At 74.1% G+C, this 57,382-nt stretch carries 48 protein-coding genes and 1 rRNA gene (1 of these 49 cut by a window edge); 11 read left to right on the top strand and 38 right to left on the bottom strand.

From position 1 onward, the window contains the following. The 5 genes from K7862_RS13075 to K7862_RS13055 all read right to left on the bottom strand — a co-directional run. Positions 1-236: the 5' end (the start) of a helix-turn-helix transcriptional regulator gene (locus K7862_RS13075; protein WP_222962698.1), read on the bottom strand. Its footprint begins 721 nt before the window's first position; the window shows 236 of its 957 coding nt (coding positions 1-236); it begins with the start codon at positions 234-236; its stop codon lies off the left edge, out of view. 195 nt (positions 237-431) lie between these two features. Then, the gene (locus K7862_RS13070) at positions 432-1,454 is read right to left on the bottom strand and encodes an alpha-lytic protease prodomain-containing protein (protein WP_308011962.1); all 1,023 of its coding nucleotides are present in this window, start codon (positions 1,452-1,454) and stop codon (positions 432-434) included. A gap of 253 nt (positions 1,455-1,707) precedes the next feature. Further along, entirely contained in the window at positions 1,708-2,460 is a 753-nt protein-coding gene (locus K7862_RS13065) for a DUF1684 domain-containing protein (protein WP_222962697.1), read from the bottom strand. Continuing rightward, on the bottom strand, positions 2,457-3,503 hold the full coding sequence (locus K7862_RS13060; RefSeq protein WP_262413055.1) for an LLM class flavin-dependent oxidoreductase: 1,047 nt from the start codon (positions 3,501-3,503) through the stop codon (positions 2,457-2,459). The genes K7862_RS13065 and K7862_RS13060 overlap by 4 nt, the downstream gene beginning before the upstream one ends. Positions 3,504-4,063: 560 nt before the next feature. Then, positions 4,064-5,401, bottom strand: coding sequence for a DUF5685 family protein (locus K7862_RS13055; RefSeq protein WP_222962695.1), 1,338 nt, complete (start codon positions 5,399-5,401; stop codon positions 4,064-4,066). 676 nt (positions 5,402-6,077) lie between these two features. Here K7862_RS13055 and K7862_RS13050 point away from each other — a divergent pair. Together K7862_RS13050 and K7862_RS13045 are read left to right on the top strand one after the other, a co-directional pair. Beyond that, positions 6,078-6,521, top strand: coding sequence for a cell division protein SepF (locus K7862_RS13050; RefSeq protein ID WP_222962694.1), 444 nt, complete (start codon positions 6,078-6,080; stop codon positions 6,519-6,521). A 161-nt stretch (positions 6,522-6,682) separates the two neighbouring features. Further along, positions 6,683-7,147 carry a hypothetical protein gene (locus tag K7862_RS13045; RefSeq protein ID WP_222962693.1) on the top strand — a complete coding sequence of 155 codons (465 nt, stop codon included), beginning with the start codon at positions 6,683-6,685 and terminating at the stop codon, positions 7,145-7,147. Here K7862_RS13045 and K7862_RS13040 read toward each other — a convergent pair. From K7862_RS13040 to K7862_RS13030, 3 genes are all read right to left on the bottom strand, one after another. Then, entirely contained in the window at positions 7,126-7,512 is a 387-nt protein-coding gene (locus K7862_RS13040; RefSeq protein ID WP_222962692.1) for an antibiotic biosynthesis monooxygenase family protein, read from the bottom strand. The two genes, K7862_RS13045 and K7862_RS13040, sit on opposite strands and share 22 nt — an antisense overlap. 180 nt (positions 7,513-7,692) lie before the next feature. Then, positions 7,693-8,889, bottom strand: coding sequence for an acyl-CoA dehydrogenase family protein (locus K7862_RS13035; RefSeq protein WP_222962691.1), 1,197 nt, complete (start codon positions 8,887-8,889; stop codon positions 7,693-7,695). Between the two features lie 63 nt (positions 8,890-8,952). Beyond that, positions 8,953-10,542 (bottom strand): MFS transporter, encoded by a 1,590-nt coding sequence (locus K7862_RS13030; protein WP_222962690.1) that lies wholly within the window; start codon positions 10,540-10,542, stop codon positions 8,953-8,955. Positions 10,543-10,881: 339 nt separating this feature from the next. Between K7862_RS13030 and K7862_RS13025 the strand changes: the two genes are divergently transcribed. After that, a complete protein-coding gene (locus K7862_RS13025; protein ID WP_308011961.1) occupies positions 10,882-11,898 on the top strand; it encodes a phosphatase PAP2 family protein in 1,017 nt (338 codons plus the stop codon). A 94-nt stretch (positions 11,899-11,992) separates the two neighbouring features. On the opposite strand, the gene K7862_RS13020 is transcribed toward K7862_RS13025, so the two are convergent. From K7862_RS13020 to K7862_RS38130, 3 genes are all read right to left on the bottom strand, one after another. Then, positions 11,993-12,211: a proteinase inhibitor I78 gene (locus tag K7862_RS13020; RefSeq protein WP_222962689.1), complete on the bottom strand. Its 219-nt coding sequence runs from the start codon at positions 12,209-12,211 to the stop codon at positions 11,993-11,995. Between the two features lie 278 nt (positions 12,212-12,489). Continuing rightward, entirely contained in the window at positions 12,490-13,764 is a 1,275-nt protein-coding gene (locus K7862_RS13015) for a glycosyltransferase family 4 protein (RefSeq protein WP_222962688.1), read from the bottom strand. Positions 13,765-13,888: 124 nt separating this feature from the next. Then, on the bottom strand, positions 13,889-15,028 hold the full coding sequence (locus K7862_RS38130) for a LysM peptidoglycan-binding domain-containing protein (RefSeq protein WP_272493227.1): 1,140 nt from the start codon (positions 15,026-15,028) through the stop codon (positions 13,889-13,891). A 226-nt stretch (positions 15,029-15,254) separates the two neighbouring features. Here K7862_RS38130 and K7862_RS13005 point away from each other — a divergent pair, with 226 nt between their 5' ends. Both K7862_RS13005 and K7862_RS13000 read left to right on the top strand, forming a co-directional pair. Continuing rightward, positions 15,255-16,082, top strand: a complete 828-nt coding sequence (locus tag K7862_RS13005; protein WP_222962687.1) for a DUF8842 C-terminal domain-containing protein — start codon at positions 15,255-15,257, stop codon at positions 16,080-16,082. A gap of 229 nt (positions 16,083-16,311) precedes the next feature. Then, positions 16,312-16,557: a hypothetical protein gene (locus tag K7862_RS13000; RefSeq protein ID WP_222962686.1), complete on the top strand. Its 246-nt coding sequence runs from the start codon at positions 16,312-16,314 to the stop codon at positions 16,555-16,557. Between the two features lie 93 nt (positions 16,558-16,650). Here K7862_RS13000 and der read toward each other — a convergent pair whose 3' ends face one another. From der to K7862_RS12980, 4 genes are all read right to left on the bottom strand, one after another. Next, entirely contained in the window at positions 16,651-18,108 is a 1,458-nt protein-coding gene (gene der, locus K7862_RS12995; protein ID WP_222962685.1) for a ribosome biogenesis GTPase Der, read from the bottom strand. A 63-nt stretch (positions 18,109-18,171) separates the two neighbouring features. Next, positions 18,172-18,756: a lysophospholipid acyltransferase family protein gene (locus K7862_RS12990; RefSeq protein ID WP_222962763.1), complete on the bottom strand. Its 585-nt coding sequence runs from the start codon at positions 18,754-18,756 to the stop codon at positions 18,172-18,174. A 176-nt stretch (positions 18,757-18,932) separates the two neighbouring features. After that, positions 18,933-19,619 carry a (d)CMP kinase gene (gene cmk, locus K7862_RS12985; protein WP_308011960.1) on the bottom strand — a complete coding sequence of 229 codons (687 nt, stop codon included), beginning with the start codon at positions 19,617-19,619 and terminating at the stop codon, positions 18,933-18,935. Between the two features lie 248 nt (positions 19,620-19,867). Beyond that, positions 19,868-20,953: a prephenate dehydrogenase gene (locus K7862_RS12980; protein WP_222962684.1), complete on the bottom strand. Its 1,086-nt coding sequence runs from the start codon at positions 20,951-20,953 to the stop codon at positions 19,868-19,870. Positions 20,954-21,284: 331 nt separating this feature from the next. On the opposite strand from K7862_RS12980, the gene K7862_RS12975 reads away from it, so the two are divergent. Further along, positions 21,285-22,061 (top strand): nucleotidyltransferase domain-containing protein, encoded by a 777-nt coding sequence (locus K7862_RS12975; protein ID WP_222962683.1) that lies wholly within the window; start codon positions 21,285-21,287, stop codon positions 22,059-22,061. Between the two features lie 13 nt (positions 22,062-22,074). Here K7862_RS12975 and K7862_RS12970 read toward each other — a convergent pair whose 3' ends face one another. The 10 genes from K7862_RS12970 to pyrG all read right to left on the bottom strand — a co-directional run bounded on the left by K7862_RS12970 (position 22,075) and on the right by pyrG (position 36,699). Next, positions 22,075-22,884, bottom strand: coding sequence for a nucleotidyltransferase domain-containing protein (locus K7862_RS12970; protein ID WP_222962682.1), 810 nt, complete (start codon positions 22,882-22,884; stop codon positions 22,075-22,077). 219 nt (positions 22,885-23,103) lie between these two features. Further along, positions 23,104-24,264 (bottom strand): pseudouridine synthase, encoded by a 1,161-nt coding sequence (locus K7862_RS12965; protein ID WP_222962681.1) that lies wholly within the window; start codon positions 24,262-24,264, stop codon positions 23,104-23,106. Continuing rightward, positions 24,264-25,001: an SMC-Scp complex subunit ScpB gene (gene scpB / locus K7862_RS12960; protein WP_262413054.1), complete on the bottom strand. Its 738-nt coding sequence runs from the start codon at positions 24,999-25,001 to the stop codon at positions 24,264-24,266. Before scpB ends, K7862_RS12965 begins: the two co-directional genes overlap by 1 nt. After that, a complete protein-coding gene (locus tag K7862_RS12955; protein WP_222962680.1) occupies positions 24,998-26,332 on the bottom strand; it encodes a segregation and condensation protein A in 1,335 nt (444 codons plus the stop codon). The genes scpB and K7862_RS12955 overlap by 4 nt, the downstream gene beginning before the upstream one ends. A 193-nt stretch (positions 26,333-26,525) precedes the next feature. Then, positions 26,526-27,281, bottom strand: coding sequence for a hypothetical protein (locus K7862_RS12950; RefSeq protein ID WP_308011959.1), 756 nt, complete (start codon positions 27,279-27,281; stop codon positions 26,526-26,528). Then, complete coding sequence (locus K7862_RS12945; protein WP_308011958.1) at positions 27,266-28,231, bottom strand: ParA family protein; 966 nt, start codon at positions 28,229-28,231, stop codon at positions 27,266-27,268. The genes K7862_RS12950 and K7862_RS12945 overlap by 16 nt, the downstream gene beginning before the upstream one ends. A 354-nt stretch (positions 28,232-28,585) precedes the next feature. After that, positions 28,586-29,710 (bottom strand): alanine dehydrogenase, encoded by a 1,125-nt coding sequence (ald, locus tag K7862_RS12940; protein ID WP_222962678.1) that lies wholly within the window; start codon positions 29,708-29,710, stop codon positions 28,586-28,588. A 354-nt stretch (positions 29,711-30,064) separates the two neighbouring features. Further along, positions 30,065-31,996, bottom strand: a complete 1,932-nt coding sequence (locus tag K7862_RS12935; protein WP_222962677.1) for a tetratricopeptide repeat protein — start codon at positions 31,994-31,996, stop codon at positions 30,065-30,067. Positions 31,997-34,417: 2,421 nt separating this feature from the next. Then, entirely contained in the window at positions 34,418-35,041 is a 624-nt protein-coding gene (locus K7862_RS12930; RefSeq protein WP_222962676.1) for an NUDIX domain-containing protein, read from the bottom strand. Further along, positions 35,038-36,699 (bottom strand): CTP synthase, encoded by a 1,662-nt coding sequence (pyrG, locus tag K7862_RS12925; RefSeq protein WP_222962675.1) that lies wholly within the window; start codon positions 36,697-36,699, stop codon positions 35,038-35,040. The genes K7862_RS12930 and pyrG overlap by 4 nt, the downstream gene beginning before the upstream one ends. 493 nt (positions 36,700-37,192) lie before the next feature. Between pyrG and K7862_RS12920 the strand changes: the two genes are divergently transcribed. Next, positions 37,193-39,019: a glycoside hydrolase family 15 protein gene (locus tag K7862_RS12920; protein WP_262413065.1), complete on the top strand. Its 1,827-nt coding sequence runs from the start codon at positions 37,193-37,195 to the stop codon at positions 39,017-39,019. A gap of 43 nt (positions 39,020-39,062) precedes the next feature. On the opposite strand, the gene K7862_RS12915 is transcribed toward K7862_RS12920, so the two are convergent. The 7 genes from K7862_RS12915 to K7862_RS12885 form a co-directional block, all read right to left on the bottom strand. Further along, the gene (locus K7862_RS12915) at positions 39,063-40,199 is read right to left on the bottom strand and encodes a glycosyltransferase family 4 protein (RefSeq protein WP_222962673.1); all 1,137 of its coding nucleotides are present in this window, start codon (positions 40,197-40,199) and stop codon (positions 39,063-39,065) included. Positions 40,200-40,374: 175 nt separating this feature from the next. Beyond that, entirely contained in the window at positions 40,375-41,205 is an 831-nt protein-coding gene (locus K7862_RS12910) for a hypothetical protein (protein WP_372461566.1), read from the bottom strand. A gap of 693 nt (positions 41,206-41,898) precedes the next feature. After that, positions 41,899-43,650 carry a DNA repair protein RecN gene (gene recN, locus K7862_RS12905; RefSeq protein ID WP_222962672.1) on the bottom strand — a complete coding sequence of 584 codons (1,752 nt, stop codon included), beginning with the start codon at positions 43,648-43,650 and terminating at the stop codon, positions 41,899-41,901. A 42-nt stretch (positions 43,651-43,692) separates the two neighbouring features. Beyond that, on the bottom strand, positions 43,693-44,601 hold the full coding sequence (locus K7862_RS12900) for an NAD kinase (protein WP_222962671.1): 909 nt from the start codon (positions 44,599-44,601) through the stop codon (positions 43,693-43,695). A gap of 2 nt (positions 44,602-44,603) precedes the next feature. Next, positions 44,604-45,410 (bottom strand): TlyA family RNA methyltransferase, encoded by an 807-nt coding sequence (locus tag K7862_RS12895; protein ID WP_308011957.1) that lies wholly within the window; start codon positions 45,408-45,410, stop codon positions 44,604-44,606. A gap of 7 nt (positions 45,411-45,417) precedes the next feature. Then, positions 45,418-45,783, bottom strand: coding sequence for a hypothetical protein (locus K7862_RS12890; protein WP_222962669.1), 366 nt, complete (start codon positions 45,781-45,783; stop codon positions 45,418-45,420). Further along, positions 45,776-46,993, bottom strand: coding sequence for a hypothetical protein (locus K7862_RS12885; RefSeq protein ID WP_222962668.1), 1,218 nt, complete (start codon positions 46,991-46,993; stop codon positions 45,776-45,778). The genes K7862_RS12890 and K7862_RS12885 overlap by 8 nt, the downstream gene beginning before the upstream one ends. A 127-nt stretch (positions 46,994-47,120) precedes the next feature. On the opposite strand from K7862_RS12885, the gene K7862_RS12880 reads away from it, so the two are divergent. Next, positions 47,121-47,468: an SCP2 sterol-binding domain-containing protein gene (locus K7862_RS12880; protein WP_222962667.1), complete on the top strand. Its 348-nt coding sequence runs from the start codon at positions 47,121-47,123 to the stop codon at positions 47,466-47,468. On the opposite strand, the gene K7862_RS12875 is transcribed toward K7862_RS12880, so the two are convergent. The 3 genes from K7862_RS12875 to K7862_RS12865 are packed head-to-tail and all read right to left on the bottom strand — an operon-like array spanning position 47,416 to position 50,563. Beyond that, positions 47,416-48,372: an ABC transporter ATP-binding protein gene (locus K7862_RS12875; protein ID WP_222962666.1), complete on the bottom strand. Its 957-nt coding sequence runs from the start codon at positions 48,370-48,372 to the stop codon at positions 47,416-47,418. The two genes, K7862_RS12880 and K7862_RS12875, sit on opposite strands and share 53 nt — an antisense overlap. A gap of 44 nt (positions 48,373-48,416) precedes the next feature. After that, entirely contained in the window at positions 48,417-49,499 is a 1,083-nt protein-coding gene (locus K7862_RS12870) for a FecCD family ABC transporter permease (RefSeq protein WP_222962665.1), read from the bottom strand. Continuing rightward, on the bottom strand, positions 49,496-50,563 hold the full coding sequence (locus K7862_RS12865) for a FecCD family ABC transporter permease (RefSeq protein ID WP_222962664.1): 1,068 nt from the start codon (positions 50,561-50,563) through the stop codon (positions 49,496-49,498). Before K7862_RS12865 ends, K7862_RS12870 begins: the two co-directional genes overlap by 4 nt. Before the next feature lie 102 nt (positions 50,564-50,665). On the opposite strand from K7862_RS12865, the gene K7862_RS12860 reads away from it, so the two are divergent. Together K7862_RS12860 and K7862_RS12855 are read left to right on the top strand one after the other, a co-directional pair. Then, the gene (locus K7862_RS12860; protein ID WP_262413051.1) at positions 50,666-51,733 is read left to right on the top strand and encodes an ABC transporter substrate-binding protein; all 1,068 of its coding nucleotides are present in this window, start codon (positions 50,666-50,668) and stop codon (positions 51,731-51,733) included. A 4-nt stretch (positions 51,734-51,737) separates the two neighbouring features. Then, on the top strand, positions 51,738-52,556 hold the full coding sequence (locus K7862_RS12855) for a siderophore-interacting protein (protein WP_308011956.1): 819 nt from the start codon (positions 51,738-51,740) through the stop codon (positions 52,554-52,556). A gap of 149 nt (positions 52,557-52,705) precedes the next feature. Here the strand turns inward: K7862_RS12855 and K7862_RS12850 are convergent, their stop codons facing one another. Continuing rightward, positions 52,706-53,725 (bottom strand): HAD-IIA family hydrolase, encoded by a 1,020-nt coding sequence (locus K7862_RS12850; RefSeq protein ID WP_222962663.1) that lies wholly within the window; start codon positions 53,723-53,725, stop codon positions 52,706-52,708. Between the two features lie 79 nt (positions 53,726-53,804). On the opposite strand from K7862_RS12850, the gene K7862_RS12845 reads away from it, so the two are divergent. Continuing rightward, complete coding sequence (locus K7862_RS12845; RefSeq protein WP_222962662.1) at positions 53,805-55,076, top strand: DUF1015 domain-containing protein; 1,272 nt, start codon at positions 53,805-53,807, stop codon at positions 55,074-55,076. A gap of 55 nt (positions 55,077-55,131) precedes the next feature. Here K7862_RS12845 and K7862_RS12840 read toward each other — a convergent pair whose 3' ends face one another. Next, positions 55,132-56,085 carry a tetratricopeptide repeat protein gene (locus K7862_RS12840; RefSeq protein WP_262413061.1) on the bottom strand — a complete coding sequence of 318 codons (954 nt, stop codon included), beginning with the start codon at positions 56,083-56,085 and terminating at the stop codon, positions 55,132-55,134. A 1,049-nt stretch (positions 56,086-57,134) separates the two neighbouring features. Further along, positions 57,135-57,251: ribosomal RNA gene (gene rrf, locus K7862_RS12835) — 5S ribosomal RNA — on the bottom strand. Positions 57,252-57,382 lie beyond the last annotated feature (131 nt).

The raw sequence follows: 57,382 nt of genomic DNA, 5'->3' as shown, positions 1-57,382 counted from the left end.
GCCTCCTCGTCGTCCAGCAGGAGGGGCGGCAGGGCGGCGCCGGCGCCCAGCCGGTAACCGCCCGCCGTGCCGGGCGAGGCATGTACGGGGTAGCCGAGCCCGCGCAGCCGTTCCATGTCGCGCCGGATGGTGCGGGGCGTGACGTCGAGACGCTCGGCCAGGTCGGGACCGGACCAGTCACGGCGTGACTGGAGGAGGGAGAGCAGACGCAGCAGGCGCGCCGACGTGTCCAGCATGGCGTTCAGTCTGGCAGCCGCCCCGAACGGCGCCGGGCGCCAGGGCCGGGCGCATGGGCCGCCCGGGGCCCATGCCGGCGACCCGGTACTCCCGTGCCCCTGCCGGTGCACCGCAGGGAGGCCCGCACCGAACAGGCCGGTGCCCCGGCCGCGCAGGGAGCGACCGGGACACCGGGCAGACGGTGAGGTGAATCGTCAGTAGACGCTGACTCCGTAGGCGCTGAGCGCCTCGGTCACGGGCTGGAAGAAGGTGGTGCCACCGGAGGTGCAGTTGCCGCTGCCGCCGGAGGTCAGGCCGATGGCCTTGGTGCCGTCGTACAGGGAGCCGCCGCTGTCGCCGGGCTCGGCGCACACGTTGGTCTGGATGAGCCCGGAGACCACCTCGCCGTTGCCGTAGTTCACTGTGGCGTTGAGGCCGGTGACCGTGCCGCTGTGCACGCCGGTGGTGGAGCCGCGGCGGGTGACGTGCTCACCCACGTAGGCGTTGGCGGCGCTGGTGATGTCCTGGCTGCCGACGGTGCCGTCGTGGGCGACGGAGCTGTCGTACCGGACGATGCCGTAGTCGTTGCCGGGGAAGCTGGTGCCGACCGTGGGGCCGATGTAGGTGCCGGAGCTGGTGTAGTAGGCCGGGTAGCCCTGGGTGCAGTGGCCGGCGGTCAGGAAGTAGTAGGTGCTGCCGCTGCGGACGTTGAAGCCCACGGAGCAGCGCCAGCTGCTGGTGAGGATCGGGTCGCCGCCCGAGAGCAGCTTGCTGAAGGTGCCGGAGACGCGGGTGATGTGGACCGCGGTGCCGAAGCCGGCGGTCGACTTCTTCAGCCGGTCGAACTGGGACGCGCTGACCCGGCTGTCGACGCTGACCTGGAGGGTGTCGGAGCGCGGGTCGAGGGCCCAGGCGGAGCCCGCGACGTCGGCGGACCTGGCCGCGTCGCCGGCCTTGAGCAGTTCCGCGGTGCTGTGCGCGACCAGCCGCGGGGTGGCGCCGGCGGAGCGCACGGCGTCGGCCGCGGTCTGGGTGGTGACGTTGACGACGGTGGTCCTGCCCACCGTGTCGTAGTAGCTGCCCGCCGTGCTGGCCGTACCCAGGTGGGCGGCCACGGAGGCGGCGGTGTCGGGGGTCGCCTTCACCGTGGGGGCGGCGGTTGCGGAGGGCAGCGCGAACGCGGTCGCGGCCAGCAGGCCGGAGGTCACCGCGATCAGGGGTATGCGACGGGACTTCACTCGTTCCTCCTGTGGGGGTGGAGGGCGGATGGTCGGTGTACACGTCGGCGGCGCGCGGTCGAACCGGGGTGAGACTTGTCGGAGCACCGTCAAGTCACACCGATTAACGAACGCACCATGCGCCTGACAAGTACTCCTGGGAGTATTCAGATCCCACAGGCAACACACAAGAGGGCTGTCGCGTCCGGTAATCGGCGCACAAACGTGCCCCGGCGGTCCTGGAACCGCCGGGGCAGGCCGAAGTGACGGCGTCTCAGCTGGTGAGAAGTGCGCGCTCCCCCGCTTCGAGCGCGTAGGGCAGGGTGTTGCCCGGCGGCGGGAACGGGCAGATGAACGCGTCCGCGAAGGCGCACGGCGGCAGTTGCGTCCGGTTGAGATCCACGGTCAGCGTGCCGTCGGCCGCCGGCGCCTCGGTGTACAGGAAGCGGAACCGGAAGCTGGTCGTCCCACTGGTGGCGTCGGCGAGCACCGCCCACAGCCGGCCGCCGTCCTCGACCGCGACGGCGAGGGTGTGGGTGACGCCCCCCGCGGTGAAGGTGAGCTCGCCCGCGAGGCCGAGACCGCGTTCGCGGCCGTCGGCGTTGGGCACCTGCACCGAGCGGGCGGCCTCGAACGGCGTGAACTCCGCGGGCACCACCCAACGGCCGTCCCAGGCGAAGGCGTCGATACCGGCGAAGGTCTTCCGCGCCGGGGACTCGGGGTCCCAGACCCGGACCGCGAGCAGCCCTTCACGATCGATCGCCAGCAGCTTGCGGCCGTCCGGCAGGAGCAGCGGGTCGTTGTCCGGTCGCAGGACCGTGGCCGCGCCGTCCAGGTCGCGGACGACGGCGCCGCCCTGCTGGGACCAGTGGCCGGCGAGTCCGGGAATCACCCCGTCCGTCACGTCGTCCAGCCAGTAGGTGCCGACCAGTGCCAGCGGTCCGTGCGGCGCCGAGACACGCTCCCGGCGACCCTCCCGCCACTGCTGCCAGTCGTAAACCGCCTGCTCAACCGCTTGTGTGCTCATGAGCCAAGCCTTCCATATGCCTCGGACGAGGGGTGTGGGCCGGTCGGACCGGGTATCAGACCGGCTGTCGGAACGGGCGCCACGGGCCCGCGCGGCGGGCGGTGCAGCCCGAGGTGTTCGCGCAGCGTCGCGCCCGGGTGGAAGGTGCGGAACAGACCGCGGTGCTGGAGCAGCGCCACCGTCCCATTGACGAACCGCTCCAGGTCCCGCGTGGGCTCCACCGGCCGGATGCGGAATCCGTCCACCGCACCCGAGCCGTGCCACTGCGCCACGAGGTCGGCCAGGTCGACCGGCCCGCCGCAGAACAGCGGACCGGCCGCGCCGTCCGCCACCGGCACGGGTGCGGTGCCCGGTTCCTGGCCGAGTTCGCCACTCCCCAGGTCGACCGCGAGGTCGGCGAACACCAGCAGACGATCGGCATCGCGCCCCGCCCGCGCGGCCAGTGTCCGCAGGTCGTCCCGCGCCCGGTGAGCCTCTTCCGGCGTAACCGCCTGCACGAAGGCGAGGTCGGCGAAACCGGCGGCCGTACGACGGGCGGTGGGCGCGCTGGCGTCGAGTGCGAGGACGGGCCGGCAGTCCGGCGGGCTCGCCCCGGCCTCCCGCAGGCTCTCCCAGATCCGCACCGCGGCGGCGATCTCGGCCTCGGCCGATCCGGCGGCCCAGGTCCTTCCGCCGCCTCCCTCACCCCGGTCAGCCGCGCGGGTGAACCGGACCCGTCCTCCCCCGGTCCTGTCGGCACCGCCCGCCACCGTCATCGCGCCGGCCGGAGCGACGACCGCCCATCCCGCGCGACCGCGACTCGCCTGGTCCAGCGCGGCGACGTCCACCGCCGTGCCCGGCCGCGTTCCCGCGCTGGCCACGGCCAGCAGCCCGATGCGGTCCGTCGCCCGCGCGACGGGGGCCAGCGCCTCAACCGCGTCGGGCGGGCCATTGCCGCCCAGCGTCACGAAGTCCAGCGCGCCGCGCTCGGCGAGCCGGGCCAGCTCGGTGGGGGTGGTGGCCGGCGGCTCCCCAGGGCAGTCGATCGCGGCCGCCAGGTGCAACGTGCGGACGGGCCGCCGTGGCACGGGCTGTGCGGGGACAAACGGAAGGGAGGGAAACGCGGATGTCGGTTCTGCGGGCATGCGAAGGCTCCGTGACATGCGGAATCGGTAGTGGGTGCCTTCACACGAACGCCGTGTCCCTCAACACAGCCGCCCTCAAGGGGCCTTGAACGAGGCTATGCCGACGCCTTCGCGGGCTGTCAAAGGTTGTCCGAGGTGTGGACACCGCGTCTCGCCGCGGTTGACGGATACCGGAGGCGGCTGCTGCACTGTCCGCATGCGCAGCTGCCGGCTGGTCATCCGCGGCCACATCGACTTCGGTCGGGTGTGGTCGTCGTCGTGTTGTCGCCGCTGACCAGCGAGCCCCCGCACCCGTTCGCGGCCCGGCACATCGGGCCAGCGCGAACCCCCGCCTTCACACAAGCTCCGCCGTGCCACGGCCACACCCGCGGCACACTTCCCTCAGCCCCACCCGGCCCGAGCAGCCCGCACGGCCACCCCTCGCTTGCCCCGCCCATCCGCTTCAAGCAGCCCGCCCGCCACCCCGGAACGCCCGGACCTCAGCAACCGCAATCGCAGCACTCGCAACATTCGCAGCACTCACAGATCTCGCACCCGTCACAGCAATCGCAGCAGTCGCCGCACTTGCCGCACCACGACTCACGCCGCTGGCCGCTCCACGCGTCATCGTGCTCGCGGCAGCACAACTGGCAGGTGCAGCACATGCCGGTGTACACCAGGCACCCGGCCAGCAGGCCGCGCCGGCGCGGCGGTTCGGGCGGCGGGAAGTTGCCCGGTCCACCCGGGCCACCGGGCGCGTACGGGTTGGCGGGCCCGGGCGCGTAGGGGCTCTGCCCAGGTCCGTACGGGCTCTGCCCAGGTCCGTACGGATTCCCGGCGTGGGGGTTCCCTCCGAACGGGTTCCCCGAAGCGCCGTCCGGGCCCAGCACCCCGAGCAACCCCCGCACGCCCTGCGGATCCTGGCCGCCCCGCGCACCCCCGTCATCCGGCGCACCCGCCTGATGCGCGCAGCCTCCGGTCCCGAACGCCCGGTCCACCGACCGCCCCAGCTCATGGACGAGCAGCATGTGGGCCAGCCGTCCGGACGCGCTGTTCGCGAACTCGACGTCCTTCAGCGCCAGGCGTATGCCGTGCAGGGCGTCGTCGCACAGCCGCCGGGCCTCAGGCAGTCCCGCACCGGTCGCGGCGAGCGGGTTCCACGCGCCTGTGCGGGTGTCCTCGGCCAGGTCCTCCACGGCGTCCAGCAGATGCGCAAGGCGCCCGAACAGCCGCCCTGCCTCCTCCAGCGGGGCGCGGTTGGCCGGGCGCCCGGCGAGCACCGCGGTGTGCGCGAAGGCCGCGGCGGTCGCGGTCTCGGTCGGCTCGGTGACGGCGAGCAGCGGGGTGCCCGGTCCGGCGGCCGCCTCCACCGCGCCCTGCCGTCCCACCGCGTCGAGGAGCACCGCGGTGTCGAAACCCAGATCGCCGCCACCCCGGGTGCCGGCCCGGTCCCACCGGCGGGCGACGCCGCGGGCCGCGGCGGCGACCGGACGGCGGGCGAACGCGCCGTCCGCGTCGTCGACGTGGTCGCGGACCTTCGCCGAGGCCAGCACGAGCGAGACCGCGGCGGCCAGCCGTGCCCCCTCGCCCGTGGCGACCGGAGCGGTGCGCATTCCGCGCAGCGGACAGGGCCCGGCCTTGCGGCGCCGGCTGTCCGCGGGTGCCGACTGCGCCTCGGTCAGCACCGAGACGACCAGGCCGTCGTAGTTGGTCGCGACCCGCGCGAACTGCCCGTGGCCGTCCCTCAGCGCCAGGCACAGCCCGCAGAGGTGGGCCAGCCACGAGGCGGCCATCCCCTCGGACATGCGGTGCCGGCACGGCCTGATGATCCCGAACATGTACCGCTCCCCCGTTGTGCCCGGCGTCGTGCAGTCCCCCCGGCGGGCCGGTCATCCCTGCCGGCCGCGGTACGACTGATACGACGGTCGTTCATGACGACATGACCGCCGGTCATGCTAGCGGCCCAGTGCGGTCGCCCGTCCGGCGCACGAACGAGTGACGTTCTGACGGACGATCAGGCGGCAGCCGGACCGCGGCCGGGCGTAGTCACGCCCCGCCCCGGACACCGCGATGAGCGCCGGTGTCCACGCGGCGGCTTACCCGGACTACGGAGCACGGGGTGCGCGGTGGAAGCGGCGTGCGGGAGGGGCTCTGCGCATGCCGGCAGGTCCGATCCGCCCGATGGCGGCCGCTCTCGCACCTTCTGACCAGGTGTTCGTGCATCGCGTAGGTGTGAGGTGCCGCTTCGGGGGCAGGTCACCGGAGCCGGAGGGGCGGGAGGAGGGTGGCGAGGGCGTACGGCCGTACGGCCGTGTAAATCACCCGGAAGTGGAGAGCGTTCCCATCGGATCGTCAGCTCTCTTAACCCTGTGTCGGCCTGACGGTACGCCACTATCGTGTGTGCCAGTACCGTCACAAGTCGCTCGCTCGGCGGCTATCCGCTTGGCGCATCGCCCACATTATGGATGACGATAGGACTGCGGACGGTACGACCGCGTGAGAGAGGAGGCGTCCATGGGTTCGGTTCGACGGGCGAGTGCCTGGCTGGGCCTCGTCGACGACAACGGCGGCGAGGGCTACTACGACGAGGAGTACGCCGACTACGGCCAGGGCTCCGAGCGCGCGGACACGTGGGTGACCGACCCGCGGGTGCGCGTCGCCACGGAGTCGGCGGAGGAGCAGGGCCGCCGCATCGCCACGGTGACCCCGGACGGCTTCCGGGACGCGCGCGGTATCGGGGAGCTCTTCCGCGAAGGTGTGCCGGTGATCGTCAACCTCACCGGCATGGAGTCCGCCGACGCCAAGCGCGTCGTCGACTTCGCCGCGGGTCTCACCTTCGGTCTGCGCGGCTCGATCGAGCGCGTCGCGAACCGGGTGTTCCTGCTGACCCCGGCCGACTACTCCGTCATGAACGGCGACGTCCACCGTGGCGGCGACGGCTTCTTCAACCAGAACTGATGCCCGTGACGATCCACCAGCCTCCCCCCTCACCGCCCCTGCGCTGACCTGCGCGGGGGCGGTTGTCGTCGGTGGGCCTGCTGGGTCTGCCGCACCGGGGGCGCCGAGGTGAGGCGGTCCAAGTCGGGTGCAACGAGCGCTGGTTGTGCTGAACTCTGGGCATGACCGATGGCGGTGAGGGAATCGGAACGGCCTCGTTGAGTGCGCTGGCCCTGGGCCCGGCGAGTCGTCTGCTCGACGAGGTGGAGCGGCTGCGCGACGAGGCTCGGCACAAGACGCACCTCGCCGACCGGAGAGCCGCGTTCTGGGCGTTCGCCGACATCATTCTGGGCTTCCCCGCCGCCCTCCTCGCCGGGGTGTCCGGCGCCGCGGGCCTGGCCACCGCTGACGCCCGTACTCCCGCGGCGCTGCTCGCACTGGCCTCCGCGGGACTGGCGGCCGGCGCCGGCTTCCTGCGCAGCGACTCGCGGCGCGTAGGCCACAAGCGGGCTCGCCGGGCGTGGGCCGCCCTGGAGGGCGAGGCCAGCGTCACCTTGACGCAGGAGCAGGTGGACCAGGCCTCGCTCCGCCGCCTGTTCGCGATGCGTGAGGCCGCACTCGTGGCCTACGAGGGCACCGACGCCTGATCGCGGCCGGCGCCGGACTCCGGGTCCGCCGGGCGCGTGAAGCCGTGGGCACGCTCGACCTTGGCCACGTGCAGCGAGTACGAGGTGTACCAGTGCTCGCGGCCGTACGCGCGGGCCAGGGTGTGCTCAGCATGGTCGCGCCAGGCGGCGATCGCCTCCTCGTCCCTCCAGTACGACACCGTGACCCCCAGGCCGTTCGCGCCCCGGGCGGCGTCCACGCCGAGGAAGCCCGGCTGCTCGGCGGCAAGTTCCATCAGCCGCTCGTCGGTCTCCGTGTAGCCGTTGTCCCCTGCGGTGCGCACGGCGGTGAACACCACGGCGTAGTAGGGCGGGGCGGGCAGCGACGCGGGGGCGGGTTCGGTCACGGAGGTCCTCCAGCAGACGGCACCGGCAGCGGCGCCCCACACGATCTCGCCACCCGCCCGAAGCCACAACCCCGGGCGACGGGAGCGCGGGCCGGTGACCGGCCGGCCCTCACCGGTGAACCGGCCCCGCTCGCGGAAGCAGGACCACCCACCGAACGGCCCCCACCCGCAGCGGCGGCCTCACCCCCGAAATGCGTCGATCCCGGTGAGGGCCTTCCCCAGCACGAGCTGGTGCATCTCGACCGTCCCCTCGTACGTCAGCACGGACTCCAGGTTGGTCGCGTGCCGCATCACCGGGTACTCCAGCGAGATCCCGTTGGCGCCCAGGATCGTGCGGGCGGTGCGGCAGATCTCGATCGCCTCGCGCACGTTGTTGAGCTTCCCGAAGCTGACCTGCTCCGGCCGCAGGCTGCCGGCGTCCATCCGCCGCCCGAGGTGGTGGGCGAGCAGGATCCCCTTGTGCAGCTCGACGGCCATGTCGGCGAGCTTGGCCTGCGTGAGCTGGAAGCCCGCGATCGGCCGGCCGAACTGCTCTCGGCTCCTGGCGTAGTCCAGGGCCGCCTCGAAGCAGGACCGGGCGGCGCCCATCGCCCCCCACACGATGCCGTACCGGGCGTGGTTGAGGCAGCTGAGCGGGCCGCCGAGTCCGGTGGCGCCCGGCAGCAGGGCGTCGCCGGGCAGCCGCACGTCGTCCATCACGAGCTCGCTGGTGACGGAGGCCCGCAGGCTCCACTTGTGGTGGATCTCGGGGGCGGAGAACCCGGGGGTGCCGGTCGGCACGGCGAAGCCGCGGACGCCCTCCTCGGTCTGCGCCCACACCACGGCCACGCCCGCGACGCTGCCGTTGGTGATCCACATCTTGCGTCCGTTGAGCACCCAGTCGCCGTTGTCGCGCTTGGCGTAGGTGCGCATGCTCGCCGGGTCGGAGCCGTGGTCGGGCTCGGTCAGGCCGAAGCAGCCGATCACCTCGCCGGCGGCCATCCGCGGCAGCCACTCCTGGCGCTGCTCCTCCGAGCCGTAGCGGTGGATGGCGTACATCGCGAGGGAGCCCTGCACCGAGACCATCGAGCGGATCCCGGAGTCGGCGGCCTCGAGTTCCAGGCAGGCCAGGCCGTACTGGACGGCGCTCGCCCCGGCGCAGCCGTACCCGGTCAGCGGCATGCCCAGCGCCCCGATCGCGCCGAGTTCGCGGGCGAGTTCCCGGATGACCGGCAGTTCGCCGCGCTCGTACCAGTCGGCGACGTGCGGCAGGACGCGGTCCCTGGCCCAGTCGCGCACGGTGTCGCGCACCGCGCGGTCCTCGGGGCTCAGCAGGTCGTCGACGCCCAGCGGGTCGTGCGGGTCGAACGGCGCCCTGGCGGCGTGGGGTGCGGACATGGCGGACCTCCGGACCAGGAAAACTAGCGGTGGTAGTCGACGGCTCGGGGCCGACGTTACGGCTCAGTCCCCCGCGCGTCCAGAGCGGCCGGCGGGCGCGGCCTCCCGCAGCGCCGGGCGGGGCAGTGCGGCCGGGGCCGCCGTCTCCTGCGTATCCTCGCACGGCACGCACACCATGACCCGCGGCAGGCGCAGCGCGGCGCACGCGCCGGCGAGCAGCAGCGCGGCGCTGACCACCAGCGTGAGGTGGAGTCCGGAGACGAACGACTGCCGGGCCGCGTGCCGGAGCGCCGCGCCCGGTGCGCCGCCTATCCGGTCCGCGACGGTGTACGCCTCGCCCAGGGACCGGTCGGCCGCCGCGCGGTCGGCGCTGCCGACACCGGCGGCCGAGGGGGTGTAGGCGGCGTTCATCACACTGCCGAGCAGGGCGATCCCCATGCCGGCGCCGAGTTGGTACGAGGTCTCGCCGATGGCCGCGGCGCTGCCGGCCCGCCGCGCGGGGGCCTCGTTGAGCATGGACTCGTAGGCCCCGAACAGGGTGGTCTCCAGGCCGAAGCCCAGCAGCACGAAGGCGGTGGTGAGCAGCCCTGGCCGGTCCCGCTGGCCCATGGCGGTCAGCGACAGCACCGCCAGTGCGGTCAGCACGAACCCGGCGGAGACCATGCGCCGCGGCCCGTAGCGGCGCAGCAGCCGGGATCCGGCGAGACCGGCGGCCATGGCCGCGAAGGTCAGGGGCAGCAGCCGCAGCCCGGTCTGGAACGGACTGAGCCCCAGAACCAGTTGCAGGTACTGGACGGCGATGAGTTCCAGGCCGACCAGCGCAAGCATGGCCACCACGATGCAGGCCACCGAGGTGGAGAAGGCCGCGTTGGCGAACATCCGCACGTCCAGCAGCGGATGCGGACGGCGGCGCTGGCGCCGGACGAACCACACCAGCAGCGCGGCCCCGGCCAGCAGCGGCAGCCACACCATGGCGTCCAGCGCCCCGGCTCCGCCGCCGAGCCGCTTGACGCCGAACACGCAGCCGAAGACGCCGAGGGCCGCGGCCAGCGCGCCGGTGACGTCCCACGGGCCGTCGGCGCCGCCGCGCGACTCGGGCAGGAGCACCCGGGCGACGACGAGCATCACGGCCATCAGCGGGATGTTGACGAGGAAGACCGAGCCCCACCAGAAGTGCTCGACGAGGAAGCCGCCGAGGACGGGCCCGACCGCGGCGCCGACCGCCGCGACCGCGCTCCAGATGCCGATCGCCGTCGCCCGCTCGCGCCGGTCGGGGAAGACCTGACGCAGGATCGAGAGCGTGGCGGGCATGATCATCGCACCGCCGGCGCCGAGCAGCGCCCGTGCGCCGATCAGCACCTGGGGGTCGGGCGCGAACGCCGCGAGCCCTGAGGCGGCGGCGAACAGGCCGTAGCCCATGAGCAGCACCCGGCGGCGGCCGATCCGGTCGCCGAGGGTTCCGAAGAGGATCAGCAGCGAGGCGGCGACCAGCGGATAGGCGTCCACGATCCACAGCAACTGCTGCGCTCCTGGCCGCAGGTCCTCGGTGAGGGCGGGCACCGCCACGTGCAGCACGGTCGCGTCGAGCGCGACGATCAGCAGGCTGACACAGAGGACCAGCAGGATGGTCCACCGGTTGACCTGCCGCGTCATAGGCCCTACCTCCGCGCTCGATGAGACGCCAGAGTACGTGAGTCCCGCGGGGCCGTCCGTGGCCCGGCTCACGCTCGACGGCCCCGCCGGCGGGCGCCCCAGGGCCTCCCCCGCGGGCATACCGGGCGGGAAACCCCACAGAAAGGAGAGGGAAATAAGCGATAAATAAGAAGACGACAGTGTGAGTATCAACACCCGAACATAAACTCCAAGGGTGGTTCGCATTCCCGCCAATCGGCCGAACCCAAAGGGGTGGTGAGACGCACTCCACATCACATCGTCATTACAAAGCCGCCGATTCTGCCGTTCCATGCCGTCACACGCTGTAACGTCGATTGAGTGCGTACCGATGAGAGGCTCCACCGCGTGGAGGAGCGCCCTGCCGTGAGCGGACTGCCGCGGATGAGCCGAACACGCGTATGGCTGTTCTGGCTCACCGTCGCCGTGTACGTCGCGATCGTCGTGGGCGTTCTCACCACCTCCAAACTGGTGACGCTCGACTGGCAGGTCATGCTCTGGCGGCCATACAAGCAATGGCCGCAAATCCACGCATTCCTGGACTATTTCGTGGTTCTCGGCCAGCGGGGCCCGACCGCGGTGATGGTGCTCGCGTGGCTGGGCTGGCGCTCCTGGCGCCACCGCACCCTGCACCCGCTGCTCGTCCTCGGCAGTTCCCTGCTGCTCCTCAACATCACCGTGGGGGCCGTGAAGTACGGCCTCGGCCGGCTCGGTCCGCACTACGCGACGACCGTCGGCTCCGCAGAGATGTTCGCCGGCGGCGATATATTTCCGTCGGGCCACACCGCCAACGCCGTCGTGACCTGGGGTGTTCTGGCCTATCTGGCCAGGACCGAGCGGGCGCGGCGGATCGGCTCCGTCATCAGCGCGCTGCTCGCGCTCGGCGTCGGCGCCACCACCGTGTACCTCGGCACGCACTGGGTCAGCGACGTTCTGCTGGGCTGGGCCGCCGGGTTGCTGATCCTGCTCGCCCTGCCCTGGTTCGAACCGGCGATGGCCCGCGCCGAGGAAGCGATCAGTGCCGGGTGGGAACGCATGCGCCACCGTTCGCGGGTGCCGCAGGTCGTGCCGGCCCTCCAGCCGGCCGTGACCACCGCGCGTACCGCACAGGAGGGCGAGCCGAGCCGGCAGACCGTCGGCGCGGGCACCCGCGGCGCCCCGGCCGCGCCCTCCGGTTCCACGTCCGCACCGCATGTGCCGGGCCGTCCGCCGATCGGCCGCCACGACCGCACCCCGCTCACCCCGGGAGGCAGCCGCCGCCCACCCGGTGACCGCCCGGTCCGCCCGGCGCCGCCGCTGGTGCACCAGCAGGTGCGCGGGCGCGGCGTCGCCGGCTGAGCCCCGCGAGCGCGCACGAACCCGACGAGCCCCGGACCGACCGCGGTCCGGGGCTCCTTCGCGCTCCGGGGCTCCTTCGCGCTCCGGTCCCGGCTCAGCCGAGCCAGCAGCGCCGCACCCGGCCGTCGGCCACCGTGAAGTTGAGGCGGCCCACGACGTACTCCATCGTCACCACGGCGTCCGGCGGCAGGCTGCGCACCGTGGTCCAGCCGCGCTCCCTCGCGCGGCGTTCCGCTTCGTCCTGTTCGAGACCCGGATATGCGTCCAGGTCGTCGGACGGATTGTTCCCTGGAAAGCTCGCTCGCTCCGACATACCGCCACCGTAAGCGCGTTCGGCCCGCGGTGCGCGCGAATACTCACCGGTCACCTAATTCCGGATGCACACAAGTCCCGCACAGCTTCATCGCATATTCGCCGTGAGCGCGGGTAGAAGGGCGCGACGCATCACGAGGGACGGTCCGGGGTGCGGACCGAACCGACATACGTGCCGACGCAGGGCAACCGGCCAAGGCCGCACGGGGCTGCGGGCGGGTCCACACCGGGCCGACGCCCCGGCCGGCAGGAGCAGGACGAACGGCCCCGGACCCGTGCCTACGCCCGGCCCGCCATCCGCCGGCCCTTGCGGGCCGCGGCCCCCGCCGCGTCCGCGGCGGACAGCGCGGCGCCCACCGTGCGGGCCGCACCGGCCCGCAGCCCCGCGCGGGCCCGGTGGGCCGGCTTGGCCCGCCCGTCCAGCAACTCCTGGAACAGCCGGAGGTGCCGGTCGGCGATGCGGGCCGGGTCGTAGGCCTCCGACGACGCGTGGGCGGCGCGGCCCATGGCCCGGCGCCGCTCGTCGTCCTCGACGAGGGAGAGCAGCGCGGCGGCGATGGCGTCGACGTCCCGGGGCGGCACCAGCAGCCCGTTGACCCCGTCGCGCACGATCTCCCGCGGTCCCAGCGGGCAGTCCGTGGCGACGACCGGCAGCCCGACCCGCATGGCCTCCACGATCGTCATGCCGAAGGACTCGGTGGTGGAGGTGACCGCGAGCATCGAAGCCTTGGCGAACTGCGGCTCCAGCGGGGTGGCCGCTCCCATCAGTGCGACGTTCTTGCCAACGCCCAGTTCGGCGATGAGCGCGGCCAGGCTGTCCCGCTTCTCACCGCTGCCGTAGAGCCGCAGGCTCCAGTCGGGCCGGGCCGCGCAGACCACGGCGAAGGCCCGGATGAGGTCGTCGTACCGCTTGGCCTCGGCGAGCCGGCCGGCCGCGACGACCACGGGCGCCGTGCAGTCGGCCGGCGGGCCCGCGTACGGCGGCACGCTGTTGGGCACGGCGGTCACCCGCACGCCGGGCATCCGGCGGCGGTAGACGGCCGCGTCCGCCTCGGTGGTCGTGGTGACCGCGTCCAGGCCCGGATAGGCGCGGCGCAGCGCCAGCACCAGGCGCGTGGAGTGGGTGTCGAGGGTGAGGTGCTCCTGGGCGACGCGGACCAGGCGCCGGGGGGCCTGCTGGGCCAGGTGGATGTTGAGTCCGGGCCGGGTGCCCACCACCACGTCCGTGTCGAGGTCCGCCAGGGCCTTGCCGATGAGGTCGTCGGTCAGCGCGCTGTACATCGCGTGGCGGCGGTCGGAGGACGGGAAGATCGCGGACGGGCGGGAGCGCCGCGGGTCGTCCAGGACGCTGTGCTCGCTGTCGCGCCGCAGATCGGCCAGGCCGCGCAGCCGCACCCGCGGGTCGTACGTGAAGTACGGCCGGTCCCGGTCCTGGATGACCGAGACGACCTGCACGTCGTGGCCGTCGGCGGCGAGCTGTCCGGCGAGGTTGCAGGTGGTGCGGATCGTGCCGCCGAGGCCGTAGGCGTTGTTGATGAGGAATGCGATGCGCATGTGGTGTCCCGACCCCCGCCCTGGTGCCCGCACGCGCCCGCGGAACCGCGGCGCCGGGGGCCGGCGGGGTGTCCGCCGACCCTAGCAACACCGCGGTTCCGCGGGCGTGCCGACCCCGTGGGAGTCAGGGCAGGGTGAGTACGGTCCCGACGGCGAGGCGGTCGGGATCGGCGCCCACGGCCGCCTGGTTGCACCGGTAGAGCCGCGACCACCCGCCGGGCAGGTGGTAGGCCGACGCGATGCTCGACAGGGTCTCACCGCGCGCGACGGTGTGCCGGGCGCCTCCCTGCGCGTGGACCCGGCCCTTGTGGCCGGCCCGGTGGGAGCACACCGGCCAGGCGTTCCAGCCCTGGTTGCGCAGCACCTTCTGGGCCACGGTGATCTGCTCGACGCGGCTGGCGAGGTCGGCGCGGCGGGCGTACCGGCCGCCGCCGTACGACTTCCATGTGGGCTGGTAGAACTGCAGGCCGCCGTAGAAGCCGTTGCCGCTGTTGATGTGCCAGTTGCCGCTGCTCTCGCACTGCGCGATGTCGTCCCAGACCGATCCGGGCGCGGTGGCGGCCGGACTGGCCGCGACCGCCGGGCTGACGGCGGCGGGCGGTCCTACGGCCACAGCCTGCGCGGAGCCCCTCCCCGCCCTGCGGGCCGCGGACTTCCCGGACTTCCCGCTCCGGGACTTCCCGGCACGGGCCTTCCTCGCGCCGGACTTCGCACCGGATTTCGCGCCGGACCTCATCGGCCCGGCCTTCCCGGCGCCGGAGGACTTAGGGCCGCCCTCCTTCCCGCCCGCCTGCGGAGCGCCGCCCTGCTGGGCGCCCGCCTCCTGCGCACCGCCCTGATGGAGGCCGCCCTGGTGGAGGCGGCCCTGAGGGAAGCCGCCCTGGTGAGCTGCGGCGGGGCCGGTGCCGGCCTGCGCACCCGTGGTCGTGGTTCCGGACGGCGCGCTGCCCGCCTGCGGAATTCCTGCCTGCGCGCTGCCCGTCCGCAGGGATCCGGACAGCGTGCCGCCGGGCGCCATGGCGCCCGGGTGACTGGTGCCGGGTGTGGCCGGGCCCGCCAGAAGCGGCCCGGCCTGGGCGGATCGCGCGGGCGGCGCGGCGGCTTGGCGTTCAGGAGGCGCCGCGCTCGCCGTCTCCGTGACCAACGGCCACAGGGCGGTCGCGCCCAGGGCGGCCAGGGCGGTGGCGGCGCGGACGCCGCCCAGGGCGGCGCCACTGGCCCGCCGTGACGAACGAATCTCACGATATTTCGACAGTTCGATCATCGGGCCACGCTAAGCACACCCCCACCCCGTTTCCCGGCCGACACGTCACCGCGCCGCGCGCGCCCCACCCGGGTGGCCCACACCCCGCGGCGGGCAATCCGGACCGCCGCAAACCGTGACTCCCGGCACAGACCGGCCGTTGTCACAGTGCGCCGGGACATGCCCGGCGCCCGGACCCACCGGGCCCCCATCGCGACCGCAGCACCGCACTTCCAAGGAGACTCCCGTGGCGCCCATGCTCGACGTGAGTGACGAGGTACGAGCCGAGATCGGCGACGAGGAGACCACGCGGCTCCTCACCGGTGAGAACGCGCCGGGCACCTACGACTGCACCTCGTGCCGCACTCCCGGTGACACCGGGCAGGAGCGGACCAGCACCGTGCTCTTCGTGGGCGACGAGACCGCGGTCCTGGCGTTCGCGCACGCGACCTGCATCCCCTCCCAGGTCGTCCCGGTCTCCGAGGAGCAGCTCCAGGGCGCCGTCCGCAGCATCTCCGGCGCGGGCGACGTGGCCGCGGCGAACAGCGCGCCGGCCGCCGCGCCGCCGGTCCCGGCCGACCGCGGCACCGCGTCCGCGCCCCGGCAGGCGGTGCTGGGGATCACCTGCGGCCTGATCGTGGTCGAGGAGCAGCTGCGGCCCGCGCTGGTGGTGGAGCCGACCGGTCCGGTGGCCCGGGTCGGCGCCGTCGGCGGCGGGGACGACTTCCTGCCGCTGCTGATCGAACAGGGCTTCATGCCGCAGCTGGACCTGGAGGTGGCGCCCTCCGCGCTGCCGGGCTGGTCGGTGCTGCTGGCGATGGGCAAGCTGCACGCGGTGCTGCAGCCGGGGGCGGGCAGCGGCCCGGCGACCGCCTGGTGGCAGGCGCACCAGCCGCTCCAGGTCAGCGACGGCTGGCGGGCCGCGGTCAACCGCAGCAACGAGGTCTACGTGTACGCGGGCCCGGCCGGTTCGGTCGGCCGTCAGCCGCGCGAGGACCTGATGCGTGAGGCGCTCGCGAAGGCGTGCGCGCGGGGGCAGTTGGTGGCCGCGACGATGCCGCTCGCGGGCACCTGACCGGCGAGGACACCATGAGCCGCCGGCGGCCGTCCGGCGATCGGCAGCACCGAGGGGCGCGCACGGATGACCGTGCGCGCCCCTCGGTGCGCCGGCGCAGGTTTGACGAAGTCAAAGATCGGCAATTCAGCCGTGCGGCCCGCATCCCGCGGCACGTCCCGTCGTTGGCGTTAACGTGCACACCTTTGACGCCTCTCCCCGGTCCCCGTTCCAGCGCTCGATCCCGGCCATGCGCACGTCGCAGGACGTCGCGGGAGGCAGTGGCACACCGATCTACGACGCGCTCTACTCCGAGTACCGCCGGCTGTTCCGTACCCTCCCGGGCGACCGCAGCGGGGAGGAGCAGTTGCAGTTCCGCGGCTTCGCGGCCTGGCACGCGCAGTACCCGCCGCTGGGCGCGGGCGGCCGGCACCGCGGCGCGGGACCGGCCGCGCTGCCGCCGGGCCGCAACGACACGGGCAACCGGCCGGCGTAGCGCCCGCCGTCCACACCCCGCGGCCGGCCCGTGGACGGCCGGCCGCACTTCTGACCGGCTGCCCGTCCGGCCCGGCCGACCCCTCCAATTCCGCTACTTCTTGCGGCCGCGCTTCTCCCGCACGCGCACGGACACCTGGATCGGCGTGCCCTCGAAGCCGAACTCCTCGCGCAGCCGGCGCTCGATGAACCGCCGGTAGCCGGCCTCCAGGAAGCCGGAGGCGAACAGCACGAACCGGGGCGGCTTGGTGCCCGCCTGGGTGCCGAAGAGGATGCGGGGCTGCTTGCCGCCGCGGATCGGGTGCGGGTGGGCGGCGACCAGCTCGCCGAGGAAGGCGTTCAGCCGCCCGGTGGGCACCCGGGTCTCCCAGCCGGCGAGTGCGGCCTCGACGGCCGGCACCAGCTTCTCCATGTGCCGCCCGGTCCGGGCCGAGACGTTCACCCGCGGCGCCCACTGCACCTGGACGAGGTCGCGCTCGATCTCGCGCTCCAGGTAGTAGCGGCGCTCCTCGTCGAGCAGGTCCCACTTGTTGTAGGCGATGACGACGGCGCGGCCGGCCTCGACCGCCATCGAGATGATCCGGGTGTCCTGCTCGGCCAGCGTCTCGCTGGCGTCGATCAGGATCACCGCGACCTCGGCCTTCTCCAGCGCGGCAGCGGTGCGCAGCGACGCGTAGTAGTCCGCGCCCTCGGTGAGGTGGACGCGGCGGCGGATGCCCGCGGTGTCGATGAACTTCCAGGTGATGCCGCCGAGTTCGATCAGCTCGTCGACCGGGTCGCGGGTGGTGCCGGCCATCTCGTTGACGACGACCCGGTCCTCGTTGGCGACCTTGTTCAGCAGCGACGACTTGCCGACATTCGGCCGGCCGATGAGGGCGATGCGGCGGGGGCCGCCGACGGTGTTGCCGAAGGTCAGCTCGGGCGCCTCGGGCAGCGCCTCCATGATGGCGTCCAGCAGGTCGCCGGTGCCGCGGCCGTGCAGCGAGGAGACCGGGAAGGGCTCGCCGAGGCCCAGGTTCCACAGCGCGGCCGCGTCGGCCTCGCCGGACGGGCCGTCGACCTTGTTGGCCGCCAGCACCACCGGCTTGCCGGCCCGGCGCAGCAGCTTCACGACGGCCTCGTCGGTGTCGGTGGCGCCGACGGTGGAGTCCACCACGAACACCACCGCGTCGGCGGCCTCGATCGCGAACTCGGCCTGTGCGGCGACCGAGGCGTCGATGCCCAGGACGTCCTGCTCCCAGCCGCCGGTGTCGACGATCTTGAACCGCCGGCCGTTCCAGTTCGCCTCGTACGACACGCGGTCGCGGGTGACGCCGGGGCGGTCCTCGACGACCGCCTCACGGCGGCCGATGATCCGGTTCACCAGAGTCGACTTGCCGACATTGGGGCGGCCGACGACCGCCAGCACCGGCAGCGGGCCGTGGCCCGCCGCGGCGAGGTCGTCGGCGACATCCTCGAGGTCGAAGCCCTCCTCGGCGGCGAGCTCCATGAACTCGGCGTATTCGGCGTCGCCGAGCGCGCCGATGTCGCCGTGCTCGTCATGCTGGTCCATGAGGTCTCTCCGTCGATCGACAAGTCGGTGGTGCCGCCGCGCCCGGGCGGCGGCAGCGGTGGTTCAGCGGCCGGTGGCCCGCCGGGCCTCGGCCAGGTGGTCGGTCAGCCGTTCCTGGATCTGCCGGGTGGCGGCGTCCAGGGCGCTGCGGGTGCGGCGTCCGCTGCCGTCGCCCGCGGTGAACGGCTCACCGAAGACGATGTCCACCCGTCCGCGCAGCGGCGGCAGCGGGCGCACGATCCGGCCCTTGCGGGCACTGCCGAGCACCGCGGCCGGGACGACGGGAGCGCCGGAGCGCAGCGCGAAGTAGGCCAGGCCCGCGCGCAGTTCGGCGAAGTCGCCGCCGCTGCGGGTGCCCTCGGGGAAGATGCCGAGCACGCCGCCGCGCTCCAGCACGCCGAGCGCGGCCGTTATGGCGGTCCGGTCGGCGTTGTCCCGGTCGATGGCGATCTGGCCGATCGACCGCAGGAACGGGTCGAGCGGTCCGGCGAACACCTGCTTCTTCACCAGGAAGTGCACGGGACGCGGGGTGGTGCCCACGAGCAGCGGGCCGTCGACGTAGTGGCTGTGGTTGCCGGCCAGGATGACCGGGCCCTGCGCCGGGACGTGCCACGCGCCGAGCACCCGTGTCCGCCACAGCCCGCCCATCAGGGGGACCGCCAGCCGGCGCGCGAACGCGGCGCCGCGCGGGCCCGGGGCCACGTCGGCGTGCTGGGCGGGCACCGCCGCGCGGGCGGAGCGGGACCGCCGGGGGTCGTGCGGGGGCCCGGCGTCGGGCGTCCGCCCGGCCTGCCCGGCCGTCGGCGAGTGCTGGGAGCGGAAGGTCACGAGCCGGTCCGCTTCTCCTCGACCAGCGTCACGATGCACTCGATGACCTGCGTGAGGGTGAGCTCCGTGGTGTCCACCTCGACCGCGTCCGCGGCCTTGGCCAGCGGGGAGGTCGTGCGGCTGGAGTCGGCGGTGTCGCGCCGGATGAGGTCGGCGCGGGTGGCGGCGACGGTGACCGCGCCGTTCAGCTCACCGCTGCGGCGGGCGGCGCGGGCCTCGGCGGAGGCGGTGAGGAAGATCTTGACGGTGGCGTCGGGCAGGACGGTGGTGCCGATGTCGCGGCCCTCGACGACTATGCCCTCGGGCGCTCCGGAGACCGCGGCGCGCTGCAGCTCCACCATGCGCGTGCGCACCTCGGGGACCGCGCTGACGGCGCTGACCGCGGCGGTGACCTCCTGGGTGCGGATCGGGGCGCCGGCGTCGATGCCGTCCACGGTGATCGCCGGGGCGAGCGGGTCGGTGCCGGAGACGATGGAGGGCTTGCCCGCCTGGTCCGCGACGGCGACGGGGTCGTTGACGTCGACGCCGTTGCTCAGCATCCACCAGGTGATCGCGCGGTACTGCGCACCCGTGTCCAGGTAGCGCAGGCCCAGCTTCTCGGCGACCGCCCGGGACGTGCTGGACTTGCCCGTGCCGGAGGGGCCGTCGATGGCGACGATCACCGGGTTGACCGTATTGACCACAGCGGAGGGACCTTCCTCGTACACGGGGGGATGCGCGGGCGGCCCGGGGACACCCACGGCCGTCCCCCAAGGTTACCGGCCCCCGCGTCCTCCCTACGCCGCCCCGCAGCTCGCGGGGCCGGCGCGAAGGCCGGGCGGGGTCGTCGCGACGGTCCGTGCGGGCTCGGTGCGGGCCGGCGCGGGGGCGGCGGACGGTTCGCTGCGGGGTGCGCGGGCTCCGGAAAGGCCGCAGGACCGCCGGCGCGCGCCTACTGCCGCAGGGACCAGCCGCGCTCGCGCAGCGCCGCCGTGAGGGTGGGCGCGCTGCGCGGCTCGACCATGAGGTTCACCAGACCCGCCTGCTGTCCGGTGGAGTGCTCGATGCGGACGTCCTCGATGTTGACCCCGGCCCGGCCGGCGTCGGCGAAGAGCCGGGCCAGCTCGCCGGGCTGGTCGCCGATGAGCACCGCCACGATCTCGTAGGCCTTGGGGGCGGCGCCGTGCTTGCCGGGGACCTTCGCGCGGCCCGCGTTGCCGCGGCGCAGGATGTCCTCGATGCCGGCCGCGCCGCCGGCCCGCTTGCCGTCGTCGGCGGACTGCAGGGCGCGCAGCGCGGTGACGGTCTCGGCGAGGTCGGTGGCCAGATCGGCCAGCACGTCGGCGACCGGGCCGGGGTTGGCGGTGAGGATGTCCATCCACATCGCGGGTTCCGAGCCGGCGATCCTGGTGACGTCGAGGATGCCCTGCCCGCACAGCCGCACGGCGCTGTCCTCGGCGTGCTCCAGGCGGGCGGCGACCATGCTGGAGACGAGCTGGGGGGTGTGCGAGACCAGGGCGACCGCGCGGTCGTGGGCGTCGGCGTCCATGACGACGGGCACCGCGCGGCACAGCGCGACCAGTTCCAGCGCCAGGTTGAGCACCTCGGTGTCGGTGGCGGCGGTCGGGGTGAGCACCCACGGCCGCCCCTCGAACAGGTCGGCGGTGGCGGCGAGCGGGCCCGAGCGTTCGCGCCCGGCCATGGGGTGGGTGCCGATGTAGCGGCCGAGCTCGCAGCCGAGCGCCTCCAGGTCGCGGCGCGGACCGCCCTTGACGCTGGCCACGTCGAGGTAGCCGCGGCCGAGGCCGCGGCGCAGCGCGTCGGCGAGGGTGGTGGCGACGTGGGCCGGGGGCACGGCGACGACCACCAGGTCGACGGGCTCGTCCGGCACGCCGGCGGTGCCCGCGCCGAGGGCCGCGGCGGTCCTGGCCGCGGACTCGTCGAGGTCGGCGAGGTGCACCTCGACGCCGCGTTCGGTGAGGGCGAGGGCGGCGGAGGTCCCCATCAGGCCGGTTCCGATGACGAGGGCGGTCCTCACCGCAGGACGTCCTTGCCGGGTCGCTCCACGTCCACGTCACTCGCTCCTTCGGGCGGGCCTGTTCTGTGCCGGTACCAGGCTAGTCATCCCCCGGGGCCACGCGGACCCGCGGCCCGCAGGGCGAGACGCGCTGCTCGGGGGCGCCTGCGCCCAGGTGCGCCGCGGGGGTCGCTGACGCGGCCACGCTTGAACGGCGACCCTCGGCGGCTCCGGCACCACGCTCATGCGACGGCCACATCGTGACGATCGTCACTCCCGGAATGCTCCCGATCACCGTGCGAAGCGTGAAAACCCCGGCGGCGGGAGGGGAGAGATGACGATAATCGCCCTCATGCGTGAATCCGAGGCGGCCGAGGCCCATGAGGCGCACGAGCCGGACGCGGGGCACGCCCTGGTCCGGAACCACACGGTCTACTCGTGCGTGATGGGCTCGCGCGCCTTCGGGCTGGCCACCGAGGGCAGTGACACCGACGTGCGCGGGGTGTTCGTCGCGCCGACCCCGCTGTACTGGCGGTTCGACAAGCCGCCGACCCATGTCACCGGGCCGCGCGAGGAGCAGTTCTCGTGGGAGATCGAGCGGTTCTGCTCGCTGGCGCTGCGGTCGAACCCCAACCTGCTGGAGTGCCTGCACTCGCCGCTGGTCGAGCACGTCGATGCGGTCGGCCGTGAACTACTGGCACTGCGGGACGCGTTCCTGTCTCGGCAGGCCGACGCGTCGTTCCGCGGCTACGCCTCCCAGCAGCTGCGGAAGCTGGAGGCGGACATCCGCGCCCAGGGCCGGCCGCGCTGGAAGCACGCCATGCATCTGCTGCGGCTGCTGATCAGTTGCCGCGACCTGCTGCGCACCGGACGGCTGACGATCGACGTCGGCGAGCACCGGGAGGCGCTGCTGGCGGTCAAGCGGGGTGAGCGCACCTGGGACGAGGTGCGGTCCTGGATGCGCCGGCTGGAGGAGGAGAGCGACGCGGTCGCCGCCTCGACGCCGCTGCCCGAGGAGCCCGACCGCGCCCGCGTGCAGGACTTCCTCATCCGCGTGCGCGGCCTCACCGCCGCGCCCTCCCCGCACCCCGTTCCGCTGCGGTTCCCCGCTCCCGCCTCCCGTCCCTGACCGCGCGGCCGGCTCAGGCGGCCGCGCGGGTCCGGACGACGAGGTCGTGCAGGGCGTCGTAGCCCGTGGGCCGCTGCGGCAGCGAGGAACGGGTCTGCTCCTCGTCCAGCACCCCGTGCAGGGCCAGCACGTCAGCCTCGACCCGCTCGGGCTCCACGCCGGCCGGGCCGTGCTCGGCCTCGGCCTTCCGCTCGATCAGCGCGGGGACGTAGTCGGGCGCGTCGACGAGGTCCAGCAGCGTCGGCAGGTGCGCCTCCAGGTCGCCGGTCCGCATCAGGTGGATGCCGGTGAGCAGCACGCGGAACGTGTAGAGCAGCGGCTTGAGTTCACCGTTCTTCTGGAACAGCCGCCACTGCGTACGGGCGAAGCCGCGGTAGTGGTGGGCGTGGTCGCGGGTGAGGACGCCCGGCGCGAGGGCCGCGAGCTCCGCGTGCACGGGTGTGGTGTGGACGACCAGCGGCGACAGCAGCTGTTCGAGGACGTACCCGTTGCGGCGCAGCATGAGGCGGGCGAACTTCAGCACGTCGTGGGTGACCAGGTCCATCTCCAGACCGTCGCGGTCCCACATCCGCGTCTGCGTGTGCTCGCCCTCGCGCAGGCCGATGACCTCGCGCAGGGGCAGCAGGTGCACACCGCGCAGGTCGACGTCGGAGTCGCGGGAGGCGAAGCCGTAGAGATGCGCGCCGGAGACCGTGGCGAACAGCAGCGGGTGGCCGCGGTCGACGACCTCGGCGAGGACCGCGGTGAGGTCGGGGACTCCCGCCGCGGTCAGCGGGGTGGCCGGGCCGGCCGGCGGAGTCACCGGGAGGGCTGGTGTGGTCATGCCGTCATCCAACCCGTGGGGTGCCGCCCGGCGCGAGCGGTTTCCGGGGCGACGCGAGACCCCCGGGCGGCCGGTGGCCGGCCCGGGGGCGGAGTCGTTCGCCGCTGCCGCCGCGTGACGGGAATCACCTCGCCGCGCGGCGCGGGTCACCGTACCGGGAGGGGCGCGGCAGCGGTCAGCGCGGCGCCGCCGGCGAGGGCAGCGGTCGCGCGGGCGAGGTCAGAGTTCGACCTCGCGCATGAGCATGCCCACCTCGGTGTTCGTGAGGCGGCGCAGCCAGCCGGACTTCTGGTCGCCCAGCGGGATCGGCCCGAAGCTGGTGCGCACCAGGCGGTCGACGGGGAAGCCGGCCTCGGCGAGCATGCGGCGCACGATGTGCTTGCGGCCCTCGTGGAGGGTGACCTCGACCAGGTAGTTCTTGCCGGTGTTCTGCACGATGCGGAAGTGGTCGGCCCGCGCCCAGCCGTCCTCCAGCTCGATGCCGTCCTTGAGCTGCTTGCCGAGGTCGCGGGGCAGCGGCCCCTGGATCGCGGCGAGGTACGTCTTCTTCACGCCGTACCGGGGGTGGGTCAGGCGGTGGGCCAGCTCACCGTGGTTGGTGAGCAGGATCAGGCCCTCGGTCTCGGTGTCGAGCCGGCCGACGTGGAACAGCCGGGTCTCGCGGTTGGTGACGTAGTCGCCGAGGCACTGGCGGCCGTCCGGGTCCTCCATGGTGGAGACCACGCCCGCGGGCTTGTTCAGCGCGAAGAACAGGTACGACTGCGTGGCGACGGTGAGCCCGTCGACCTTCACCTCGTCGCGGTCGGGGTCGACCCGCATGCCCTGCTCGGTGACGATCTTCCCGTTCACCTCGACCCTGCGCTGCTCGATGAGCTCCTCGCAGGCGCGCCGGGAGCCCATGCCGGCGCGGGCCAGCACCTTCTGCAGGCGCTCGCCCTCCTGCTCGGCGCCCGGGAAGGTCTTGGGCAGGTTCAGCTTCGGCTTGCTGTGCCGCTCGCGGTTGCGCTCCTCGATCTGCGCGTCCAGCTCACGCGGCCGGGCGGGCGGGTTCGAGCGGCCGCGGTTGCCGGGCAGGTTGCCGGAGCTCTTGGTGCGGGGCATGCCACCGGGCCGGTTCGCACCGGACTGACCGGTGGTGCCGACGTCGTAGCGGCGCTCCTCCGGGCGCGGCTTGCTCGGCCGCTGCGGGGTCTCGCCGCGGCGGCCGGTGTCCCCGCCCCGCCGCTCGGCGCCGCCGCCCCGGCGGTCGGCCCCTCCGCCCCGGCGGTCGGCACCGCCGCCGCGCCGGTTCGCGCCGCCGCCGCTGCCGCTGCCGCTGCCGCTGCCGCTGCCGCCCCGGGGGTTCCGGTTGCCGCCGCTGTTCCTGTCGCTGCTTCGCATCAAGTTTCCGTAATCGAGGTGGTCATCGAACTGGTCGGTGTCTCGTCCGGCGCGTCCGGGTCGAACGACGGGAGCCCCTCCTGGGACTCCGCCTCGACCGCGTCCGCCTCCGGCAGGAACGGGGCGAGCTCGGGCAGCTCGTCCAGGCTGCGCAGGCCCATGCGTTCCAGGAAGTAGTTCGTCGTCCTGTACAGGATCGCACCTGTCTCGGGTTCCGTCCCACCTTCCTCCACCAGCCCCCGCTGCAGGAGGGTGCGCATCACGCCGTCGCAGTTCACGCCGCGCACCGCGGAGACCCGGGACCGGCTGACCGGCTGGCGGTAGGCGACGACCGCCAGGGTCTCCAGCGCGGCCTGCGTGAGCCGCGCCTGCTGGCCGTCCAGCACGAACTTCTCCACAGCCGGTGCGAAGGCGGGCCGGGTGTAGAAGCGCCAGCCGCCGGCGACCAGCCGCAGGTCGAAGCCGCGGCCCTCGCGCGTGTAGTCGTCGGAGAGCTCGCGCAGCGCCTTGGCGACGGCCCGGCGCGGCCGGTCCAGCACCTTCGCGAGGTGCTCCTCGGTCGCGGGTTCGTCGACGACCATGAGGACCGCTTCCAGGGCGGGCTTGAGCTCCAGCTCGGCAGTGGCCGCCGACAGCAGCCCCGCCGGTGCGGCGTCGCCCTCGGCCGGGCCCGGCTCCAGCTCCACGTCCGAGGGCGCCGGGTCGGCCAGGGCCGCGGTGTCGGCCGGGTCGGTCATGACGGCTCTCCCTCCCCGGCCGGGCCGGGCTCGATGGTGTCCACGGGTGGGGTGCTCGCCTCGGGAGCGGCGGCGCCGGCGTCCGGGGCGGCGGAGGCGGCCTGGGTGGATGAGGTCGCCGGGATGGCCTGGGTGGCCGTGCCCGACGGCGGGTTCGCGGCGGCCGGCCGCCGCTTGTCCGGGTCGGCGGGGGTCTCCCGGTCGAACTCGTCGGTGACCAGCGGCGGGTCGCCGTCCTGCGCGCCGCCGGTCCAGCGGACCTGCAACGCGCCCAGCGCCTCCTCCTGGTCGAGCGCGACGGCCTTCTCCCGGTACAGCTCCAGCAGCGCGAGAAAGCGGGCGACGACGGTGAGGGTGTCGGCCGCGTCCGCGGTCAGCTCCCCGAAACTGGCCGAACCCCGTTCCCGCAGCAGGGAGATGACGTGCTCGGCCTGCTCCCGCACGCTGACCAGGGGCGCGTGGATGTGGTCGACGTACACCTGCGGCTTGGGCCGCGGCTGCATCGCCTTCACGGCGAGCTGCGCGAACCGCTCGGGCCCGATGCTCAGCACGACCTCGGGCAGCAGCTCGGCGTGCTGCGGCTCCAGCCCGACGGTCCGCGGGAAACGCAGCGCCTCGGTCTCCAGCCGCTCGGCGAAGATCGCCGCGATCTGCTTGTACGCGCGGTACTGCAGCAGCCGGGCGAAGAGCAGGTCGCGGGCCTCCAGCAGCGCGAGGTCCCCCTCGTCCTCGACCTCCGCGGCGGGCAGCAGGCGGGCGGCCTTGAGGTCGAGCAGGGTGGCGGCGACCACCAGGAACTCGGTGGTCTGGTCGAGGTCCCAGTCCGGGCCCATGGCGTGGATGTGCGCCATGAACTCGTTGGTCACCTTGGACAGCGCCACCTCGGTGACGTCCAGCTTGTGCTTCGAGATGAGCTGCAGCAGCAGGTCGAACGGTCCCTCGAAGTTCGCCAGCCGCACGGTGAAGCGGTTGCCGTTGTCGCTGCCGTCGGCTTCGGACTCGGGCTGCGGTCCGGGCGCGGCCTCAGGCTCTGGCGCGGGCTCGGACGGGGGTTGGGGCTGCGGCTCGGCCAGGGCCTCGATGACGGGCTCGGGATCCGCCTCGATGACGGGCTCGGGTTCCGCCTCCGGCACGGCCTCGGCGACCTCCGCTGCCTCAAGCTCACGTTCAGGCTCCGGCGCAGGTACCCGCTCCGGCTCCGGGTCCGGCACGGCCTGCGGCACGGCCTCCGCGACCGGCTCCCGCCCGGCCTCCGGCTGTGCCGGGGCAGCGGCGCCCCCACGGCCGAGGCGGCGGCGGGGTGCGACGGGGTCGTCGGGTGTGGTCGGCATCGAGGTCCAGGGTGCGGTGACGGAAAAGGCAGGCTATCGCGCCACCGGGCGGACCCGGACTCCCCGGGGGCGTGAAAATGCCCGGGCTCCGTACGGGAGCGCCCCCACGCGCCCGCGAGCGCGCCCCAGGACGACCCGTGCCCCGGGAAGGGCCGAGCCGCCGTCGTCCGGCTCCTCCGCGCGGACGAACCGCTCAGCGCCCCCGCAGGCGCCGCACGAGAATGCTGGCGTCGCCGCGCGACTCGAGGTCGGCGAGCACCACCGCCACCGCCTCACGGACGATGCGTCCGCGGTCGATGGCGAGTCCGTGCTCCCCGCGCAGCACGAGGCGGGCGTGTTCGAGGTCCATCAGCTCCTCGGCGGAGACGTAGACCGTGATCTTCTCGTCGTGCCGCTCGCGCCCGCTGGGGCGGCGGTTCTGCCGGGGCGCCTTGCGGCGGGCCGGCTGGGGCTGAGGGGTGGCGGTGACCGGCGGCGGCACCGGGCTCTTGGCCGCGGCGGGGCCTGCGGCCGGGACCTGCGGGGTGACCGTGGCGGTCACGGTGGCGGTGGTGGCGGAGGCCGACGGCACGGCGGGCCGGTCGGCGGCCGGGTTCCTGCGCTGGGCGGGCGGCAGACCCGTCTCGCGGGCGGTGTCCCGTCCCGGCTCGCGCCCGGACTCCCGGCCCGCGTCACGCCCGGACTCGCGTCCCGGGTCCCGGCCGGTGTCACGGCCCCGGTCACGCCCGACGTGCTCGTGCTCCGCGGCGTCGCCGCCGTCGGCGTCGGGCGCGGCGGCGGGCCGTCCCTTGTCCTCGGCGTCGGGGACGGGCCGCAGCCGCGTGTCTCCCGGCGCCCCGGACTGCCCCTCGCCACCGGTGTGCTGCCGCGACTGCGGTGCCTGGAGCGCGGCTCCCCCGGTGGTGCGGAACAGTTCGTCGGCGCCCGGCAGACTCACTCGGCGTGGCACCGGGCGAGCACCTCCCTGGCGAGCTGGCGATAGGCGGCGGCCCCGACGGAGTTGGACGCGTAGGTGGTGATCGGCTCACCCGCCACCGTGGTCTCCGGGAACCGGACGGTGCGGCCGATGACCGTGTGGAAGACGTGGTCGTCGAACGCCTCGACCACGCGGGCCAGCACCTCGCGGCTGTGCACGGTGCGCGAGTCGTACATCGTGGCGAGGATGCCGTCGAGTTCGAGCTCCGGGTTGAGGCGCTCGCGGACCTTCTCGATGGTCTCGGTGAGCAGAGCGACACCGCGCAGCGCGAAGAACTCGCACTCCAGCGGCACGATCACCGAGTGGGCGGCGGTCAGCGCGTTCACCGTGAGCAGGCCGAGCGACGGCTGGCAGTCGATGACGACGTAGTCGTAGTCCGACATCAGCGGCTTGAGGGCGCGCTGCAGTGCGGACTCCCGGGCCACCTCGCTGACGAGCTGCACCTCGGCGGCCGACAGGTCGATGTTGCTGGGCAGCAGGTCCATGCCCGGCACGGCGGTCTTCAGCAGGACCTCGTCGGCCGCCAGCCCGCGTTCCATCAGCAGGTTGTAGACGGTGATGTCGAGTTCCATCGGGTTGACGCCGAGGCCGACGGAGAGCGCGCCCTGCGGGTCGAAGTCGACCAGCAGCACCCGGCGGCCGTACTCGGCCAGCGCGGCGCCCAGGTTGATGGTCGACGTGGTCTTGCCCACGCCGCCCTTCTGGTTGCACATCGCGATGATCTTCGCGGGCCCGTGGTCGGTCAGCGGGTTGGGGATCGGGAAGTACGGCAGTGGCCGGCCGGTGGGGCCGACGCGCTCGCGGCGCTGGCGTGCGGCGTCGGGAGCGAGGGTGGCGGCGTACTCGGGGTCGGGTTCGTACTCCGCGTCCGGGTCGTAGAACTCGCCGTCCTGGAGGTCGTTGTCGTCGTCGTAAGGCGCCATGGCGTAAGCGGGGTACGTTTCTGTGCTCGTCTCGGCGCGGCGCGACTCGAAGGTGCGGACCGCAACAGAACCGACGGTCGTTCCTGGCTGACCACCCCCGGGAGCAAATGTCGACTCATTCACAAGTCGTCTTACCTCCTTGGTGACCAGGAAACTTCTAGACAGGTCAGCGTGACTACAGCCGACGTTTCGCGACTCTATGGCGTGTCGAGGGTCCGCAGCAACACAATCCGCCGGACACGGCACGATGTGTCGGTAACCGAACCCCCTTCTGTCAAGGGCGTAACCACGCGAACGGCCGGGTCCTGTCAGCCAAGACCCGGCCGTGTCGCTGGAGTTGACGATCCCGTCGGATCAGCCCAGCACGCTCTGCAGATCGACGTGCGGCAGGCCGTGCGCTTCGGCCACCGGACCGTAAACGACCTGCCCCTCATGGGTGTTGAGGCCGAGCGCGAGCGCCGAGTCACGGCTCAGCGCGTCCCGCCAGCCGCGGTTGGCGAGCTCGACGATGTACGGCAGCGTGGCGTTGGTGAGCGCGTAGGTGGAGGTGTTGGGCACCGCGCCGGGCATGTTGGCGACGCAGTAGAACACCGAGTCGTGCACGGCGAAGGTCGGTTCGGCGTGTGTGGTGGGCCGCGAGTCCTCGAAGCAGCCGCCCTGGTCGATGGCGATGTCGACCAGCACCGAGCCCGGCTTCATGCGGGAGACCATCTCGTTGGTGACGAGCTTGGGGGCCTTGGCGCCGGGGATGAGCACCGCGCCGATGACGAGGTCCGCGCCGAGCACGGCCTGCTCCAGCGCGAAGGCGTTGGACGCCAGGGTCTGGACGCGGTTGCCGAAGACCTTGTCGGCCTCGCGGAGCTTGTTGACGTCCTTGTCGAGCAGCGTGACGTGGAAGCCCAGGCCCAGCGCGATGGTGGCCGCGTGCCAGCCGGAGACGCCGGCGCCGATCACGACGGCGGTGCCGGCCAGGACACCGGGGACACCACCGGGCAGCACGCCGCGGCCGCCCGCCGAGCGCATCAGGTGGTACGCCCCGACCTGCGGGGCGAGTCGGCCGGCCACCTCGGACATCGGGGCGAGCAGCGGCAGCTGGCGGTTGGCGGTCTCGACCGTCTCGTAGGCGATCGCGGTGGTGCCGGACTCCAGCAGCGCGTCGGTGCACTCGCGCGAGGCGGCGAGGTGCAAGTAGGTGAAGAGGGTCTGGTCCTTGCGCAGCCGGTGGTACTCCTCGGCGATCGGCTCCTTGACCTTCAGCAGCAGGTCGGCCGCCTCCCACACCTCGTCGGCGGTAGGCAGGATCCGCGCGCCGGCCGCGACGTACTCCGCGTCCGGGATGGACGAGCCGTTCCCGGCGCCCTGCTCGACGACGACCTCGTGGCCGTTGCGGACGAGCTCGTGCACGCCGGCCGGGGTGATGGCCACGCGGAACTCGTTGTTCTTGACCTCGCGGGGGATGCCCACCTTCACGTCGATCACGGTCCTTGCCCTCAGGGAAACGGGGAGTGGTTGCGCAGGAATGCGGACGTGAGTCCGGACATGGTGCGAGATGGCACGACACGACGGACCTGACCGCCTTGCTCACGGTGTTGCCCAGTCTAGTGAAGGACGAGCCGGTGTCCAGCCTTACAAAGTGGTTGGTTTGAGCGAAGGCATTGGCTGTTTCGTAGGCTCGCGCGGGCGTGCCGCGCTGTGAGGGGGTCGAAGACCAGGCAGAACCGGCCCCGGCGGCGGCCCGCCCGGCGCACGCGGCCCCGGCCGCGGCTGGACGACGCGTGGGGGCGGCCGGACGCCGCCGGGCACGAGGCCCGGGCGACGCCCGGCGGCGGCTCCTCAGAAGGCGGGGAACTCGCCCGGCCGGAACAACCGCTGCGCGGCCGATCGCTGCAGGCCCGCGCCGCTGCTGTCCCCCAGCCGGTCCAGGGCGTCCGCCAGCCGCAGCAGCACCGCGGCCTCCAGCCGCCGCTCTCCCGCCTGCCGCGCCCAGTACAGCGCGTCCCGGCAGGTCCGCAACGCGTCCTCGGGATGACCCGCGTACTCCTGGACGCGGGCCGCCTCGGTCAGCGCCCGGGCCTGCGACGGGATGTCGCCCAACCGCTTGTACACCCCGGCCGACGAACGCCACTCGCGCAGCGCCGGCCCGTAGCGGCCCTGGTAGGTGAGGACGGAACCGATCCGAGCGTGCAGCCGCGCCTGGTGGACCAGCTCGCCCCGGCCCTGGCGCAGGGCCAGCGCCCGCCCGAACCAGTCGCACGCGCGGGGCAGGTCCTGCCGGGCCAGGTAGGTGCCGCCCAGGGCCTCCAGGATCCGGCCCTCGGCGTCGGTGTCGTCCCCCGCGCGGGCCGCGTCCAGCGCCTGCCGGTACTTCGCCAGCGCGGCGTCCTCGCGCCCGGCCTCGGCGTCCAGATCGGCGAGGTTGATCAGGGCCGCGGCCTTCTCCCGGTGCAGTCCGCGCCGCTCGGCCACGCCCAGGACCAGGACATGCAGCTCGTACCGCTCGGCGGCCATGGACGGCGGGCCCCCGGGCATCGCGACGAGCGCGCGGACCAGCGCGGCGACCAGCCGGCGGGCCAGCGTGTCCAGCTCGCCGTCCGCGACGGCGGCCCGGGCCGCGGCCATCAGCGCGGGCAGCCGGCCGGTGAGCCAGCCGGCGGCGTCCTCGCGCGAGGCGAACCGCAGGGTGCGCGGCAGCCCGTCGTCCAGGGCCTCCCCGGCCAGCGTCGCCCCGCAGGAGCGCAGCAGGCGGACGGTGCGTTCCAGCATCCGGGCGCGGGCCAGCCGCACGTCTTCCGGCTTGTCGAGCCGCTCCACCAGGGCGTGCAGCAGCGGCGCCAGGCAGCCCGGCACCCGGTACGGGCGCGAGCCGCCGCCCTCCAGCAGAGCGCCGGCCACGAAGTCGTCCAGCGTGTTCTGCGCGGCCGGCACCGAGCAGCCCGCCAGCGCGGAGGCCACCTGGGCGTCGATCCGCCCGGCCGGGGCCAGCACCAGCAGCCGCAGTATCCTCGCGGCGGTCGCCGGCAGGCTCCCGTACACCAGCCGGAACGCGCGGACCAGCTCGCCCGGCTCCTTGACCGCCGCGAGCCGGGCCGCCGTCTCCGACAGCGACAGCCGCGGCTGGACCGCGAGCCAAGCCGCGACGAGACGCAGCGCGGTGGGGTGCCCGCCGAGCTCCTGGACGAGGGTCTCCGCGCCGCGCGGATCGTTGGTGACCCGGGTGCCGCCGATCGTGCGGGCCACCAGCTCGACCGCGGCCGGTGTGTCCAGGCCGCCGAGCGTGCAGGGGCGGACGTCCGGGACCCCGCTCAGCGGGCCGCCGGAGGTCGCCACCACCAGGCTCCCCGCGGCCGACGGCAGCACCCCGGCGAGCTGGTCGCCGCGGACGACGTCGTCGAGGACGAGCAGGGCGGGGCGGCCCGCGGCCGGGGCGAGGGCCTCGGCGAGCTGGTCCGCGGTCAGCGGCTCACCGCCCTCCCCGGTCAGCCGGACGAAGAAGCTGCCGCCGGGGTAGTCGGCCGCCACCTGCCGGGCCAGTTCCAGGGCGACGGCGGTCCGGCCGATCCCGGGCCGCCCGACCACGAGCAGCACCCGGCCCCGCTCGGCCTCGCGCCCACCCGCGACCCGCAGCCCCGGCCGCCCGATCTCCCCCCGCAACTCGCCCAGCTCCCGCTCCCGCCCCACGAACCCCACGCCGCCCGCCGGGGGCAGCTCGCGCTCCACGGTGACAGCGGGGGTCGCGTCGCGCTGCCCCGCGGATTCCCCGGCCACCGGCCGCGAGGACGAAGGGGGTGCGCTTGGCCGCGACGGAGTTGCCGACGCCGACGCCTGCCCCCGGCCCGCAGGGGCAACGCCGCCCCGCCCGGAGGACGACGCGGGGGCTTGAGCCGACGAAGGGGGTGCGCTTGGCCGCGACGGCGGGGTGGCCCCGGCTGCGGCAGCACCCGGCTGCGACGACGAGGCGGACGCAGCCGCACCGCCCCGCCCGGAAGACGACGCGGGACCGCCCTGGACCGACGCGGAGGGGGCTGCGCCCGGCTGCGTGGGCGGGGTGGCCCCAGCCGCGGCAACACCCGACGCACCGCCCGGACGCGACACCCCATCCGGACGGCCTGCACCCGGCTGCGAAGAAGAGGCAGGCGCAGCCGCACCAGCCTGCCTGGAAGACGACGCGGGACCGCCCTGGACCGACGCAGGAGCTGCGCCCGGCCGCGACGGCGGGGTGGCCCCAGCCGCAGCAGCACCCGACGCACCTCCCGGACGCGACACCCCATCCGGACCGCCAGCACCCGGCTGCCACGAAGAGGCGGACGCAGCCGCACCGCCCCGCCCGGAGGACGACGCGGGACCGCCCTGAGCCGACGCATTCGGACCGGCCGCGGAAGCGAAAGGAGCTGCGCCAGGCCGCGCAGATGGCCCGTGGGCACCCGCAGGGGCGGAACCGGCTGCGCCGCCGTGCCCGGAAGCGGACGGCACCCGAGCGTCAGAGGCGGAAGCGGCGTTGGGCCTGGGCAGGTGAGCGGGAGGCGTGGGCTCCTCGGGCCGGTGCGACGTGCCGGGGGCGGAAGCGGAGCCGGGCGCGGACGGCTGAAAAGAACGTTCTGGTGCGTGCGCCGATCTCGGAACCCGGCCGGCCTCGGAAGGCGAGGTAGCCGTGTCAGGCCGGGATACGGGAGCGGGCGCGGCGGAGGCCCCGGCTCGATCGGAGGGGCGCTCCTGAACCGGCCCTGACGCGGAAGCGGAGCCGTCGCTGCCCGGTCCTCGGCCAACGTCCACCATGCGCCGAGACGCGGGATCCAGGCGGTCCGCCGATGTCGAGCGAGGCGCCGCCACGGACGCAGTCTCAGCGGCGGGTGCCTCACCCGAAGCGGACGCAGCAACGTCGTCCGCTCCCCCGCCCCTCTTTGGAGCGGGCGTCGGCGAAGGTGCGGCAACGGGCTGCGCGGGCGTATGCGGTGCGGCCAAGGTGGCGGACACCCTCGGCTCGTCGTCTGTAAATGCCGCGGCCCCGGACGCGGACTCATCGGGCCTGCCCGCCTCCCCGGCAGGGGCCGCAGACACGGGCAGTACGGCCGAGGTAGCGGACGCGCTCGGCTCCTCGGGCACAGACGCGGCCTGGTCAGGCACCGGGCCCTGCACGGCATCAGGATGCACGTGCCCAGCCGGTACAGCCGAAGTCGCGGAGACCCCGGGCTCATCACGCGCGGCAACCCTTGCGGCCCCCGCCCCGGCCCCGGGCTCAGCACGCTCGGCGGACCTCGCAACTCCGGGCCTGGGCGCGGGTTCATCGTGCGCTGCGGCCCCCGGCGCGGGCTGCTCGGGTGGGCCCGGTGGCGCCGTGGCAGCCTGCTCCGGATTCCGGCCTTCGCCGCCCGACCCCGCCGTCACTGTGGTCTCCCTCCCCGCTGCCGCACGACTGGCCGGCTGGCGGCGCGCCCCGCGCGGGGCGCTCCCCGATGATCCTGCCGCCTCCGGGGCCTCCGCGTGATCCGGAATCTCGACCGAGGGCTTGTTCTCGGCCACTTCGGGGCTGCTTCCCGGGGCAGCAGCCTGCTTCACGCCCGCCGGCTCCAGGGGCTCGGCGGCGCTGCGCGTCCTCGCGGATTTTCGCGGCTCCGAACGCCGCCGCGCGGTGCCCGCGACCGCACGCCCACCCGCACGCGCACCCGCACCCGCACCCCGCTCGGACTCCGCGTCCGCCCCCGCCGACTTCCCCCGTCGTGAGCCGCGGCCCGCGACCGCACCCTCGGACGGCGCCTCGGCCGGGGAAGCGGCAGCGGCGCCGCGCTTCGGGGATCGGGTGGGCCGCGACCGGGGTGCCGGCTCGGCGGAATCCGCGGGCTTCTTCCGCGCGGCCGTGGCGCGCTTGCGGGTCTTGGGACGGTCCGCGGAAGCAGGTTCGGCCGGGGCCGGGCCGGTCGTGCCGGAGCCCGGCGGGGGCGGGTCGAGTGCCTGATCCGTCACGGGCACGCTCCCGGCTGCTGAGGTCGTCGCGGTCGCGCCCGGCGGCGCGAGGGCGGCGAGCAGGGCGTGCGTCGAGACTAGTTCACAGCGGGGAGGCCACCCCGGGGCTTGACGCGGCCGAGGGGCGCAAGGACCACCCCATCGGATGATCGCGCCCTACGCCGCGTCAGGCCCCCCGCAGACCTCTCGCACCGGCCGGGCGAGCAGATCCGCAGAGGGCCGGATCCGTCAGGCGGTGAAGGGCCGCGCCGGCCACGGCGCTTCGGCGGGACGCAGCGCGTCCAGCCCGTCGCCCGACAGGGCGCTCTGCAGCGCCAGCGCCCCCGTCACGAGAGAGGTGTTGTGCAGCTCGCCCGCCAGGGCGCCCCGCACCAGCTCGGCGAGCGGCACCCTGCCGTGCTCCATGTCGGCCTCTTCCTCGGAGGCCGCGAACCGCTCGCCCTCGGCCTCGGAGACGCCGCGGGCCAGGAAGATCCGCACGGCCTCGTCGGAGCCGCCGGGCGAGGTGTAGAGGTCGACCAGGACCCGCCAGTCCTCGGCCTTGACGTGCGCCTCCTCGTACAGCTCGCGCTGGGCGGCGTGCAGCGGGTTCTCCCCGGGGACGTCCAGCAGGCCCGCCGGGATCTCCCAGAGCTTGTGCCGGACCGGGTGCCGGTACTGCTTGAGGACCAGGACCCGGTTCTCGTCGTCGAGCGCGAGGACCGCGACCGAGCCGGGGTGCACCTGGTAGTCGCGCACGGCCGCCCCGCCGTCCGGCATGACGACCTCGTCGGTGCGCACACCGGTCTTCTTGCCGGTGAAGGGGGTGGAGGTGGACCGGACCGGCCACTCCTCCGAGGTGTCCTTGATCATGCCCGGCCCTCCGTCCTGGCCGCGACCGCCGCCTTGACCAGGCCGGCGAAGAGCGGGTGGGGGCGGGTCGGCCGGGACTTCAGCTCGGGGTGCGCCTGGGTGGCGACGAGGTACGGGTGCACCTCACGCGGGTACTCCACGTACTCGACCAGCTTGTTGTCCGGCGAGGTGCCGGAGAACACCAGGCCGGCCTTCTTCTCCAGCTCGGCGCGGTAGGCGTTGTTGACCTCGTAGCGGTGGCGGTGCCGCTCCTCGACGTACGGCTCGTCGCCGTAGACCTCGCGGACGATCGAGCCCTCGGCGAGCTTCGCCGGGTAGGTGCCGAGCCGCATGGTGCCGCCGAGGTCGCCCTTGCCGCCGACGATGTCGAGTTGCTCGGCCATCGTGGAGATCACCGGGTGGGCGGTGGCCGGGTCGAACTCGGTGGAGTTCGCGTCCGGGATGTCCGCGAGGTTGCGGGCCGCCTCGATCACGATGCACTGCAGGCCGAGGCAGAGTCCGAGGAGCGGGATGCGGTTCTCACGGGCGTAGGTGATGGCCATGACCTTGCCGTCGACGCCGCGGTCGCCGAAGCCGCCGGGCACGCAGATCGCGTCGACGCCGGAGAGCTGGGCCGCGGCACCGGCCGCGGTCTTGCAGTCGTCCGAGGTCACCCACTTGATCGTGACCTTGGCGTTGTTGGCGAAGCCGCCGGCCCGCAGGGCCTCGGTCACCGACAGATAGGCGTCGGGCAGGTCGATGTACTTGCCGACCAGGGCGACGGTCACCTGGTGCGCGGGCTCGTGGACCCGCTTGAGCAGGTCGTCCCACTGGGTCCAGTCCACATCGCGGAAGGGCAGGTCCAGCCGGCGGACGACGTAGGCGTCCAGGCCCTCGGTGTGCAGCACCTTGGGGATGTCGTAGATCGACGGCGCGTCGATCGCGGCGACGACCGCGTCCTCGTCGACGTCGCACATCAGCGAGATCTTGCGCTTGATGGCGGTGGGCACGTCGCGGTCGGCGCGCAGCACGATGGCGTCCGGCTGGATACCGATGTTGCGCAGCGCGGCGACCGAGTGCTGGGTCGGCTTGGTCTTCAGCTCGCCGGAGGGGCCGATGTAGGGCAGCAGCGAGATGTGCACCACGAAGACGTTGTCGCGGCCGACCTCGTGCCGGACCTGCCGGACCGACTCCAGGAACGGCAGGGACTCGATGTCGCCGACGGTGCCGCCGACCTCGGTGATCACCACGTCGACGTCGTCGGTGGCCATCCGCCGGATCCGCGACTTGATCTCGTTGGTGATGTGCGGGATGACCTGCACGGTGTCGCCGAGGTACTCGCCGCGCCGCTCCTTGGCGATCACCGAGGAGTAGATCTGGCCGGTGGTGACGTTGGCCGAGCCCGCCAGGTTCACGTCGAGGAAGCGCTCGTAGTGGCCGATGTCGAGGTCGGTCTCGGCGCCGTCGTCGGTGACGAAGACCTCACCGTGCTGGAACGGGTTCATGGTGCCCGGGTCCACGTTGAGGTACGGGTCGAGCTTCTGCATGGTGACCCGCAGGCCGCGCGCCTTGAGCAGCGCGCCGAGGCTGGAGGCGGTGAGCCCCTTGCCCAGCGAGGAGGCCACTCCGCCGGTGACGAAGATGTGCTTGGTCGTCGAGGATTTCGGCGCACTTGCCAAGAGGGAACTCCCGTGGTCGCAGGTGAGGGTCGGGACGGCGTTCATGTCCGGACGCCGTCGCGGCGGTTCAGTGGTTCAGCCCACCGGCCCACGGGCTACCAGGGTATCAGTGACCGCGCGCGACGACGGCAGACGCCGCCCACGACCCCGGGCTTTCCGCTGATCATGGGGTTCCCCGCGGCAGTGTGTGAGACTCGTGGATGAGACGTGCGAACCTCGCGGGGAAGGCGTGCGGGGTTCGGGCGGTGAGATCGTCCTGGCTCCGGGCGCACGCCGGGCACCGCCGCGGGCTACACCCGACAGGCCCAGTGAAGATCGCCGAGAGGCGCGCACCGCTCGCCCCGACGACGTATTCTGCTCGGACGCATTGCGCGAGCCGACCGGCACGGCACCAACCCCGCCCATTTCCGGATCGCAGAGCTCGTTCACAGATCCAGATCTGACGAATTTCCCCAGACCGCAAGACCGTCCCGCGGGGCGGCGCCGTGTTCGACTGGAGTTGCACGTGGCAGGGCGTATCGAGGACTACGCACTCATCGGTGACATGCAGACCGCAGCGCTGGTCTGCATCGATGGCACGGTGGACTGGCTGTGCCTGCCCCGCTTCGACTCGCCGGCGGTGTTCGCCGGGCTGCTGGGCACCGAGGAGCACGGGTTCTGGCGGGTCGGACCGGCGCACCGGCCGGGCGCCGAGCCGCCGCGCGCGACCCGCCGCCGCTACCGGGGCGATTCGCTCGTGCTGGAGTCCGAGTGGGACACCGGGCGGGGTACGGTCCGGGTGATCGACTTCATGCCGCCGCGTGACGGCGCGCCGCAGCTCGTCCGGATCGTGGAGGGCGTCAGCGGCCGGGTCCCGATGTGTTCCACCCTGCGGATGCGCTTCGCCTACGGCCAGGTGGTGCCGTGGGTGCACAAGGTCGGCGACCGCACCGTGGCCGTGGCCGGCCCCGACTCGGTGTGGCTGGACACCGACGTGGACACCTACGGCCAGGATCTGACCACCTACTCCGAGTTCACGGTGGGCCCCGGCGACCGGGTGGCCTTCACCATCAGCTGGGAGGCCTCGCACAAGCCGCAGCCCTCGCTCCCCGAGCCCGAGGTGGCGCTGACGAACACCGAGGACTTCTGGCGCGACTGGGTGGAGCAGTGCACCTACACCGGGCCGTACCGCGAGGCGGTGGTCCGCTCGCTGATCACGCTGAAGGCCCTCACCTACGCCCCGACCGGCGGCATCGTGGCCGCCCCCACGACCTCGCTGCCCGAGGACATCGGCGGTGTGCGCAACTGGGACTACCGGTTCACCTGGCTGCGGGACGCGGCGATCACCCTGTCGTCGCTGCTGCGCACCGGCTACCGCGAGGAGGCCAGGGCCTGGCGCGAGTGGCTGCTGCGGGCGGTCGCCGGCGACCCGGAGAACCTGCAGATCATGTACGGCATCGCCGGTGAGCGCGAACTGGGCGAGAACGAGCTGCACTGGCTGCCCGGCTACGAGAACTCCTCGCCGGTGCGGATCGGCAACGGCGCGGCCCACCAGCTCCAGCTCGACGTGTACGGCGAGGTCACCGAGGCCCTGCATCTCGGCCACATGACCGGCCTGGCCCGCAACGACTACGCCAGCGTGCTGCAGCTCAAGCTGATCCGGTATCTGGAGAAGCACTGGAACGAGCCGGACGAGGGCATCTGGGAGGTGCGCGGCCCGCGCCGCCACTTCGTGCACTCCAAGGTGATGGCGTGGGTGGCCGTGGACCGCACGGTCAAGCTCATCGAGTCCGGCGAGGTGGACGGACCGCTGGAGCGGTTCAAGGCGCTGCGCGACGAGATCCACGCCGACGTGTGCGAGAAGGGCTACGACCGGGAGCGCAACACCTTCACCCAGTCCTACGGCTCGAAGGAACTGGACGCCTCGCTGCTGCTGATCCCGCAGATGGGCTTCCTGCCGCCGGACGACAAGCGGGTGATCGGGACGATCGAGGCGATCCAGCGCGAGCTGTCCACCGAGGACGGTTTCGTGCTGCGCTACCCCACGTCCGGCAGCGACGCCAGCGGCGAGCAGAACCTCGACGGCCTGCCCGGCGACGAAGGGGCCTTCCTGGCCTGTTCGTTCTGGCTCGCCGACGACCTGGCGATGATCGGCCGGGTGGAGGAGGCGCGGCGGCTCTTCGAGAAGCTGCTGGCCCTGCGCAACGACCTGGGCCTGCTCGCCGAGGAGTGGGACCCGCGTCGGCAGCGCCAAGTCGGCAACTTCCCGCAGGCGTTCAGCCATGTGCCGCTGATCGACACGGCGCTGCGGCTGACCGCGTGCGGAGCTTTCCGGGCCTGAACGCCGCCGTGGCCACGGGGATGGCCGAGGCTGTTCGGGCGGGCTATCGGGTCTGTGTCAACTCGTCGTAGACGCTGAGCACTTGGGCCACCGTGTCGTCCTCGGTGGGCCAGGTCGCGGCCTGGGCGCGGCCCGCCACCGCCAGAGCGGTGCGGGCCTCGTCGTCGGCGAGCAGCCGGATGACCTCGCGGGCCAGCGCGGCCGCGTCGCCGTACGGCACCAGCACGGCGGCGTCGCCCACGAGTTCGGGCGTGCCGCCGACGGCGGTGGCCACCAGTGGCACACCGGCGTGCAGGGCCTCCTGCGCGATCAGGGCACGGCCCTCCCAGCGGCTGGGCAGCAGCACCAGGTCGGCGGCGGACAGCAGTTCCGGCAGGTCCTCGCGGCGCCCGACGAGCTGCACCGGCAGCCGTTCCGCCTCGATCCGCCGTTGCAGCAGGGCCCGTTGGGGCCCCTCACCGGCGATCGCCACCAGCGGCCGCGGGTCCAGACCTGTCCAGCCGGCAGCCGCGTCGAGCAGCAGCTCGTAGCCCTTCTGCGGTTCCAGGCGGCCGACGGCGAGCAGCAACGGCCGGTCCAAGGCGCCGAATTCGGCACGCGTCTTCTGCCGCTGCCGGTCCCCCTCGGCCGGCGGGCGGGGCGGTCTGGCCGTGGGGCGCGGCACGGCGGTCGGGGCGAGCCGGACGTCGTGGGCGCCGTACCTGCGCGCCCGGTCGACCAGGTCCGAGGACACGCCGAGCACCACGGACGCGCCGCGCACCCAGCGGCGTTCGAGCCAGCGCAGCACCATCGCACCGGGGCCGTCGTCGGCGGGCGGGTCGGCGCCGTGCCAGCTCACCACGAGCGGGGTGCGGCGGCCGCCGAGGGCGAGGGCGGCCAGCAGCCCGGCCCGCATGCCGTGCGCGTGCACGACGCCGGCGCCGTTGAACACCGCCCGCAGCGCGGTGATCGCGGGCGTGTCGGCGGCGGTGCGGCGGCCGAGGTCGATCGGCACGAACCGGGCCCCGGTGCCGGTGAAGAGGTAGTCCGACTCGGCGGCGGCCGGGGCGCAGACCGTGACCTCCACCCCGCGGGCCACCAGCCCCCCGGCCAGCGAGCTGACGTGGGCGCCGGCCGCCGTGCTCAGGACGTGCACGGCGTGCAGCTGCTGCCCCGGGGCGGGGTTCACGATGCTGCTCACGCGGGTACGGCTCCTGACTCGGTACGGGTCGGCACGGTGCGGGGCCGCGCGGTGCGGGATGCTAACGGCCCCGGGCGGCCACGGGCTGCTTCGGGCGGCCAGTCCCAGGATGCCAGGCCGAGGCCATGGCTTTGCGCGTTCGGCGGCGTTCGCACCCGCTCACCCGCCACGGGGATCACCCGAACGGGTGGGCCACGCGCCCCCAGCCATCAACGTGCCGCACCCCGGGGGCGTTCCACAACCGCTGGTCGGTGGAGATCCTGTCGCCGGCGCCGGTCAGTGCGGCGAGCGCGAGGGCGTGCATCATCAGCCCGATCCGGCCGTTGGCGGCGGCGATGGCCGCGCCGAGCGCGGCGCCCAGCGCGTGCGCGCCCGCGTCGCCCAGCATCGTCCGCTCGCTCAGGTCGTCGCCGAGGACGGCGGCCGCGGCGCCGACGGGGGCGGCGGCCAGCACGCCGCCGGTGCCCGCGCGGAGCAGGCCGGGGGCGCCGACGGTGATGACCGCCTTCGCGGCGCGGCCGGGCGCGACGTCGAGCAGGTTCACGGCGTGCGCCGTGCCGGCTATCACCACGCCGGCCAGCACGCGGTCCAGCGGGCGGGACTTGAGCAGGACGCCTGCGGCGAGGCCGGCGGCGCCGATGCCCAGGAGCTTCACTCCGCCCGAGGTGAGGCGGCCCTCACGCAGTGCCCCCAGGTGGGCGCCGAACCCGCGCTCGTCCGCGGAGCCCTTCTGGTCGTCGTACGCCCCGCAGGCCCCCGCGGCCAGCGCGGCTCCGACGGCGGCGGCCCGCGCCCGCAGGCTCAGGCCCCGCGCGGTGGCCATCGCGGTCGCGGCACCCGCCGCGGCGGCCAGGCCCCCGTACAGCTCGACGCCGCGGCCCGCGTGGTTGGTCCGCTGCCACATGCGCGCTTCCACGGGGGGCCGACGCCGAAGCTGCCGGTACGCGGCACGTGTCGCCGCCGCCGCGGCCGCGCCGACGGACAGCCGCCCGTTGCTCCCGCTCATCCCGAGCCCTCTCCCGTTTCCCTCGTCCCCTGCCTCCCCCACACGTGCCCCGCCCCCTCCCCCCGCACGCAACCTACCCGCAACGGTGCCCCGAAAGGGATCCCCTCCGCCTTTCCCCCATCCACCCTCAAGCCCCCCACCCCTGCGCCCGGGTGACCCCCAGCGAGAGCCACCCCGCAGGCGGGAACGGACCCGCCCCATCACGACCCGCGGGGACCCTCGGCACACGCCGACGCCGAGTGCTGCCCGCAGAGGGGAGCTCCCCGGACAAACGCGCCCGCCCCACACACCCGACGCCGAACCACCCGCACCCGGGCTCCCCGCAGGGGGGAACGCCCCGCACGAACACCACCGCGGAGCGGCACCCGCCAACGGCGGGCAACCCCAGCAGGGGCCACCCGCAGACGAAATCACCCCTGCACGGGTGGTGCGGGTGGGAACACACCGCGCCGCAAGGCGCGGGCACCCCGCACGGGCGGGAGCCCGGCAACCGGGGCGCAGCCCGAACGAACCGGGCCCGCGGCCGGAACCAGACCAGCTCACGCAGCCCGCGCAAGGCCGAACCCGAACCCGATCATGGCCACGCAGCCCGTGCAAGGCCGGGCCCGAGCCCGGTCAAGCCCAGGCAGCCCGCCCGAGGGCCCCGCAGCCCGCGCAGGGCGAGCCCTCTGCCCCAGAGGATGGCGTTCGCGCTCAGCGCGACGCCTTCGCCGCGGCCAGCAACTCCTCCGCGTGCGCCCGCCCCAACTCCGAGTCCTCCAGCCCCGCCAGCATGCGCGAGAGCTCCCGCACCCGGGCCTCCCCCTCCAGGACCGTGACCCCACTCCTGGTCACCGACCCGTCGTTCGTCTTCTCGACCAGCAGCTGCCGGTCGGCGAACGCCGCCACCTGCGGGAGGTGGGTGACCACGACCACCTGGGCGGTCCGCGCCAGCCGGGCGAGCCGCCGTCCGACCTCGACGGCCGCCTTGCCGCCGACACCGGCGTCGACCTCGTCGAAGAGGTACGTCGGCACCGGGTCGGACCCGGCGAACACCACCTCGACGGCCAGCATCACCCGGGACAGCTCACCGCCGGACGCGCCCTTGGCGATGGGCCGCGGCGGCGCGCCGGGGTGCGGCGCGAGCTGCAGTTCGACCTCGTCCGCGCCGGACGGCCCGTACTGCACGGCCCGCCCGCCGACGTCGACGCCCTGCTCGGGGTCGGCCGCCTCGGTCTGGTGCAGCGCGACGGTGACCCGTGCGTGCGGCATGGCCAGCTCGGCCAGCTCCGCGGTGACCGCCGCGGCGAAACGGTCCGCCGCCTCGCCGCGCGCGTCGCTGAGGTCCTGCGCGAGCCCGCTGAGCTCGGCCCGCAACGCGTCCCGCTCGGCGGTGAGTTCCCCGATGCGGTCGTCGTCGCCCTCGAGCTCGGCGAGCCGCAGCGAGCTGTCCTGGCCCCAGGCCAGCACGCCGTCGATGTCCGCGCCGTACTTGCGGACGAGGTTCGCCAGCACCGCCCTGCGTTCCTCGACGGCGGCCAGCCGCAGCGGGTCCGCGTCGAGGTCGTCCGCGTATCCGGCCAGTTCGCCGGCCACGTCGGCGAGCAGGATGCCGACCTCGCCGAGGCGCGCGGCCAGCGCGGACAGCACCGGGTCGTGTGCGGCGACCGCGTCCAGCGCGCGCTGAGCGCCGGCCACGAGTGTGCCGGCGTCGACGCCCTCGGGGTCCTCGGGGTTGCCCGCCATCGCCGCGTGCGCGAGCGTGGCCGCGGAGGCCAGGGCCTCGGCGTGCCCGAGGCGCTCGGCCTCGGCGGCGAGTTCGGTGTCCTCGCCGGGCTGCGGCTCGGCGGCGGAGATCTCCTCGATGCCGAACCGCAGCAGATCGGCTTCCTGGGCGCGCTCGCGGGCCCGCGTGGTCAGCTCGTCCAGCTCGGCGGCGACCTCGCGCAGCCGCCGGTACGCGGCGCCGTACTTCGCGAGCGGCACGGCCACCGCGTCGCCGGCGTACCGGTCGAGCGCCTCGCGCTGCCGGGCGGGCCGCAGCAGCCCCTGCTGGTCGGTCTGGCCGTGCACCGCCACCAGGTCGTCGGCGAGTTCGCCGAGCAGCCCGACGGGGACGCTGCGGCCTCCGACGTGCGCCCGGGAGCGGCCCTCGGCCGAGACGGTCCGGCTGATCAGCAGCGCGCCGTCGTCGAGTTCGGCGCCCGCCTCCTCCGCACGGACGGCCGCCCGCGCGTCGGCGCCGAGTGTGATGCGGCCCTCGACGAGGGCCTGCTTGGCGCCGATCCGCACCAGCGCCGGGTCGGCGCGGCCGCCGAGCAGCAGCCCGAGGCTGGTGACGACCATGGTCTTGCCCGCGCCGGTCTCGCCGGTGACCGCGGTGAAGCCGGGTGAGAGCTCCACCACGGCGTCCTCGATGACACCCAGCGACCGGATCCGCATTTCCTCCAACACGGATACGACCATACGAGGTTTGCCACCCCCCGCGCGACGGGCGACGCCTCCGGTTCAGTGGGGCGCGCCGCGCCAGCCGGAGACGGGCAGCGCGAACTTCGCCACCAGGCGGTCGGTGAACGAGGCGTGGTGCAGCCGGGCCAGCCGGACCGGCACGGCGCCGCGGCGGACCTCGACCCGGGCGCCGGCCGACAGCTCGACGGTCCTGCGGCCGTCGCACCACAGCACGCCGTGCGGGGTCTGCGGCTGCACCTCGACGGCCAGCACCGACGTCGGGGAGGTGACGAGCGGCTTGGCGAACAGCGCGTGCGCGCTGATCGGCACCATGAGCAGCGCCTCCACCTCCGGCCAGACGACCGGGCCGCCCGCGGAGAAGGCGTAGGCGGTGGATCCGGTGGGTGTGGCGCAGACGACGCCGTCGCCGCCGAACGCGGACACCGGGCGGCCGTCGACCTCGGTGACGACCTCCAGCAGCCGTTCCCGGGACGCCTTCTCCACCGAGGCCTCGTTGAGCGCCCAGTCGGTGTGCACGATGTGGCCGTCGTTGCGGACCAGGACGTCGAGCGTCATCCGCTCCTCGACCTCGTACTCGCGGGTGACGACGCGGTCGACGACCTTGTCCAGGTCGTCGCGCTCGGCCTCGGCGAGGAAGCCGACGCGCCCGAGGTTGACGCCGAGCATGGGGACGCCGGAGGCGCGGGCGAACTCGGCGCCGCGCAGCAGCGTCCCGTCCCCGCCCAGCACGATGATCAGCTCGCAGCCCTGCACGGCGCCGGGCCCGATCTCGCCGACCAGCTCGACCCGGTCGGGCAGCGGCAGGTCGGCGGCCTCGTCCTCCAGCACCCGGACGCCGATGCCGCAGCGCAGCAGTCCGTCGACGACCCGTTCGGCGCTGCGGATCGCCGCGTCCCGCCCGGTGTGGGTGAGCAGGAAGACGGTCCGGTTCTGGGTGTCACTCGTCACGGTCAACGCGGCCCCTCCGCCACAGCACGGTCGACTTCGGCCGGATCCAGCGCGGGCGCGCCGGCGCGCAGCCAGAGAAAGTACTCCACGTTCCCGGACGGGCCCGGCAGCGGGCTGGCTGTGACGCCGAGCACGCCCAGCCCCAGCTCGGCGGCCTGCCCGGCGACCTTGCGGACGCTCTCGGCGCGCAGCTGGGTGCTGCGGACGACACCGCCGCTGCCCAGCCGTTCCTTGCCGACCTCGAACTGCGGCTTCACCATCAGCACGAGGTCCGCGTCCGGCGCGGAGCAGCGGACCAGGGCGGGCAGCACCAGCCCGAGCGGGATGAACGACAGGTCGCCCACGACGATGTCGGCGGCCCGGCCGTCGATCGCCTCGAGCGTCAACTCCCGTACGTTGGTGCGGTCCTTGACGATGACGCGGTCGTCGCTCTGCAGCGACCAGGCGAGCTGGCCGTAGCCGACGTCGACGGCGAGGACCTCGGCGGCTCCGTTGCGCAGCAGCACGTCGGTGAAACCGCCGGTGGAGGCGCCCGCGTCCAGCGCGCGGCGGCCCTTCACGGCCAGGCCCTTGGGCAGGAACGCAGCGAAGGCGCCTGCCAGTTTGTGGCCGCCGCGCGAGACGTAGTCGGGCTCGTCCGCGTCCGCGGCCACGACGACGGCCGCGCTGGTCTCCACCTGCGTGGCCGGCTTGGTCGCGGTGGTGCCGCCCACCGTGACCCGGCCGGCGGCAATCAACTGGCTCGCGTGCTCCCGTGAGCGCGCGAGGTTCCGGCGCACCAGCTCAGCGTCGAGTCGGCGTCGTGCCACGTACGGTTCAGCCCCTGTTCTCGTCCAGCGCGGCGAGTGCGTTGCGCAGCCCGGCGTGCACATCCTCGTAGACCGGGATGTGGTCGTGCACCGGCAGTTCGTCCGCGTCCCCCAGCCGCTCAACGGCGGCGTCCACGTCAGCATTCCCCGTCCGGGCGACGGTGACCCCCAGCGGCTGCGGCTCGGCGGGGGCGGGTGCGGCCGCCGAACCGTCCCCGGGCTCCCCCTCCGCGGCGGGCCGACCGGCGTCGGCTGCGGGAGCGCCCTGCCCGGCTGCCGCGGCGGGGGTGCCCGGTCCGGGAACGGCGGCGGGGCCGGGCGCGGCCCGGTCCTCGTCGCGGTCCCGGACCCAGGCCGGGGTGCCGTCACTCATCGCCGGGCTCCCGGGCCGTGCCGGCGGCCGGACGGGCCGTGCCGGTGGTCTTCTTCGCGGGCGCGGTCTTCTTGGCCGCGGCCTTCTCGGCGACGGTGGCGGGCGTCGCGGGCACCGAACCCGCGGCCTTCTTGGCCGTCGCCGTCTTCTTCGCGGTGGTCTTCCTCGCCGTCGTCTTCTTCGCCGCGGCCTGCTCGGCGGGCGCCTTCCTGGCCGGAAGCCGGCCGCCCGGGGCCTGCGCGGCGGACGCGGCCGTGCCGGCGGCGCTCGGAGCCGTGGCGGGCGTCGCAGACGTCGCGGGCCCGGCGGAGGTGCTGGGCCCGGCGGAGGTGCTGGGCGCGGCGGAGGACGGGGAAGCGGCAGCCGCCTCGGGCGCGGCGGCCGTCGTCTTCCCGGCCGGCGCGGTCTTCTTCGGGGCGGCCTTCTTCGCCGCGGTCGTCTTCTTGGCCGCCGTCTTCTTCGCCGAGGCCGGCTGGGCGGACGTGGCCTTCTTCGCCGAGGCGGCCTTCTTCGCCCGGACGGACGCCTTCTTCGCGGCGGACACCTCACCGCCGGGGGCGGTCTTCGTCGCGGCGGCGGTGGCCGTCTTCCGGGCGGCCGCCGTCCGCTTCTTCGCCGCGGCCGTCTTCTTGGCGGCGGCGGTCTTCTTCGCCGGGGCGGCGCCGTTCTGCTCGGGCGCGGTCGCGGTCTTCTGGGCCCGGGCAGTCTTCTTCGCCGGGGCGGTCTTCTTCGCAGCGGGCGCCTTCTTGGCGGGCGCGGCCTTCTTCGCCGCCGCCTTTTTCGCGGGACCCTTCTCGGGCTCCACCCGCACGTGTTCCACCGTGGGGGACGGCGCCGGTTCGGACGGCGGCGGCGCCGGCTTCTCGGCTTCCGGAGTCTCCAGGTTGCGGATACGCCGTTCCAGCGATTCCAGGATGACGCCCACCTTGGTGACCTCGTCGGCCACCCGGCCCATCCGGCCGACGGCCTTGTCGACCTCCTCGCGCACCAGCCCCACGATCAGGTCGCGGTTGGCCCGTCCGGTGGCCATCAGTTCGTCGGCGAGGGTCTGCACCTCCGCGGGAACGGCGGATCCCAGCCGGTGCTGGAGTGCGCCGACGTCGATTCCCGCCTGATCGAGCAGATCCCTGGCCGCGTCGACCGTGCGCCGCCGGGTCGCCTCGGTCAGGCCGCCCGCGATCTGCAGACAGGTACGCAGCGCGTCCCGCATCGCTCTCACTCCTCGCCTCGCCGTTGTCCGACGCGTCCGACGCTACCGCCTCCGGGCGCCACGTCTCGGTGACGGTGCCTGCGGTACGGTCATCCGGACGCAACCCACGACGGGGGAAGACCGCACCATGGCCACCATCGAGGAGTGCCGCGACGCGCTCGACCGGTTCTCGGAGAACCTCGCCGGAGCCGACGGCGAGGCCGGTTCGGCCGCCGCCCTCGACCGCTCGCTGAGCTGCCGGATCACCGATCTCGACGTCACGTTCGTCGGCCGGCTGAAGGACGGCCGGATCCGCGACGTGCGGGCCGTGCCCGGCGTGCCCGCCGAAAAGGCCGAGATCCGCCTGTCGATGGCCGGCGACGATCTGCTGGCCATGGTGGGTGGCGACCTCCACTTCGCGAAGGCGTGGGGCAGCGGCCGGGTCAAGGTGCAGGCGAGCCTGCGGGATGTCCTGCGGCTGCGTTCCCTGCTGTAGCGGAGGGGCCGTCCGCGGTCGCTGCCGCCGCGCCGGAAGTGCCGGCGCCGGACACCGCCGTCCTGGTGGCGCCCGGGCGCCTGGCCGCCGGGACCACGAGCGGGGTGCCGCTCTCCGGGTCGTCGATGACCCGGCACGACACGCCGAAGACCCGCTCGACCAGTTCGGCGGTCAGGATCTCGCCGGGCGGTCCCTGCGCCTCGATCCGGCCGTCGCGCAGCGCGATCAGGTGGGTGGCGTACCGGGCGGCCTGGTTGAGGTCGTGCAGCACCGCCACGAGGGTGCGGCCGTGCTGTTCGTGCAGCTCCGCGCACAGGTCGAGGACGTCGATCTGGTGCTGGATGTCCAGGTAGGTCGTCGGCTCGTCCAGGAGCAGCAGCGGCGTCTGCTGGGCCAGGGCCATGGCGATCCACACCCGCTGCCGCTGACCGCCGGACAGTTCGTCGACATGGCGATCGGCCAGGGCGGCGACGCCGGTGGCCGCCATCGATTCGTCGACGATCCGTTGGTCCTCGGCCGACCACTGCCGCAGCAGGCCCTGGTGCGGGTAGCGGCCGCGGGCGACCAGCCTGGCGACGGTGATGCCGTCGGGCGCGACCGAGCTCTGCGGGAGCAGGCCGAGCGTGCGGGCGACCGTCCGGGCGGGCAGCGACCCGATGGCCTGACCGTCCAGCAGGACGCGGCCCCGGGCGGGCTTCAGCAGCCGGGACAGCGCTCGCAGCAGGGTGGACTTGCCGCAGGCGTTGGGGCCCACGATGACGGTGAACGACTGGTCGGGGATCGCGACCGAGAGGTCCTCCGCCACCATCCGCCGGTCGTAGGCGAGCGTCACCGACTCGGCGGTCAGGCGCTGCCGGCCGCCGGGCGGCCGCGACGAGGTCGACTTGTCGCTAAGGGGTGTCATGCGGTGCCTCTCCTGGTGATGGTGACGACGTGTCGGCTCAGCGGTCATATCCGGCCCGCCCGTCGTTCGGTGACGAGCAGCCAGAGCAGATAGCCGCCGCCCAGCACGCCGGTGGCGACGCCGACGGGGACCTGGCCGCTGCCGAAGGCTCGCTGCGCCGCCAGGTCGGCGCCGACCAGCAGGGCCGAACCCATCAGGGCGGACGGCAGCAGCCCGACGCCGGGCGACCTGGTCAGCCGGCGGGCGAGCTGGGGCGCGGTGAGCGCGATGAAGCCGACGGGACCGGCGGCCGCGGTCGCGAAGGCGGTGAGCAGCACGGCGGCCAGCACGGTGACGAGACGGACCCGTTCGACCCGCACGCCGAGGCCGCGGGCGGTGTCGTCGCCCATCTCGGTGAGGCGCAGCGCCGGTCCCTGCCACAGCAGCAGCGGCATCAGGACCGCGCACGCGCCGAGCAGCGGCCACACCTGCTCCCAGCCGCGCCCGTCGAGCGAGCCGGTGAGCCACACCACCGCCCGGGCGGCGTCCACGAAGTCGGCGCGGACCAGCAGGTAGCTCTTGACCGCGGCGAGCACCGCGGAGGCGCCGATGCCGACGAGGACGAGCCGGTAGCCCTGTACGCCGCGTTTCCAGGCGAGCAGGTAGACGCCGAGGCCGGTGACCAGGCCGCCGGCCACCGACCCCGCGGCGACCTGGTAGGCGGTGCCCTTGAGCAGCACGATGACGATGAGCGCGCCGGCCGCGGACCCCTGGCCGAATCCGATGACGTCGGGGCTGCCGAGCGGGTTGCGGGAGACGCTCTGGAACGCGGCGCCCGCCATGCCGAGCGCCGCGCCGACCAGCAGCGCGACGACGACGCGCGGCAGCCGCAGGTCCCGGACGATGAACTCCTGCGCGGGGGTGCCCTGTCCGGTGAGGGTGCGCAGTACGTCCAGCGGCGCGATGCGGAAGTCGCCGGTGCCGATGAGGAGAACGGACACGCCGAGCGCGGCGAGCAGCAGAACGGCGCACACCAGGGCGGCCCGCGCGTCGATCCGCAGCGACAGGCCGCCGCGGGTGCGCGGCGCCCGGATCGGGGCGGGGGCCGGAACCGCGGCGCGCTCGGGGGCCCGGGAGGTGCCGGTCACAGTTCGGCCATCCTTCGGCGGCGGACGAGGGCGATGAACACCGGTCCGCCGAGGACCGCGGTGACGATGCCGACCTGGAGTTCCGCGGGCCGGGCGACGAGCCGTCCCAGGACGTCGGAACCGAGCAGCAGCGCGGGTGACAACACGGCGGTGTAGGGCAGGATCCAGCGCAGGTCGGGTCCGGTGACCCCGCGCACGACGTGCGGGACCATCAGCCCGACGAAGACGATCGGGCCGCAGGCCGCGGTCGCGCCGCCGCACAGCAGGGTGACGGCGAGCATCACCACGGCACGCGTGCGGGTCAGCCGGGCGCCGAGGGCCCGGGCGGTGTCGTCGCCCAGGGCGACGGCGTTGAGCGCGCGGGCGGAGGCGAGCGCGAGCAGCGCGCCGGCGGCGATGAACGGTGCGACCTGGCGGACGGTGGTCATGTTCGCGGCGGCGAGCGAGCCGACCTCCCAGAAGCGCATGCGGTCCAGGGCGGCGTGGTCGGTGAGTTCGACCGCACTGGTGACGCCCTGCAGGAGCGCGGTGACCGCGGTGCCGGCCAGCGCGAGCCGGACCGGGGTCGCGGACCGGCTGCCGCCGACGGCGTACACCAGCACGGAGACCACGGCGGCCCCGCCCAGCGCCCACCACACGTAGCCGGTGGTACTGCTGACTCCGAAGAAGCTGATGGCGGTGACGACGGCGGCCGCGGCACCGGCATTGACGCCGAGCAGCCCGGGGTCGGCCAGCGGGTTGCGGGTCAGCGCCTGCATCGCCGCGCCCGCGAGGCCGAGGGCGGCGCCGACGAGCAGGCCCAGCAGCGTGCGGGGGACCCGCAGTTCCCGGACGACCACGTCGTTGTCGGTACCGGTGGCGTGGAACAGGCCGTGCCCGACCTGGCCGAGGGGGATGTCCTTGGCGCCGAGGGCGATGCTCGCGGCCACGACGACCAGCAGCAGCCCAACGGCCAGCAGGAGTCCGGCGGTTCGCCGCACGTTCGGGTGCGGGGGGCCGCCGCGCGGCGGCTGGGGGGCGGCTCCGGTGTCCCGGGCCGGCGGGGAGTGACGTTCGACCAACACGAAGGTTAGGTTAGCCTAACCTTGCCCACGCACCTCCGAGCAGAGCGGCAGCCGCCCATGCACCCTTCGCGTTCTTCCCTTGCGTCCGGAAAGGCGTCCGGAATGACGTCCGGAACAGCGTCCGAGATGGCGACCGGAATGTCCCGCCGTGGCCTTCTCGCGGCCGGTGGCACCGTCGGCCTCGGCACGTTGCTCGCCGCGTGCGGCGCCTCGTCCGGGTCCTCCGACGCGAACGCGGGGACGGCCCCGACATCCGCGTCCGGCGCGGCCACCACGCCCGCCGGCCCCTGGACGTTCACCGACGACCGCAAGAAGACCCTGAAGCTGGACCACGCGCCCGCCCGTCTCGTCGCCTACGTCGGCGCGGCGGCCGCGCTGCACGACTACGGCGTTGAGTGCGCGGGGGTGTTCGGCCCCACCGAGCTCAAGAACGGCTCGGCCGACGCCCAGGCCGGCGACCTCGACGTCGGCAAGCTCACCGTCATCGGCAACACCTGGGGTGAGTTCTCGATCGAGAAGTACGCGGCCCTCTCACCCGGCCTGCTGATCAGCCACATGTACGAGGCCCCGACGCTCTGGTACGTGCCCGACGAGAGTGCGAAGAAGATCCTCGCGATCGCCCCGAGCGTGGGCATCGGCGTCGCCGGTGTCCCGCTCACCACGCCCCTGCGGCGGTACGCCGAACTCGCCGCGTCGCTCGGCGCGGACATGAACGCGACGGGCAACGCCGCCCAGAAGACTCGGTTCGAGCAGGCGTCCGCTGACCTGCGGGCGGCCGTCAAGGCCCGTCCGGGCATCACGGTCATGGCCTCGTCCGGCGCGGCCGACGCGTTCTACGTCTCCACACCCTCCTCGGCCGCGGACCTCAGCTACTACCGCGGTCTGGGCGTCGACTTCATCGTCCCCGACAAGGTGCAGGGCGGCTTCTTCGAGACGCTGAGCTGGGAGAACGCCGACAAGTACAAGGCCGACGTCATCATGCTCGACGACCGCTCGGCGACGCTGCAGCCCAAGGACCTGGCCGGCAAGCCCACGTGGGCCCGGCTGCCCGCGGTCAAGGCGAACCAGGTCCTGGCCTGGCCCAGCGAACCGATCTTCTCCTACGGCAGGTGCGCCGCGCAGATCGAGGCGCTCACCAAGGCCGTCACCGCCGCGAAGAAGGTGAGCTGACGCCGTGTCCGACGCCACCTACGCCTTCTTCCACCCGCGCGTCGTGCGCACCCGGCGGCTCTCGCCCAGCCTGATGCGCGTCGTCCTCGGCGGCGACGACCTGGCCGCCGTCGTCAACGGCGGCCGCGACCAGCGCTTCAAGCTGTTCCTGCCGCACCCCGGGCAGGCGGCGCCGGTCCTCCCGGACGTCCTCGACAGCCAGTGGTACCCGCGCTGGCGGGCCCTCGACCCCGGGGTGCGCGGCGTCATGCGCACCTACACCATCCGCGGGTCGCGGTCCGAACCCCCCGAGATCGACGTCGACTTCGCCCTGCACGGCGACACCGGACCCGCCTCCCGCTGGGCCTGCCGAGCCGCGCCCGGCGACCGGGTCTCCGTCCTGGCGCCGGTCACCGAGGACAACGGCGGCGTCGACTTCCGGCTGCCGGAAGGCACCGACTGGGTGCTGCTCACCGGTGACGAGACCGCGCTGCCGGCCATCGCCGGAATCCTGGAGTGGCTGCCCGCGGGACTGCCGGTCAGGGCGTGGATCCAGACCGGCCACCCCGACGACCGGACCCACCTCCCCACCAAGGCCGACGCGGACGTCACATGGCTGCTGCGGCCGCGCTCCGCGGTGGACGCCGTGCGCGCCGCGGACCTGCCCGCCGGAACCCCGTACGCCTGGATCGCCGGCGAGGCGGCGTGCGTCCGCGCGCTGCGCCGCCATCTGGTCGGCGAGCGCGGCCTCGACCGCCGGGCCGTCACCTTCACCGGCTACTGGCGGCAGGGCACGACCGAGGACGACCTGCTGGAGGCGGCGTCGGCTGCGGCCGACGCCTGAGAGTCCGCCGCCCGAGCGTCCGACGCCCAGCGCGCCGGCCGGGGAGCCCGGCCGCGACACCGGACATGAGCGCCCGAAGCCGAGCGCCCGAGCACGGGAGCCCGGCCGCGGCGGGGCCGACCAGGCCTCCGGCCGCGGCCGGACTCCGCCTACAGCTCCAGCCGGGAGAGGGCCTTGCCGGCGTCCAGCCGGCACGAGTCCTCCCCCGCGGCGGACCAGGCCGCCGCGCACAGCGCCCGCAGGCCGTCGAGGGCCTCGCCCTCACCCTCCAGGACCAGGTCGTCGTCCGTCGCGGTCGCCGTCCAGCCGCCGCACGCGAAGCCGCCGTCCGTCCCGGACACCTCGGGCTGCGCGCGCAGCAGGTCCCGCAGGTCCGCGCCCACATAGGTGGGCCGGTGCCGCGGCTCGGCCGCCAGCAGCGCCGCCGGAGTGGTCACGCCGGTGAGGACCAGCAAGGAGTCGACACCGCCGGCGAACGCGCCCTCGATGTCCGTGTCGAGCCGGTCGCCGACCACCAGCGGCCGCCGCGCTCCCGTCCTGATCACCGTCTCCCGGTGCATCGGCGGCAGCGGCTTCCCCGCCACCTGCGGGTCACCACCGGTCGCGGTCCGCACGGCCTGCACCGCGGCGCCGTTGCCCGGCGCGATGCCCCGGCCGCTGGGAATCGTCAGGTCGGTGTTGGACGCGAACCACGGCACGCCCGCGTTCACCGCGTAGGCCATCTCCGCCAGCTGCGCCCAGCGCAGGTCCGGCGAGTACCCCTGCACGGCCGCCGCCGGGCCGTCGTCCGCCGACTCCACGGGCACCAGGCCCCGCTCGCGCAGGGCCGCCATCAGGCCCTCACCGCCCACCGCCAGCACCTTCGCGCCGGCCGGCACCTGATCGGCGATCAGCCGGGCCACCGCCTGCGCGGAGGTGATCACCTCGTCGGCGGCCGCGGGCACGCCGAGGCGGGTCAGATGGTCGGCCACGCTCTGCGGTGTGCGGGCGGCGTTGTTGGTCACGTACGCCAGGTGCATACCGTGCTCGCGGGCCGTCGCCAGCGACTCGACCGCGTGGGCGATCGCGTCACCGCCGGCGTAGACGACCCCGTCGAGGTCCAGCAGCGCGGTGTCGTACGCGGCGTCGAGAGGCTGCCCGCTGCCGTCCGGCCGGGTCCTGTGGGTCATGACGTGCTCGCTCCTCGTTCGTGTGCCGGTCTCTCCCCACCCGATCATCTCCCACGCCGCGCGGACGTAGCATGCGCGGATGAGCAACTCCAGTCCAGCCGAGGGGACCGGCCTGCGTCTGACGCCGTTCCGGGGCCTGCGGTACGTCCCCGGGCGCGTCGGCAGCCTGGCCGCCGTGACCTCGCCGCCGTACGACGTCGTGGTGCGCCCCGACGGTCAGCGCCACCTGGAGACCGCCGACCCGTACAACGTGGTCCGGCTCATCCTCCCGGACGCCGCCACCGCGGAGGCCCGGAACCGCAAGGCCGCCCGCACCCTGGCCCGCTGGCTCGACGAAGGCGTGCTGGCCGCCGACGCGCGGCCCGCCGTCTACGTCTACGAGCAGCGCGACGGCGACCACCTCCAGCGCGGGGTGATCGGCGCCCTGCGGCTCAGCGCGCCCGAGGACGGCGTGGTGCTGCCGCACGAGGACGTCATGCCGGGCCCGGTCGCCGACCGGGCCGCGCTGATGACGGCCACTCGCGCCAATCTCGAACCGCTGCTGCTGACCTACCGCGACGGGGACGCGACCGCACGCGTCGTCGAGCGCACCGCGGAGAAAGCCGAGCCGCTGCTGGCCACCACCACCGAGGACGGTGTCCGCCACCGGCTGTGGGCGGTGACCGACCCCGGCGACCTGGCCGCCATCGACGCCGATCTGTCCGCCCGCCAGGCGCTGATCGCCGACGGCCACCACCGCTGGGCCACCTACCGGCGGCTCCAGGCGGCGCACCGGGCGGGCAGTCCGTGGGACTACGGCCTGGTGCTGCTCGTCGACTCCGCCCGCTACCCCCTGCGGGTCCGGGCGATCCACCGCGTACTGCCCCAACTGCCCGTCGCCGCCGCCCTGGAGGCCGCGCGGGACGTCTTCCGGGTGAGGGCTCTCGGCGACTCGCTGGACGCCGCCCTGGCGGCCCTCGCCGAGGCGGCCGCCGACGGCAACGCCTTCGTGCTGGCGGGCGACGGCTTCCACCTGCTGGACCGGCCGGACCCGGAACGCGTCGCCGCGGCCGTACCCGCCGACCGTCCGGAGGCCTGGCGCCGGCTGGACGCGTCGGTGCTGCACCATCTGCTGCTCGACACCGTCTGGCAGGTGCCGGACGCGCCCGAGCACATCCGCTACATCCATGCCACCGACGCCGCCGTGGAACTTGCCGAACGCCTCGGCGGCACGACGGTGCTGATGCATCCCGTGGCCGAGCGCGTGGTCCTGGAACTGGCCCGCGAAGGCGTGATGATGCCGCGCAAGTCCACGTCCTTCGGGCCGAAGCCGGCCAGCGGACTGGTCATGCGCGCGCTCGACCTGACCTGAAACGCCAGAGGGCGGCACCCGCGTGTGCGGGTGCCGCCCTCTGGGTTCGCGGTCGTCAGTCGTCGTCGCGCTCCGGCCGGCCGGGCGCACGGAACGGCGAGTCCAGGAACGAGGACGGGTCCACCTCGTCCGTCAGGTCGTCGTTCGCGTCCTCGGCGGCGCCGGCCGCGGCAGCCGGTGCGTCGGCCTTGTCGTCGCCGTCCTGGTCGTCGTCGGCGTCGTCGGCGTCGGTGTCTTCGTCGGCTTCGGTGTCTTCGTCGGCCTTCGTGTCAGTGACGGCGTCCTGAGCGGGACGTGCGTCCAGCTCGCCCTCGGGCAGGACCCGGTCCTCGGCGGCCGCAGCGGCGCCGCTCTCGGCCGCGTCCTTGTGGTCGCCCCCGGCCGATTCCTCGTCGAAGGCGTCCACGAACTGCACGCCGTCGAGCTGCGCCAGCCGGTCGGAGGCGTCCGTCGTGCCGTCGTGGTCGGCCTCCGCGGCCTTGGCGAACCAGTCGCGCGCCTCGCTGTCGCGTCCGACGGCCAGCAGGGCATCGGCGTACGCGTACCGCAGCCGCGCGGTCCACGGGTGCACCGCGTTGGAGGCGAGCTCCGAACTCTGCAGGGTCACCACGGCCGCGTCGGCCTGGCCCATGTCCTGGCGAGCGCCGGCGGCCACCAGCCGCATCTCCACCTGGCCGGCCTTGTCCAGCTTGTGCACCTCGGGCGCACCCGCCATCTCCAGGGCCCGCTCGGGACGGCCGAGACCGCGCTCGCAGTCCGCCATCACCGGCCACAGGTCGACGGTGCCGGTCATCCGGCGGGTCGCCCGGAACTCGGCGAGCGCCTCGCCGTACCGCTCGGTCGCGTAGGAGGCGAAGCCCGCCGCCTCACGCACGGCGGCGACACGGGACGCCAGCCGCAGGGCCACGCGCGAGTACGCGTACGCCTGCTCCGGGTCCTCGTCGAGCAGCCGCGCCACCATCACGAGGTTGCGTGCCACGTCCTCGGCGAGGGTCTTCGGCAGGCTCATCAGCTCCTGGCGGACGCTCGGGTCGATCTCCTGCCCGGTGACCTCCTCCGGGATCGGCAGGCGGCGGATCGGCTCACGGTCCTGGCGGCGGTCGTCCCGCGCGTCCCGGTTCTCGAACCGGCCACGGCCCTGCACGACCGGACGCCGGCCGGAACCGCGCTCGCCGCGGTCACGGTCGCCACCCTCGCGGCGGGGGCCACGGGGACGGTCGTCACGGCGGTCGTCACGGCGGAAACCGCCGCGGTCGTCCCCGTCCCGGCGGAAGCCACCGCGGTCGTCCTCACGACGCGGGCCGCGCGGACGGTCGTCACGCGGGCGGTCGTAGCGGGGACGCTCATCCCGGCGGTCGTCACGGGGACGGTCCTCGCGCGGGCGGTCCCGGTCGTAACGGGGGCGCTCGTCGCGACGGTCGTCACGCGGGCGGTCGTCACGACGGAAGCCACCGCCGGGACGGTCGTCACGGGGACGGTCGTAGCGCGGCCGGTCGTCACGACGGAAACCGCCACCAGGACGGTCCTCACGCGGACGGTCAAAACGCGGACGGTCATCGCGGGGGCGGTCGTCGCGGCGGAAGCCACCACGGTCGTCACGGCGGTCGTCGCGGCGCTGGCCGCCGGCGGGGCGGTCGTCACGGCGGAAGTTGCGGTCGCCGCGGGGACGATCGTCGCGGCGGAAGCCGCCGCCTGACCGGTCGTCACGGGGACGGTCGTAGCGAGGACGGTCATCACGAGGACGGTCATCGCGGCGGTCATCGCGGGGACGGTCGTCACGGCGGAAACCGCCGCGGTCGTCGTCGCGACGCGGACCGCGGGGACGGTCGTCACGTCGGTCCTCACGGCGGTAGCCGCCACCACGCGAGTCCCGACGCTCGGGGCGATCGGGCCGGTCTTCGGGTGAGTTGGACATCGACGTGACTCCTGTCGGATCGTGCTGCTGCAGTGCAAGTCTCCCGCAACGGCGGGGTGGGCGCGCTTCGGAAGGCGTGCGGAGGAAAAAACAAAGACCCCCGGTCCCAGCGCTCAGGCCAGGACCGAGGGTCCAGAAAGATTGTTCGGCGGCGTCCTACTCTCCCACAGGGTCCCCCCTGCAGTACCATCGGCGCTGAAAGGCTTAGCTTCCGGGTTCGGAATGTAACCGGGCGTTTCCCTAACGCTATGACCACCGAAACACTATCGGGTCGCCTCGCACAAACGAGACGGCGACAGAGTCCGAGCGAACAAGCACACTTTTCAGTTGAGTGATCTGTTCACCGGTGCGACTGTTCGCAACCCGGGAACCAAACAGTGGACGCGAGCAT

The organism is Actinacidiphila acidipaludis (assembly GCF_019890725.1).
Classification (GTDB): Bacteria; Actinomycetota; Actinomycetes; order Streptomycetales; family Streptomycetaceae; genus Actinacidiphila; species Actinacidiphila acidipaludis.
This window is presented reverse-complemented; position numbering and strand designations above follow the sequence as displayed.

Bases quoted from the DNA above. Each gene is read 5' to 3' on its own strand.
- K7862_RS13050 (WP_222962694.1), top strand. From the start codon at position 6,078: ATGGGTTCGGTTCGACGGGCGAGTGCCTGGCTGGGCCTCGTCGACGAC.
- K7862_RS13065 (WP_222962697.1), bottom strand. From the start codon at position 2,460: ATGAGCACACAAGCGGTTGAGCAGGCGGTTTACGACTGGCAGCAGTGG.
- K7862_RS12845 (WP_222962662.1), top strand. From the start codon at position 53,805: ATGAGCAACTCCAGTCCAGCCGAGGGGACCGGCCTGCGTCTGACGCCG.
- K7862_RS12970 (WP_222962682.1), bottom strand. From the start codon at position 22,884: ATGACCACACCAGCCCTCCCGGTGACTCCGCCGGCCGGCCCGGCCACC.
- K7862_RS12880 (WP_222962667.1), top strand. From the start codon at position 47,121: ATGGCCACCATCGAGGAGTGCCGCGACGCGCTCGACCGGTTCTCGGAG.
- K7862_RS12860 (WP_262413051.1), top strand. From the start codon at position 50,666: ATGACGTCCGGAACAGCGTCCGAGATGGCGACCGGAATGTCCCGCCGT.
- K7862_RS13030 (WP_222962690.1), bottom strand. From the start codon at position 10,542: ATGACGCGGCAGGTCAACCGGTGGACCATCCTGCTGGTCCTCTGTGTC.
- K7862_RS12965 (WP_222962681.1), bottom strand. From the start codon at position 24,264: ATGCGAAGCAGCGACAGGAACAGCGGCGGCAACCGGAACCCCCGGGGC.
- K7862_RS13020 (WP_222962689.1), bottom strand. From the start codon at position 12,211: ATGTCGGAGCGAGCGAGCTTTCCAGGGAACAATCCGTCCGACGACCTG.
- K7862_RS12875 (WP_222962666.1), bottom strand. From the start codon at position 48,372: ATGACACCCCTTAGCGACAAGTCGACCTCGTCGCGGCCGCCCGGCGGC.
- K7862_RS13035 (WP_222962691.1), bottom strand. From the start codon at position 8,889: ATGTCCGCACCCCACGCCGCCAGGGCGCCGTTCGACCCGCACGACCCG.
- K7862_RS12990 (WP_222962763.1), bottom strand. From the start codon at position 18,756: ATGGGCGGGCTGTGGCGGACACGGGTGCTCGGCGCGTGGCACGTCCCG.
- K7862_RS12885 (WP_222962668.1), bottom strand. From the start codon at position 46,993: ATGCGGGACGCGCTGCGTACCTGTCTGCAGATCGCGGGCGGCCTGACC.
- K7862_RS12910 (WP_372461566.1), bottom strand. From the start codon at position 41,205: ATGAGCGGGAGCAACGGGCGGCTGTCCGTCGGCGCGGCCGCGGCGGCG.
- K7862_RS12945 (WP_308011958.1), bottom strand. From the start codon at position 28,231: ATGGCGCCTTACGACGACGACAACGACCTCCAGGACGGCGAGTTCTAC.
- K7862_RS13000 (WP_222962686.1), top strand. From the start codon at position 16,312: ATGCGCACGTCGCAGGACGTCGCGGGAGGCAGTGGCACACCGATCTAC.
- K7862_RS12890 (WP_222962669.1), bottom strand. From the start codon at position 45,783: ATGAGTGACGGCACCCCGGCCTGGGTCCGGGACCGCGACGAGGACCGG.
- K7862_RS12930 (WP_222962676.1), bottom strand. From the start codon at position 35,041: ATGATCAAGGACACCTCGGAGGAGTGGCCGGTCCGGTCCACCTCCACC.
- K7862_RS13015 (WP_222962688.1), bottom strand. From the start codon at position 13,764: ATGCGCATCGCATTCCTCATCAACAACGCCTACGGCCTCGGCGGCACG.
- scpB (WP_262413054.1), bottom strand. From the start codon at position 25,001: ATGACCGACCCGGCCGACACCGCGGCCCTGGCCGACCCGGCGCCCTCG.
- K7862_RS38130 (WP_272493227.1), bottom strand. From the start codon at position 15,028: ATGATCGAACTGTCGAAATATCGTGAGATTCGTTCGTCACGGCGGGCC.
- K7862_RS13055 (WP_222962695.1), bottom strand. From the start codon at position 5,401: ATGTTCGGGATCATCAGGCCGTGCCGGCACCGCATGTCCGAGGGGATG.
- K7862_RS13045 (WP_222962693.1), top strand. From the start codon at position 6,683: ATGACCGATGGCGGTGAGGGAATCGGAACGGCCTCGTTGAGTGCGCTG.
- K7862_RS12975 (WP_222962683.1), top strand. From the start codon at position 21,285: ATGCGTGAATCCGAGGCGGCCGAGGCCCATGAGGCGCACGAGCCGGAC.
- K7862_RS12850 (WP_222962663.1), bottom strand. From the start codon at position 53,725: ATGACCCACAGGACCCGGCCGGACGGCAGCGGGCAGCCTCTCGACGCC.
- der (WP_222962685.1), bottom strand. From the start codon at position 18,108: ATGGACCAGCATGACGAGCACGGCGACATCGGCGCGCTCGGCGACGCC.
- K7862_RS12955 (WP_222962680.1), bottom strand. From the start codon at position 26,332: ATGCCGACCACACCCGACGACCCCGTCGCACCCCGCCGCCGCCTCGGC.
- recN (WP_222962672.1), bottom strand. From the start codon at position 43,650: ATGGTCGTATCCGTGTTGGAGGAAATGCGGATCCGGTCGCTGGGTGTC.
- K7862_RS12840 (WP_262413061.1), bottom strand. From the start codon at position 56,085: ATGAGCCTGCCGAAGACCCTCGCCGAGGACGTGGCACGCAACCTCGTG.